At 50.7% G+C, this 56,210-nt stretch carries 61 protein-coding genes (1 of these 61 cut by a window edge); 33 read left to right on the top strand and 28 right to left on the bottom strand.

Going from position 1 to position 56,210, the window contains the following annotated elements:
- A protein-coding gene (gene ptsI / locus BZG74_RS01660) for a phosphoenolpyruvate-protein phosphotransferase PtsI (protein WP_077771050.1) crosses the window boundary here: on the top strand, positions 1-1,251 show its 3' portion. Its footprint begins 477 nt before the window's first position; only the last 1,251 of its 1,728 coding nucleotides appear in the window; the start codon falls outside the window, past its left edge; it ends in the stop codon at positions 1,249-1,251.
- Between the two features lie 39 nt (positions 1,252-1,290).
- Entirely contained in the window at positions 1,291-1,800 is a 510-nt protein-coding gene (gene crr, locus BZG74_RS01665; RefSeq protein WP_069361104.1) for a PTS glucose transporter subunit IIA, read from the top strand.
- 72 nt (positions 1,801-1,872) lie between these two features.
- Here crr and BZG74_RS01670 read toward each other — a convergent pair whose 3' ends face one another.
- Positions 1,873-2,322, bottom strand: coding sequence for a DUF2919 family protein (locus BZG74_RS01670; protein ID WP_158020621.1), 450 nt, complete (start codon positions 2,320-2,322; stop codon positions 1,873-1,875).
- 121 nt (positions 2,323-2,443) lie between these two features.
- Between BZG74_RS01670 and BZG74_RS01675 the strand changes: the two genes are divergently transcribed.
- Together BZG74_RS01675 and BZG74_RS01680 are read left to right on the top strand one after the other, a co-directional pair.
- A complete protein-coding gene (locus tag BZG74_RS01675) occupies positions 2,444-2,788 on the top strand; it encodes a DUF2956 domain-containing protein (protein WP_077771052.1) in 345 nt (114 codons plus the stop codon).
- 65 nt (positions 2,789-2,853) lie between these two features.
- Positions 2,854-3,234 carry a DUF1499 domain-containing protein gene (locus tag BZG74_RS01680; RefSeq protein ID WP_158020622.1) on the top strand — a complete coding sequence of 127 codons (381 nt, stop codon included), beginning with the start codon at positions 2,854-2,856 and terminating at the stop codon, positions 3,232-3,234.
- Here BZG74_RS01680 and BZG74_RS01685 read toward each other — a convergent pair.
- Positions 3,231-3,509, bottom strand: coding sequence for a winged helix-turn-helix domain-containing protein (locus tag BZG74_RS01685; protein WP_025740011.1), 279 nt, complete (start codon positions 3,507-3,509; stop codon positions 3,231-3,233). The two genes, BZG74_RS01680 and BZG74_RS01685, sit on opposite strands and share 4 nt — an antisense overlap.
- A gap of 224 nt (positions 3,510-3,733) precedes the next feature.
- On the opposite strand from BZG74_RS01685, the gene BZG74_RS01690 reads away from it, so the two are divergent.
- Genes BZG74_RS01690 through BZG74_RS01705 form a run of 4 tightly spaced genes read left to right on the top strand, consistent with a single transcriptional unit; the run spans position 3,734 to position 6,126 of the window.
- Complete coding sequence (locus BZG74_RS01690) at positions 3,734-4,078, top strand: ArsC family reductase (protein WP_077771054.1); 345 nt, start codon at positions 3,734-3,736, stop codon at positions 4,076-4,078.
- Between the two features lie 37 nt (positions 4,079-4,115).
- Positions 4,116-5,249 carry a succinyl-diaminopimelate desuccinylase gene (gene dapE, locus BZG74_RS01695; protein WP_077771055.1) on the top strand — a complete coding sequence of 378 codons (1,134 nt, stop codon included), beginning with the start codon at positions 4,116-4,118 and terminating at the stop codon, positions 5,247-5,249.
- Entirely contained in the window at positions 5,249-5,944 is a 696-nt protein-coding gene (locus BZG74_RS01700) for a M15 family metallopeptidase (protein WP_077771056.1), read from the top strand. The genes dapE and BZG74_RS01700 overlap by 1 nt, the downstream gene beginning before the upstream one ends.
- A complete protein-coding gene (locus BZG74_RS01705; RefSeq protein WP_077771057.1) occupies positions 5,932-6,126 on the top strand; it encodes a DUF2897 family protein in 195 nt (64 codons plus the stop codon). The genes BZG74_RS01700 and BZG74_RS01705 overlap by 13 nt, the downstream gene beginning before the upstream one ends.
- 69 nt (positions 6,127-6,195) lie before the next feature.
- Here BZG74_RS01705 and purC read toward each other — a convergent pair whose 3' ends face one another.
- From purC to dapA, 3 genes are read right to left on the bottom strand one after another with little or no spacing between them, the layout of a single operon-like run.
- Positions 6,196-6,909, bottom strand: a complete 714-nt coding sequence (purC, locus tag BZG74_RS01710) for a phosphoribosylaminoimidazolesuccinocarboxamide synthase (protein ID WP_077771058.1) — start codon at positions 6,907-6,909, stop codon at positions 6,196-6,198.
- Positions 6,910-6,967: 58 nt separating this feature from the next.
- Positions 6,968-7,996 carry an outer membrane protein assembly factor BamC gene (bamC, locus tag BZG74_RS01715; RefSeq protein WP_077771059.1) on the bottom strand — a complete coding sequence of 343 codons (1,029 nt, stop codon included), beginning with the start codon at positions 7,994-7,996 and terminating at the stop codon, positions 6,968-6,970.
- A 15-nt stretch (positions 7,997-8,011) separates the two neighbouring features.
- On the bottom strand, positions 8,012-8,890 hold the full coding sequence (gene dapA / locus BZG74_RS01720; protein ID WP_077771060.1) for a 4-hydroxy-tetrahydrodipicolinate synthase: 879 nt from the start codon (positions 8,888-8,890) through the stop codon (positions 8,012-8,014).
- A gap of 266 nt (positions 8,891-9,156) precedes the next feature.
- On the opposite strand from dapA, the gene bcp reads away from it, so the two are divergent.
- On the top strand, positions 9,157-9,627 hold the full coding sequence (bcp, locus tag BZG74_RS01725) for a thioredoxin-dependent thiol peroxidase (RefSeq protein WP_077771061.1): 471 nt from the start codon (positions 9,157-9,159) through the stop codon (positions 9,625-9,627).
- Positions 9,628-9,706: 79 nt separating this feature from the next.
- Here bcp and BZG74_RS01730 read toward each other — a convergent pair whose 3' ends face one another.
- The 3 genes from BZG74_RS01730 to BZG74_RS01740 all read right to left on the bottom strand — a co-directional run bounded on the left by BZG74_RS01730 (position 9,707) and on the right by BZG74_RS01740 (position 12,558).
- Positions 9,707-11,143: an FAD-dependent oxidoreductase gene (locus BZG74_RS01730; RefSeq protein WP_077771062.1), complete on the bottom strand. Its 1,437-nt coding sequence runs from the start codon at positions 11,141-11,143 to the stop codon at positions 9,707-9,709.
- A 106-nt stretch (positions 11,144-11,249) separates the two neighbouring features.
- Positions 11,250-12,329: an AI-2E family transporter gene (locus tag BZG74_RS01735; protein ID WP_077771063.1), complete on the bottom strand. Its 1,080-nt coding sequence runs from the start codon at positions 12,327-12,329 to the stop codon at positions 11,250-11,252.
- A gap of 10 nt (positions 12,330-12,339) precedes the next feature.
- Positions 12,340-12,558 (bottom strand): sulfurtransferase TusA family protein, encoded by a 219-nt coding sequence (locus BZG74_RS01740; protein WP_077771064.1) that lies wholly within the window; start codon positions 12,556-12,558, stop codon positions 12,340-12,342.
- 125 nt (positions 12,559-12,683) lie between these two features.
- Between BZG74_RS01740 and bepA the strand changes: the two genes are divergently transcribed.
- Genes bepA through BZG74_RS01760 form a run of 4 tightly spaced genes read left to right on the top strand, consistent with a single transcriptional unit; the run spans position 12,684 to position 15,600 of the window.
- Complete coding sequence (bepA, locus tag BZG74_RS01745; RefSeq protein WP_077771065.1) at positions 12,684-14,183, top strand: beta-barrel assembly-enhancing protease; 1,500 nt, start codon at positions 12,684-12,686, stop codon at positions 14,181-14,183.
- A gap of 23 nt (positions 14,184-14,206) precedes the next feature.
- Positions 14,207-14,563: an arsenate reductase (glutaredoxin) gene (arsC, locus tag BZG74_RS01750; RefSeq protein ID WP_077771066.1), complete on the top strand. Its 357-nt coding sequence runs from the start codon at positions 14,207-14,209 to the stop codon at positions 14,561-14,563.
- On the top strand, positions 14,560-15,150 hold the full coding sequence (wrbA, locus tag BZG74_RS01755; RefSeq protein ID WP_077771067.1) for an NAD(P)H:quinone oxidoreductase: 591 nt from the start codon (positions 14,560-14,562) through the stop codon (positions 15,148-15,150). The genes arsC and wrbA overlap by 4 nt, the downstream gene beginning before the upstream one ends.
- A gap of 36 nt (positions 15,151-15,186) precedes the next feature.
- The gene (locus BZG74_RS01760; RefSeq protein ID WP_077771068.1) at positions 15,187-15,600 is read left to right on the top strand and encodes a DUF2069 domain-containing protein; all 414 of its coding nucleotides are present in this window, start codon (positions 15,187-15,189) and stop codon (positions 15,598-15,600) included.
- Positions 15,601-15,666: 66 nt separating this feature from the next.
- On the opposite strand, the gene BZG74_RS01765 is transcribed toward BZG74_RS01760, so the two are convergent.
- Positions 15,667-16,152 (bottom strand): zinc ribbon-containing protein, encoded by a 486-nt coding sequence (locus BZG74_RS01765; protein WP_077668171.1) that lies wholly within the window; start codon positions 16,150-16,152, stop codon positions 15,667-15,669.
- A gap of 106 nt (positions 16,153-16,258) precedes the next feature.
- Here BZG74_RS01765 and leuS point away from each other — a divergent pair, with 106 nt between their 5' ends.
- The 12 genes from leuS (at position 16,259) to lipA (ending at position 28,544) form a co-directional block, all read left to right on the top strand.
- A complete protein-coding gene (gene leuS / locus BZG74_RS01770) occupies positions 16,259-18,835 on the top strand; it encodes a leucine--tRNA ligase (RefSeq protein ID WP_077771069.1) in 2,577 nt (858 codons plus the stop codon).
- A gap of 14 nt (positions 18,836-18,849) precedes the next feature.
- Entirely contained in the window at positions 18,850-19,473 is a 624-nt protein-coding gene (locus BZG74_RS01775) for an LPS-assembly lipoprotein LptE (RefSeq protein ID WP_235605692.1), read from the top strand.
- Positions 19,473-20,495 carry a DNA polymerase III subunit delta gene (holA, locus tag BZG74_RS01780; protein ID WP_077771129.1) on the top strand — a complete coding sequence of 341 codons (1,023 nt, stop codon included), beginning with the start codon at positions 19,473-19,475 and terminating at the stop codon, positions 20,493-20,495. Before BZG74_RS01775 ends, holA begins: the two co-directional genes overlap by 1 nt.
- A 68-nt stretch (positions 20,496-20,563) precedes the next feature.
- A complete protein-coding gene (gene rsfS / locus BZG74_RS01785; protein ID WP_077771071.1) occupies positions 20,564-20,881 on the top strand; it encodes a ribosome silencing factor in 318 nt (105 codons plus the stop codon).
- A 4-nt stretch (positions 20,882-20,885) separates the two neighbouring features.
- A complete protein-coding gene (rlmH, locus tag BZG74_RS01790) occupies positions 20,886-21,356 on the top strand; it encodes a 23S rRNA (pseudouridine(1915)-N(3))-methyltransferase RlmH (protein WP_077771072.1) in 471 nt (156 codons plus the stop codon).
- Positions 21,357-21,362: 6 nt separating this feature from the next.
- Positions 21,363-23,243: a penicillin-binding protein 2 gene (mrdA, locus tag BZG74_RS01795; RefSeq protein ID WP_077771073.1), complete on the top strand. Its 1,881-nt coding sequence runs from the start codon at positions 21,363-21,365 to the stop codon at positions 23,241-23,243.
- The gene (rodA, locus tag BZG74_RS01800; RefSeq protein WP_077771074.1) at positions 23,240-24,358 is read left to right on the top strand and encodes a rod shape-determining protein RodA; all 1,119 of its coding nucleotides are present in this window, start codon (positions 23,240-23,242) and stop codon (positions 24,356-24,358) included. The genes mrdA and rodA overlap by 4 nt, the downstream gene beginning before the upstream one ends.
- Positions 24,359-24,360: 2 nt before the next feature.
- Positions 24,361-25,182: a septal ring lytic transglycosylase RlpA family protein gene (locus BZG74_RS01805; RefSeq protein WP_077771075.1), complete on the top strand. Its 822-nt coding sequence runs from the start codon at positions 24,361-24,363 to the stop codon at positions 25,180-25,182.
- A 112-nt stretch (positions 25,183-25,294) separates the two neighbouring features.
- Positions 25,295-26,446, top strand: a complete 1,152-nt coding sequence (locus tag BZG74_RS01810; RefSeq protein WP_392397581.1) for a serine hydrolase — start codon at positions 25,295-25,297, stop codon at positions 26,444-26,446.
- A gap of 131 nt (positions 26,447-26,577) precedes the next feature.
- Positions 26,578-26,847 carry a DUF493 family protein YbeD gene (gene ybeD, locus BZG74_RS01815; RefSeq protein ID WP_069361128.1) on the top strand — a complete coding sequence of 90 codons (270 nt, stop codon included), beginning with the start codon at positions 26,578-26,580 and terminating at the stop codon, positions 26,845-26,847.
- Between the two features lie 84 nt (positions 26,848-26,931).
- Positions 26,932-27,582 carry a lipoyl(octanoyl) transferase LipB gene (gene lipB / locus BZG74_RS01820; protein ID WP_201247343.1) on the top strand — a complete coding sequence of 217 codons (651 nt, stop codon included), beginning with the start codon at positions 26,932-26,934 and terminating at the stop codon, positions 27,580-27,582.
- Positions 27,579-28,544 (top strand): lipoyl synthase, encoded by a 966-nt coding sequence (gene lipA, locus BZG74_RS01825; RefSeq protein WP_077771077.1) that lies wholly within the window; start codon positions 27,579-27,581, stop codon positions 28,542-28,544. Before lipB ends, lipA begins: the two co-directional genes overlap by 4 nt.
- 73 nt (positions 28,545-28,617) lie before the next feature.
- On the opposite strand, the gene BZG74_RS01830 is transcribed toward lipA, so the two are convergent.
- From BZG74_RS01830 to BZG74_RS01855, 6 genes are all read right to left on the bottom strand, one after another.
- A complete protein-coding gene (locus BZG74_RS01830) occupies positions 28,618-29,871 on the bottom strand; it encodes a glutamate-5-semialdehyde dehydrogenase (RefSeq protein ID WP_077771078.1) in 1,254 nt (417 codons plus the stop codon).
- A gap of 21 nt (positions 29,872-29,892) precedes the next feature.
- A complete protein-coding gene (gene proB, locus BZG74_RS01835; protein ID WP_077771079.1) occupies positions 29,893-31,047 on the bottom strand; it encodes a glutamate 5-kinase in 1,155 nt (384 codons plus the stop codon).
- A gap of 85 nt (positions 31,048-31,132) precedes the next feature.
- Positions 31,133-31,534, bottom strand: a complete 402-nt coding sequence (gene crl, locus BZG74_RS01840) for a sigma factor-binding protein Crl (protein WP_077771080.1) — start codon at positions 31,532-31,534, stop codon at positions 31,133-31,135.
- A gap of 156 nt (positions 31,535-31,690) precedes the next feature.
- On the bottom strand, positions 31,691-32,944 hold the full coding sequence (gene frsA, locus BZG74_RS01845; RefSeq protein ID WP_077771081.1) for an esterase FrsA: 1,254 nt from the start codon (positions 32,942-32,944) through the stop codon (positions 31,691-31,693).
- Between the two features lie 163 nt (positions 32,945-33,107).
- Entirely contained in the window at positions 33,108-33,563 is a 456-nt protein-coding gene (gene gpt, locus BZG74_RS01850; protein WP_077771082.1) for a xanthine phosphoribosyltransferase, read from the bottom strand.
- A 56-nt stretch (positions 33,564-33,619) separates the two neighbouring features.
- Positions 33,620-34,912 carry an NCS2 family permease gene (locus BZG74_RS01855; RefSeq protein WP_077771083.1) on the bottom strand — a complete coding sequence of 431 codons (1,293 nt, stop codon included), beginning with the start codon at positions 34,910-34,912 and terminating at the stop codon, positions 33,620-33,622.
- A gap of 722 nt (positions 34,913-35,634) precedes the next feature.
- On the opposite strand from BZG74_RS01855, the gene BZG74_RS01860 reads away from it, so the two are divergent.
- On the top strand, positions 35,635-37,098 hold the full coding sequence (locus BZG74_RS01860) for an aminoacyl-histidine dipeptidase (protein ID WP_077771131.1): 1,464 nt from the start codon (positions 35,635-35,637) through the stop codon (positions 37,096-37,098).
- Here BZG74_RS01860 and dinB read toward each other — a convergent pair.
- From dinB to bolA, 10 genes are all read right to left on the bottom strand, one after another.
- Positions 37,095-38,171 carry a DNA polymerase IV gene (dinB, locus tag BZG74_RS01865; RefSeq protein WP_077771132.1) on the bottom strand — a complete coding sequence of 359 codons (1,077 nt, stop codon included), beginning with the start codon at positions 38,169-38,171 and terminating at the stop codon, positions 37,095-37,097. The two genes, BZG74_RS01860 and dinB, sit on opposite strands and share 4 nt — an antisense overlap.
- A 54-nt stretch (positions 38,172-38,225) precedes the next feature.
- Entirely contained in the window at positions 38,226-38,447 is a 222-nt protein-coding gene (gene nqrM, locus BZG74_RS01870; protein WP_046073749.1) for a (Na+)-NQR maturation NqrM, read from the bottom strand.
- Positions 38,448-38,545: 98 nt separating this feature from the next.
- Entirely contained in the window at positions 38,546-39,562 is a 1,017-nt protein-coding gene (locus tag BZG74_RS01875; protein WP_077771084.1) for an FAD:protein FMN transferase, read from the bottom strand.
- Positions 39,563-39,646: 84 nt separating this feature from the next.
- A complete protein-coding gene (gene nqrF / locus BZG74_RS01880) occupies positions 39,647-40,870 on the bottom strand; it encodes an NADH:ubiquinone reductase (Na(+)-transporting) subunit F (RefSeq protein ID WP_077771085.1) in 1,224 nt (407 codons plus the stop codon).
- 31 nt (positions 40,871-40,901) lie between these two features.
- The gene (nqrE, locus tag BZG74_RS01885; protein WP_046073752.1) at positions 40,902-41,498 is read right to left on the bottom strand and encodes an NADH:ubiquinone reductase (Na(+)-transporting) subunit E; all 597 of its coding nucleotides are present in this window, start codon (positions 41,496-41,498) and stop codon (positions 40,902-40,904) included.
- Positions 41,499-41,504: 6 nt separating this feature from the next.
- A complete protein-coding gene (locus tag BZG74_RS01890; RefSeq protein WP_046073753.1) occupies positions 41,505-42,137 on the bottom strand; it encodes an NADH:ubiquinone reductase (Na(+)-transporting) subunit D in 633 nt (210 codons plus the stop codon).
- A complete protein-coding gene (locus tag BZG74_RS01895) occupies positions 42,130-42,933 on the bottom strand; it encodes a Na(+)-translocating NADH-quinone reductase subunit C (protein ID WP_077771086.1) in 804 nt (267 codons plus the stop codon). The genes BZG74_RS01890 and BZG74_RS01895 overlap by 8 nt, the downstream gene beginning before the upstream one ends.
- Positions 42,923-44,164 carry an NADH:ubiquinone reductase (Na(+)-transporting) subunit B gene (locus BZG74_RS15740; RefSeq protein WP_101494643.1) on the bottom strand — a complete coding sequence of 414 codons (1,242 nt, stop codon included), beginning with the start codon at positions 44,162-44,164 and terminating at the stop codon, positions 42,923-42,925. Before BZG74_RS15740 ends, BZG74_RS01895 begins: the two co-directional genes overlap by 11 nt.
- Before the next feature lie 3 nt (positions 44,165-44,167).
- Positions 44,168-45,508, bottom strand: a complete 1,341-nt coding sequence (locus BZG74_RS15745) for a Na(+)-translocating NADH-quinone reductase subunit A (protein WP_101494644.1) — start codon at positions 45,506-45,508, stop codon at positions 44,168-44,170.
- A gap of 418 nt (positions 45,509-45,926) precedes the next feature.
- Complete coding sequence (gene bolA, locus BZG74_RS01905) at positions 45,927-46,238, bottom strand: transcriptional regulator BolA (RefSeq protein ID WP_077771087.1); 312 nt, start codon at positions 46,236-46,238, stop codon at positions 45,927-45,929.
- 175 nt (positions 46,239-46,413) lie between these two features.
- Here bolA and BZG74_RS01910 point away from each other — a divergent pair, with 175 nt between their 5' ends.
- From BZG74_RS01910 to BZG74_RS01940, 7 genes are all read left to right on the top strand, one after another.
- Positions 46,414-47,556 (top strand): methyltransferase, encoded by a 1,143-nt coding sequence (locus BZG74_RS01910; RefSeq protein WP_077771088.1) that lies wholly within the window; start codon positions 46,414-46,416, stop codon positions 47,554-47,556.
- A 19-nt stretch (positions 47,557-47,575) separates the two neighbouring features.
- The gene (locus tag BZG74_RS01915) at positions 47,576-48,145 is read left to right on the top strand and encodes a YajG family lipoprotein (protein ID WP_046073758.1); all 570 of its coding nucleotides are present in this window, start codon (positions 47,576-47,578) and stop codon (positions 48,143-48,145) included.
- A 2-nt stretch (positions 48,146-48,147) separates the two neighbouring features.
- The gene (locus tag BZG74_RS01920) at positions 48,148-48,708 is read left to right on the top strand and encodes a peptidylprolyl isomerase (protein WP_077771089.1); all 561 of its coding nucleotides are present in this window, start codon (positions 48,148-48,150) and stop codon (positions 48,706-48,708) included.
- Positions 48,709-48,730: 22 nt separating this feature from the next.
- A complete protein-coding gene (locus BZG74_RS01925) occupies positions 48,731-50,125 on the top strand; it encodes an AmpG family muropeptide MFS transporter (protein ID WP_077771090.1) in 1,395 nt (464 codons plus the stop codon).
- 221 nt (positions 50,126-50,346) lie between these two features.
- Positions 50,347-51,189, top strand: coding sequence for a nucleoside-specific channel-forming Tsx family protein (locus BZG74_RS01930; RefSeq protein ID WP_077771133.1), 843 nt, complete (start codon positions 50,347-50,349; stop codon positions 51,187-51,189).
- Positions 51,190-51,278: 89 nt separating this feature from the next.
- Positions 51,279-52,169: a 2-dehydropantoate 2-reductase gene (locus tag BZG74_RS01935; RefSeq protein WP_077771091.1), complete on the top strand. Its 891-nt coding sequence runs from the start codon at positions 51,279-51,281 to the stop codon at positions 52,167-52,169.
- Positions 52,166-52,771, top strand: coding sequence for a DJ-1 family glyoxalase III (locus BZG74_RS01940; protein WP_077771092.1), 606 nt, complete (start codon positions 52,166-52,168; stop codon positions 52,769-52,771). Before BZG74_RS01935 ends, BZG74_RS01940 begins: the two co-directional genes overlap by 4 nt.
- 73 nt (positions 52,772-52,844) lie before the next feature.
- On the opposite strand, the gene thiI is transcribed toward BZG74_RS01940, so the two are convergent.
- From thiI to pomA, 3 genes are all read right to left on the bottom strand, one after another.
- Positions 52,845-54,293, bottom strand: a complete 1,449-nt coding sequence (gene thiI, locus BZG74_RS01945) for a tRNA uracil 4-sulfurtransferase ThiI (protein ID WP_077771093.1) — start codon at positions 54,291-54,293, stop codon at positions 52,845-52,847.
- Positions 54,294-54,441: 148 nt separating this feature from the next.
- Positions 54,442-55,380, bottom strand: coding sequence for a flagellar motor protein MotB (locus BZG74_RS01950; protein WP_077456988.1), 939 nt, complete (start codon positions 55,378-55,380; stop codon positions 54,442-54,444).
- 46 nt (positions 55,381-55,426) lie between these two features.
- Positions 55,427-56,188 (bottom strand): flagellar motor protein PomA, encoded by a 762-nt coding sequence (gene pomA, locus BZG74_RS01955; protein WP_077771094.1) that lies wholly within the window; start codon positions 56,186-56,188, stop codon positions 55,427-55,429.
- Positions 56,189-56,210: the final 22 nt, after the last annotated feature.

The raw sequence follows: 56,210 nt of genomic DNA on the forward strand, positions 1-56,210 counted from the left end.
GCAAACGACCTGACGCCTTCTGAAACAGCACAGGTTGACCTGAATTATGTGCTTGGTTTCATTACTGACATTGGTGGTCGCACATCGCATTCCTCGATCATGGCTCGCTCGCTTGAGCTGCCAGCTATCGTGGGCACCAACGATGCGACCGGCAAAATACAAAACGGCGACATGCTGGTGCTTGATGCGATTAACAACCAAATCGTTGTCAACCCATCAGATGATCAACTCAGCAAATTCAAAGCGATTCGCGACCAGCACATTGCCGAGAAAGCTGAACTGGCAAAACTTAAAGATCTTCCTGCCATTACACTCGACGGCCACCAAGTTGAAGTCTGCGGCAACGTGGGCACAGTCAAAGACTGTGACGGCGTAAACCGTAACGGTGGTGAAGGTGTGGGGCTTTACCGCACCGAGTTCCTGTTTATGGATCGCGACGCACTTCCTACCGAGGAAGAGCAATACCAAGCTTACAAAGCGGTAGCGAAAGCCATTGATGGCCACCCAGTGATTATCCGTACCATGGATATCGGTGGTGACAAAGATCTGCCGTATATGGACTTGCCGGAAGAAATGAACCCATTCTTGGGTTGGCGTGCGGTCCGTATCAGTCTTGATCGTCGCGAGATTCTCCGCGATCAGCTGCGTGCTATTCTTCGTGCATCGGCGCACGGTAAAATCCGTGTGATGTTCCCGATGATCATTTCTGTGGAAGAAATCCGTGAGCTGAAAGAAGCCATTGAGACCTACAAAGCAGAACTGCGCCAAGAAGGTCACGATTTCGATGCTGATCTTGAAATCGGTGTAATGGTTGAGACACCCGCCGCGGCTGCGATTGCCCACCATCTTGCGAAAGAAGTGGAATTTTTCAGCATTGGCACCAACGATTTGACCCAGTATACCTTGGCGGTCGATCGTGGCAACGAGCTGATTTCGCACCTGTACAATCCACTGTCTCCTGCTGTATTGACGGTTATCAAGCAAGTGATTGATGCCTCACATGCAGAAGGTAAATGGACGGGAATGTGCGGAGAGCTTGCAGGTGACGAGAAAGCAACGTTACTATTGATGGGTATGGGTTTGGATGAGTTTAGTATGAGTGCCATCTCTATCCCTCGCATCAAGAAGATTATCCGTAATGCCAACTTTGCTGATGTGAAAGCGATGGCCGACAAAGCGCTCACTTTGCCAACTGCGGCAGAAATCGAGGCCTATGTCGAAAAATTTATTGCGGAAAAAACCGCTTGCTAATATACAATCAGCAAAGAATTACTGCTTAGGAGCAACACTATGGGTCTGTTCGACAAACTGAAGAAGTTGGTGTCTGAAGACGGCAACGACGCAAGTGCCATTGAAATTATCGCCCCATTGTCGGGTGAGATCGTCAACATCGAAGACGTGCCTGACGTTGTGTTTGCTGAGAAAATCGTCGGGGATGGTGTTGCGATTAAACCATCAGGCGACAAGATGGTTGCGCCAGTTAACGGCACAATCGGTAAGATTTTCGAAACCAACCACGCTTTTTCAATTGAGTCAGATGACGGCGTTGAGCTATTCGTACACTTTGGTATCGACACCGTCGAACTAAAAGGCGAAGGGTTTAAGCGCATTGCGGAAGAAGGTCAAACGGTGAAAGCCGGTGATACCGTGATCGAATTTGATTTAGGCATGCTCGAAGAGAAAGCTAAATCAACGCTAACGCCGGTTGTTATCTCTAACATGGACGAAATCAAGGAGCTGACCAAGCTTTCTGGTGCCGTCACTGTGGGTGAAACATCTGTATTGCGCGTCACTAAGTAATTCGGTTTACTTAGTAAGAAAAAACGCAGCCTAGTGCTGCGTTTTTTTATGCCCGGCTAAAGGTTGCCCAGTCTAGGTGAATTGATAAAAAAAGCGCTTTACGCGCTGGCTTCTTAACCAATAAAGGCTCGCCCACGCTAACCAAAGCCCGTGTAAGGCAAGCAACCAATCAAACCGTCCCCCCGTCAACGTAAGCGTATGCACTACTTGATAGGCTTCCCAAAGCCACAATAGCCACACCCACCAATAACCTAAGTGCCAATGCTGTGTTAACCATTCAGGCGCCTTATCGCAGTTGCCCACTAACAGTAATAGCCCAAGCGGTACCAAGCCAATCCCTAAGCTGAGATAGAACGCAGAGGTATCCGGGTAAACCAGTGCAAGCAGCTCGCTGCCCTGCTCTCGGCTAACACCAGCCATCGCCAATAGCCACCACGCGCGACTTAACAGTAGCAGGCACAGTACGGCGATCTGGGGAGCCTTGATGTACCCTTTGTCGTCGAAATGATGAAACGTATCCATAAGATTTTTGATTGAGAAGTCACGCATTTACCATGGCGACATGCGATAAAAACTGCAAGCGCAAAAGCAAAATTTGTTATTCTTGGATGGAGTCATTTTTTCAGCGTTAGATGGAGCCTTCATGGCCAAAGCAAAAGCAACAATTTCGCCAGAGACCCAACAAGATGCCATGCGCGTTGCTAAAGCCACGCAAAAGCCCGGGCAAACCAAGGCTCAGACGAAACTGATCGCTCAGGGGATTGAGAAAGGAATTGCGCAGTACAAAAAAGAACAAAAAGCGAAGGCGCGGACACAGGATAAAGCACGCAAGAAACAGCAAAAACCGACACCGGTGGTCGAGCAATCGAGCGAGCCTGCGCCTTCATCTCAGCCTCCCACACAAGATAAAGGGTACAGCCGTTTACCTTGGCTTTTACTCGTCGTAAGCTGGATCGGGTTTATTGGTTACACGCTCGTGGGGGCATAATGGGAAAAAATCTGCTCAGCCTCATTGTAGTATTTACGCTATTCGGCTGCTCAAAAGGAGGCTCCATGGCAAAGCAACCACCTGTCACTGCCTGTGGTGACAGCCCTAATTGTGTTTCAACAGAAGATAGGCGCGCGAAGTATCAGTTAGCGCCCTTGTCATTAGCTAGCACCGATATTGCCTTTACCACCATCGTCGAAAAGATTGCCGCCATGCCACGCGCGGAAGTGGTTTCCGCTCAGGACAACTACGCACACTTACGCTTCACCACCCAAGTGCTGCGCTTTGTCGATGATGTTGAAGTCTCACTCAACGGAGACCAGGTTGCGCTTCGTTCAGCCTCTCGTGTCGGCTATTACGACTTCGGCGCAAACCGTCGGCGTGCCGATGCCATTCGCCGTACCCTAGTTGAGGCGGAACTGGTCACACCCGCTGATGTACGTTAGTTGATATACGAGCGAATATCTCTTTTTTTATCCTCGACCCAATCGCGACGAAACGGGCCCCAGTCTTTTAGCTGGTAATAACCATCGTTATGGCGCTTGCCATCTTGGATGAATGTCATATCTATACCAAGCCCAGACAGTGATTTGAGCACGTCTTGGATTGTGCGACGTGGCCAGCCTGTTGCTTCAATTAAACGCGGCACGTTTGGGCGTTCCATTTCTTCTACCAATGCGGCGAGGTACAAGCGCCGAGCAAATACCGGGTTGAGTTCCATACGAACCTCCAACAATTACGAATGATCCCATTATTCATGGCGCCTGCTAAGAGGCTTTGCGTTTGATCAAAACGCCATCAAATCGACGTGCTGCAGGCGCATTTACCCACGCATTTCACACGCTTTTGCGCCTTCAAATGACGCACATGCCTACCGCGCTGGGTGTTGCGTTCATTAACAAGCAGTGTCACTCTTAAACCTTTGCCAACAAGCACGATAAGACCATGACAACTGTATTTGGGATTAAAAACTGCGACACCCTAAAAAAAGCCCTAAAGTGGTTGGATAACCAAGGTATCGACTACCAATACCACGACTACCGAAAAGATGGCTTAGACGCACAAATGCTGCAAACTTTCGTTGCCGAACTGGGCTGGGAAGCGTTAATCAACAAACGTGGCACCACCTACCGCCAACTAAGCGATGAGCAAAAAGCCCATTTAGACCAAACCAGCGCGATCGCAATCATGCTCGATAACCCAGCGATCATTAAACGCCCATTGCTCGTACACAAAGGTAGCTATTACCTCGGCTTTAAAGAGAACCAATACGCTGATATTTTCGCGTAATGTGATAGTCGATTCATTTTTGCTGTAAGGAAACCCGATGACTGACTCTGCCACGTTGGCTTTAGCGAAAGATCTGATAAACCGAGAATCGGTGACACCGGAAGATGCCGGCTGCCAAGATCAAATGATCGCGCGATTAGAAGCCTTGGGCTTCACTATTGAGACCATGGTGTTTGAAGATACCACCAACCTGTGGGCCAGACGGGGCACTGACGGCCCTTTGTTCGCCTTTGCCGGCCACACCGACGTGGTTCCCTCTGGTCCGCGTGAGCAATGGCACACACCACCGTTTGAAGCGACGGTGATTGATGACCATCTCCATGGACGTGGTGCTGCTGACATGAAAGGCTCACTGGCTGCTATGGTCGTGGCTGTTGAGCGTTTTATTGCCGAGCACCCTGATCATTCAGGCTCGCTCGCGTTCTTAATTACCTCAGACGAAGAAGGCCCGTTTATCAATGGCACCACCCGTGTGGTTGATACTCTAATGGCGCGTGGTGAAAAGATTGACATGTGTATTGTGGGTGAGCCATCCAGCACCCATCATGTCGGTGATGTGGTTAAAAATGGCCGTCGCGGATCCATCACTGGGGATCTCTACGTCAAAGGCACACAAGGTCATGTTGCCTACCCCCACCTTGCCACCAACCCGGTGCATCAGGCGATGCCGGCGCTCACCGAGCTTGCGCAAACACTCTGGGACAAAGGCAATGCGTTTTTCCCACCCACAAGCTTCCAAATCCCCAATATCGGAGCTGGCACAGGCGCGGCCAATGTCATCCCAGGGGAGTGCCACGCACAGTTTAATTTCCGCTTTAGTACAGAGCTGGACAGCGAAACCATCAAAAAGCGGGTTTACTCGATTCTAGACGCCCACGGGCTCGACTATACCTTGGAGTGGACGCACAGTGGCGACCCTTTCCTAACCGATAAAGGCACGTTACTGGACGCGGTGGTGGCTGCGGTAGAAGAAGTGAACCATCAAACACCGGAACTACTGACTACTGGTGGAACCTCTGACGGTCGTTTCATTGCGCAAATGGGGGCGCAAGTGATTGAACTCGGCCCGGTGAATGCCACCATCCACAAGGTAAATGAGTGCGTGAGCATCCCGGATTTAGAAAAGCTGACTGACATGTACCAAAAGGTCTTAGAGAAGGCGCTCCCTTAATGCCGACACCCGCACAGCTCACAGGGCAAGACGCCTCAGCGCTCACACCGATTAACAGTCGGCCTAATGCGCCCTGCCTGCACCAAGCGATTTTAGCCGACTTTGCCGCCCTACAACAGGCGGCATCGCAAGCAGGGTTCACGCTCATGATCGCCAGCGGCTATCGCTCATTTGCGCGTCAGTTAGCCATTTGGAACGGCAAATTTAGTGGCGAAAAGCCAGTGTTGGACGCAGAGAGTCGCCCGTTAGATGTGTCATCACTGTCCGAAGAAGCGCGGGTCAAAGCGATACTGCGCTGGTCAGCCTTACCAGGGGCAAGCCGCCACCATTGGGGCACAGACTTAGACGTATATGACAAGCGGGCACTGGGGCCGGATCAAACGTTAGCGTTAACGCCACCAGAGTATGATGATGGCCCTCAAGCTGCGTTTTCACAATGGCTCAAAGTGCACGCCTCCAAGTGGGGGTTCTTCCTTCCTTACGCCGAAGATAAAGGTGGGGTTGCGAGAGAGCCTTGGCATATCAGCCATATCGCCACCAGCCACACCCTGTTATCTGCTTTTGACCAAGACATGCTTGCTATCGCCATCGATAGTGCCCCTATTTGTGGTAAAGATACCATTCTTGGCCAGTTAGATTGGATATATTCAACCTATGTCACCAACCTGTGCGAGGTGGAACAATGGAATGGCTAACCAACCCTTACGTCATTATTGCCATCGTAGTGGCTGTCGTGGTCAGCAATATCATGGCGCTCAAATACACCGCCAACGCAAAATTTGGCCTTAAGTATAAAGACAAGCCAGATAAAACCACGTCATCCAAGGAAAATAATGCGGATAGCGAGCCATCGCAGTCTGATGAGCACAAAGACTAAAATAGCGCCACATTAATGGCGCTATTTTCCTCACTTAAAAAGCAAACGTTTGCTTTTTAAGTCCAAAAATTACAGGGTAAGGCCGATACGCTTTGCTACCTCGATGTAAGCATCCACAACACCACCTAGGCCTTGACGGAAACGGTCTTTATCCAGTTTTTCTCGGGTATTGGCATCCCACAATCGGCAACCGTCAGGACTAAACTCGTCACCCAGAACAATATTACCTTGATGATCAACACCAAACTCAAGTTTGTAATCAACCAACAATAAGTCACCGTCCGCAAACAAGGCTTTGAGAACATCATTCACCTTATAGGTCAGTGTTTTCATCGTCGCCAGTTGTGCTTGTGTGGCGTAGCCCAAAGACTCACACAGGGATTCATTGACCATAGGGTCGTGCAGTGCGTCGTTTTTTAAAAACAATTCAAAGGTCGGTGGCGTCAGTGCTGTCCCCTCTTGGACGCCGAGACGACGACAAAGCGATCCAGCAGCGATGTTGCGGACTACGCACTCTACAGGGATCATATCTAGCTTTTTCACCACGCACTCGGTATCCGACAACAGGTGGTCCATTTGGGTGGGAATACCTGCTTGCTCAAGCTTTTGCATGATGAAGTGATTAAATTTGTTGTTCACCTCGCCTTTTCGCTCGAGCTGCTCAACACGCTCGCCATCAAAGGCTGACGTATCATTGCGAAAGTGCAGAACAAAGCGGTGCTCATCCTCTGTGGCATAGACAGATTTTGCCTTACCGCGATACAACTCAGCACGTTTTTCCATTACCTATACTCTCCATTAGGCGCTAAAAGTAAGGGACGCACACCGCGTCCCTATAAAATTACTCTGATGCTTGGTTCACTTGGGCAATAACCGCTTTGAGCGCTGGGCTCAGCGCTTCTAACGTCGCCTCATCAACCGGTTTTCCATCACTGTTAGTGACGTTGAGTGACGTGCGGTTGCCGAGATCGCCCAGCAGCAGGGTGTAGCTATTATCTGGGAACGTAATCGGATCAACGCCAAGGGATTGCCAACGCTCATCACTTGGCGCGACGTGACGGGTTTTCACCGTGCCTTGCGACTGGTTACGACTTTCTACCGTGAACCCTAAAGGCTTGATGATAGCAGGCAGCTTTTCCCACACCACATCATAAGGGGCGCGAGCAATGATCACCGGCAGGCCACTCCGGTCAGTGCCAAAGCTAATCGGAATATCCGCTTGGCGCTGCTCGGCTAAGCGGCGCGCCTCGGCACGCAAGGCCGCATCGTGACTCACCGTGATAAGGTTGGTCATCAGGGTGTTGTAGCGCTCACGCAACGCAGGTGTGAGTGGATCATCGCTGGCTTTCGCGCGCGAATCAATCATGTTCACCCCTAACGCAAAGCGGCGACCTTGCTCAAGGCGTGATAGACGGAAGCGTGCTTGGTGAGCGCTGTCTTCTTTTTCCCAAGCAATCCAACCGGTTTCGACTTGGTCTGCGGTTTGCGACGACACTGGAATCGTCTGCTCGCTGACCAAACGCTCTACCGTTTGCCATACTTTATCGAGTTGCTTTTCATTGGCAACCGCTAGAGTAACACCGCGGCTATCACGTTGTATCCGTGCGCCCGGGATCAGGTCCAGCACTTGGCGCGGCGGACGAATATCAACATCTTTGCCCACTTCCCCTTCAAACTCTTGCGAGGGAATTTGATAGTTGGTGGAGAAATATGGCGCTTGATCCGGCAAGGTCTGCCATGGCGACAACGGGGTTGTTTGCAAGTAGCCAAAGTCATCTTTGGCTTGACGACGCTGCTCGGCGCCACCACTACAGGCCACCACACTGGTGGCCATGATGGCACAAAGGCCGAGCTTAAATACTGGTTTCATTGACACTCCAACGGCTTACACCGCACCTGCTACACGCAGTGCTTCTCGCACATCTGGACGCAAGTGCTCGCTTAATTCAGTTAATGGCAGACGAAGGTGTCCATCCGCAATCAAGCCCATTTCACGGACTGCCCACTTCACTGGGATCGGATTGGCTTCGTCAAACAGGTGGCGATGCAGTGGGATCAAGGTTTCGTTAATGGCATGCGCCTGCTCTGCGTCACCCGCGCGCGCCAGTTTGATCATTTTAGCCATTTGCGCCGCTGCCACATTATTAGTGACAGAGATAACGCCATGTCCCCCAGCCAAGACAAAATCTAGGCCAGTTAAATCATCGCCACTGAATAAGAGGAAATCATCGCCACAAAGTTCCCGATGAATCGCGACTCGGCTTACATCAGCGGTGGCATCTTTAAGGCCAATAATATTGTCAAACTCAGCCAACCGCGCCACAGTCTCCGGTTGAAGGTCAACCGCCGTGCGCCCAGGGACATTATATAAAATTTGCGGTAAGTCAGTGGCTTCAGCAATGGCTTTGTAATGCTGGAACAAGCCTTCCTGCGTCGGTTTGTTGTAATAAGGGGTGACACTCAGGCAAGCCGCAACCCCTGAGCCGGCAAACATTTTGCTGAAAGTGATCGCTTCATGAGTAGCATTGGCACCGGTTCCCGCGATAACCGGAATACGTCCGTCAGCGAACTCCAGGGTCTTCAACACAATTTTAATGTGCTCATCCACGGTGACTGTCGACGACTCTCCCGTCGTCCCCACTGCGACAATCGCATCAGTGCCCGATTGGATATGAAACTCGACCAATTTTTCCAGGCTAACGTAATCAACTTCGCCATGTGCATCCATTGGTGTGACGAGTGCCACAATGCTTCCAGAAACCATGTTCGTCTCCCTTATTAGTGATGCTTGCAATGTTACTTTTGGCGCTGGGCAAACACAAGAATAACCCTGCGTCTAGGCATGTCTTAATCAACATTTTTCGTCGCTAGACAAGACCAGTGCTCGTTATAATCGAGTAAGCAGGGAGCCTGCGTCAATGGGCGGTAAAATCCTGTCAAGTCAGTGATCCTATTATCAAAAACTTGCGTAATCGCGAACACCCTCTATCATCGTGAATTCGGTTTACCGACAAAAAGGAAACGTAGCGCATGCAAACAATCACCGAAGGCGCACAAGCGCCCGATTTTTCACTGCAAGATCAAAATGGCGATACGGTCACGTTGAGCCAGTTTCAAGGCGACAAGCGCGTGCTGGTCTACTTCTACCCTAAAGCAATGACACCAGGCTGTACGACGCAGGCATGCTCGTTGCGCGACACCAAAGCCGAGCTGGATGCACTTGACACCGTAGTGCTTGGCATAAGCCCAGATCCGGTGAAAAAACTGGCTCGTTTTGTTGAACGCGACGCGCTTAACTTCACGCTATTGAGTGATGAAGATCATGCCGTCGCTGATGCGTTCGGCGTTTGGGGACCGAAAAAATTCATGGGCAAAGAATACGATGGGATTCATCGTCTAAGCTTTTTGGTCGGCAAAGACGGTAAGATAGAACACGTATTCAATAAGTTTAAAACCAAGGATCACCACCAAGTGGTGTTGGATTACTTAAGCCAAGCGTAACGTCAGTCGACGTTGGCTGCAAAGCAGCCTAAACGCCGTTTACCAAAAGCGCACGTACACCGTGCGCTTTATTGTATGATTAGCCGACAGGCTTTGCCAACGCTTCAGGGTATCCGCGGCGTGTTGCAAACTCGCAAGCGGTATCGATTATCTTCGCGGTGTTGGGGCGCGACAGCGGATGATAAGAGGTGGGCGAGATCCAACCAGCATCTTCAAACTGCGTCAGTACTTTATTGATCGCCGTCAGCGCAGACGACGCTTTGACAATTTCCAAGCGCGCATAACGCTCACCATCAAACGACACATCAGAGGCACGTAACGAAGGATCATCGCCCGGGATTTGCTGAGCGCCGCACAAAGGTTTACCGCCCACTTCAGCGTATTGAAACGCTGGCAACCACTGGGCAAAGTGGTCAATGGCGCGGTCAGTACGTTCGCATACCTCTTGCCATTCCCATCCTTTATCGATGTTTTTCACATAACGCGCATCCACACTTGGTTGGGCGGATTGTGTCGAGCTTTTTACCAAACCTCGCTCAAACAAGGTGACGTCTTGGGTCATGCCATGGAGTTGGAAGAAGCCATCTGGATAGGGCGTCAATTGTGCCATACCTTGTGGGGTGCCCCGCTGTCCATGGACAATAATCTCCGGCCATTGGTACTCGGTGCTTGTCCAGTGCGCGATATATGCGGCTTTGTATTCCACCAAACGCTTGCGACCAAACCCCGCCATATCATCGATTGTTCCCGTACGGAATCCGGCAGCATTGATCAGATAGTCAACCTCAGTGCTCTGTATCTGGCCAGTATGGTCTTTATAGGTCACCTGCCACCCAGACGCCAAAGGCTGGGTATCAATCACTTTGTGATTAAAGTTGAGCTGGCAATGAGGAACCTCAGCAAGGGTTAACTGCGCTTCCGCTGCTAAGCGAAACACGCTGAGTCCATACTCTTGTACCAGCACCAGTGGATACTTCATTGCACTTAAATCGAGTGACTGCGCCACTGGCCACATCCATTGGTCAGCGACATCCGTCACGCTGTGATAGTCTTGGTCGCGTAAAGCTTCTAACCGGTCTTGATGATACAAGCGGAAATAATTACTCGGCTCACCCATGACTTTATTATCGCTATCGATCTCAACCAATTGCGCATAACGCTCACGCAAGGTTTCTAAGCGCGCCATCACACTGTCTAACGAGCCTGGATCTTGCTGAGGAACGGCGAGGACAGTCGGTCGACGATTGACCGAATGCGGATACATGCGCACCGTGGCCACCGACTGTTCGAGTAAGGTCAGGCATTGATCGAGTGAAATTTCACGATACAAATTGCCGCCCGCGTGCAGATGGCAAATTGGCGGCCCACTCACCAAGCCGGTGCCCGCCTCAAACACCTGGGTGTCCACCCCGCGCTCAGCCAAGCGCATTGCCGCTGTGGTTCCCGCAACACCGCCACCTATCACAGCGACGCGAAACTTTTCTACTTGCGTTTGTTCTTGCCTGTGTTGTGCCATGCCAACCCTGTTTTCATTACTACTTCTGTGGGCCAAACTGATCACGGCATGTTCATGCTTACCTGCCGCTCAGCCCCTTTTATTAGGGGCGTGAAAACAAGATGGATCACTCAACATCTGTCTTGGGATCGTCATCCAGCTCAATCACTGGCAGCGCTTGCCACACCGCTTTCACTAAGGTCGCCAATGGAATAGCAAAAAATACCCCCCAAAAGCCCCAGAGTCCACCGAAAACCAGTACGGCTATTATGATGGCGACTGGGTGTAAATTCACCGCTTCTGAAAAAAGCACGGGGACCAGCACATTGCCGTCCAGCGCTTGGATAACGCCATAGGCGATCATTACATACCAAAAACCCGGCTCGAGCCCCCACTGGAACAAGGCAACAATCGCTATCGGGACGGTGACAATCGCTGCGCCAATATAAGGCACCAAGACAGAGAAGCCCGTCGCCACACTAAGTAGTACCGCATAGCGAAGGTCCAAAAGGCTAAAGGTCAAATAACTGCTCACCCCGACGATAATGATTTCAGTCACTTTGCCGCGGATGTAGTTGGAGATCTGCTGATTCATCTCATGTCCCACGCGGGAAGCAAGACGACGGTTGCGCGGTAACAAGCCTTTGAACATCGCCAACATTTGCGCTTTGTCTTTGAGCAAAAAGAACACCAGCAATGGTACCAAAATCAGGTATACCGCCACCGCGACTAAGTTCACCAAAGACGCCAATGAGCCTTTTACCAGTGTTTCGCCAAGGTTGAGCACTTTGTTTTGCAAGGTGTCGACGAAAGTGTTGACCATGTGCGGGTTAATCAGCTCTGGGTAGCGTTCTGGCAAACTCAGCATCAGTGCTTGCATGTTATTAAACATATTTGGCACATCGGCCACCAAGCTGACCCCCTGGTTCCATATGGTTGGCACCAGGCCAAACAGCGCCATCAAGGTTAAGCTGACAAACACCGCCAGTACCACCAGCACTGAAAAAACACGGGGCAAGCCCAACCGGCAGAGGCGATTAACCGGCCAGTCGAGCAAATACGCCATGACGATCGCGACCAATAATGGGGCGAGCAAATTGCCAAAAAAATAGATGGTAATAAAACCAAAAAGAAGGATCGCCACCAGGCTCACGGCATGTGGGTCAGAAAAACGTCGCCGATACCAACGATGTAACATATCAAACATAAAAAGCCTGCTATTTTTTTGTGATGAGTAGCCGCGAAGCGGGCGTATCTAACCACCTCATGCTAAAACCTTCGCGTTTAAAGTACTTGGGAATATCTTCTTTCGCCCCTTGATCACCGAGCAAAATCACCAACTGTTCATCTGGCTGTAGAAAGGCGGCGGCGCGCTTTGCTAGCAGTAGCGCCATTGGGCAAACATGTTCTCGCAAATCAAGTGTTTGAGATTCCATTCTGGCTCACCGGTCGGTATTATCGTCAGTATTGTAATGGACATTAGATAGAACGCCAACGAAACCCTTGCGGCTTTTGTCGGTCTGTACCTAAGTACATCCTGCATTTAAAGGTCATCACGCTTATGTCATCTCGCGCACCTTGCTCGAACAAAGGAACAAAGGCTCGTCGCCTACTCGCTTATGCACTGGCGGGCGTATTAGCGAGCGCACCTGTGTCTGCACGCGTTGAGTCATACCAAAGCGATTTGCCTGATATTGGTACTGCCGCCGTCAGTACCTTATCGGTTGCCAAAGAGAAAGAGTTTGGTGATGCCTACATGCGGATGCTCAGAGCCAGTAAGCCCGTCATCAGTGATCCGCTGCTCAGCGAATACATAAATGGCTTGGGACACCGGTTAGTCGCGAATGCCAATGATGTTCGCACCCCGTTTCAATTTATTCTCATTGATAACAAGGCCATCAATGCCTTTGCCTTTTTTGGCGGTTATGTGGCCATGCACTCCGGCCTGTTCCTACACGCCAAAACAGAAAGCGAGCTGGCATCGGTGATGGCCCATGAAATCGCCCACGTGACCCAACGTCATTTGGCAAGAAGCATGGAAGAGCAAGCACAGACGTCGCCGCTCACGGTGGCCGCCTTAGTGGGCTCGTTGATGCTTGCGATTGCTGCTCCCGAAGCTGGGATTGCAGCCGCACATGCTGCGACAGCTGGGAGTATGCAAAACCAAATCAATTTCACCCGTCGCAATGAAGAAGAAGCAGACCGAATTGGCATTGAAACACTTGCGCGCGCTGATTTTAATGTGCAAGCGATGCCACGATTTTTCTCGCGGCTAGCGGATGAGTACCGTTACGCCAGCCAAATGCCCGAGTACTTCAGCACCCACCCCTTGCCCGCTTCACGGATCACAGACTCGCGTGCTCGTGCCCGTCAATACCCACAAAAACGGGTGCCTGTCTCGCCGGAGTATCAGCTGGCGCGCGCCCGCATCGTCGCAAGATATAGCGGCATCGCCAGTCGATCAGCCATGGACTGGTTTGAACGGCGCAACAAAGAGGCCTCGCCGGCCGAAAAGCAAAGCCTCGATTACGGAATGGCGCTGCTTGATATTGACGCTCGCCGTTTTGACGATGCGCGAGAAAAATTAGCCCCACTTATCAAGGCGCAACCTAATAATCGATTTTTCATCGATGCAATGACCGATTTAAACATCGGTGAAAAACAGTACGACAAGGCACTATCACGCCTTGAGCAGGCGTTGAACCATCAACCTAACAACCGCGTATTATTGCTCAATCGCGCCTATACCTTGGTCAAAGCCAAACGTGGCGGTGAAGCCATTACCATGCTGGAGCGGTATACGCACCAACACCCTGATGACAGCAACGGCTGGTTTTTGTTACAACAAGCGTACGAAAATACGGGGACGCATCGAGACGGCGAGCTGGCCGCACAAGGTGAGCGCTATGCATTGCGCGGACAGTGGGACAAAGCCATTCGTAACTACACCCAAGCGGCTCAGCTCGCAGAGTTAGGCAGCTTAGCGCAAGCACGGTATGATGCACGCCTCGACCAACTGCGTCGTCAGCAAGCTCGCTTTAAAGCGCTTAGCGATCGGTAATTCAATCAAAAAGGACCATTGTTGTGACCACCATTACCCTCTACCACAACCCGCGTTGCTCCAAAAGCCGTGAAACACTTAAATTGCTCGAGTCTCACGGTGTCACGCCTACTATTATCAAGTACCTTGAGAACCCGCTTTCTGCCGAAGCGTTGTCGATGTTAAAACAGCAACTCGGACTTAGCTCGTTTCGGGATATGATGCGAACCAAAGAAGCAGACTATAAAGCGGCAAACTTGGGCGATGCGTCAGTGGACGAAGCAAAATTACGCGACGCCATGGTTAACAACCCCAAATTGATCGAACGTCCAATCGCCGTCAAGGGCGAAAAAGCAGTCATTGGTCGTCCGCCAGAGAACGTACTAGCGCTGATAAAATGACTAAAGTATTAGTGCTCTACTACAGCCGCTCGGGGAATACACGCAAACTCGCCCAACAAGTGGCTCGGGGCATCGAAGCACAAGGGGTGGAAGCGGTGCTGCGCACGGTTCCCGAGCTGCCCGCTTACCCTGATGGCCAAGTGCCAGACACAACCGCGAAAGACCCTTTTGTCACCCGGCAAGATTTGTTGGACTGCCATGGCCTAGCCCTCGGCAGTCCGGTGCGTTTTGGCAACATGGCCGCGCCCTTAAAGCAGTTTATCGACAGCACCAGTGGCGAGTGGCTATCAGGTGCACTGATTGATAAACCTGCGGCTGTGTTCGGCGCTGGCTCTATGCTGCATGGCGGGCAAGAAACGACCCTGCTCACCATGACGGTACCGCTGCTTCATCATGGCATGGTGCTGATCGGTGTGCCACACAGTGAGCGCGCGTTACACACCACAGAAGGCGGCGGCTCACCTTATGGTGCGTCAAGTGTGGCTGATGCAAACCAGCCTTTAATTGCAGACGAAAAACAAATCGCCAAAACCTTAGGCCAACGTCTCGCGCGTTTCGCGCAAACCGTTCACCATCACTTGGGATAAAAGGATAGAATTGTGACTGACTCTCGGCTTGCATTAATGCGTAAGCTCTCGTTGTTGAGTAACCTCGGCCTGATTGCCTGGGTGATAATCTGGCACGCAGCGTTATCGCCTCACCCTCACCTTAATGCGTTGGCGGTGACCATCGGCTGGACCATTCCTCTTCTACTCCCCCTGCCGGGGATCGTGAAAGGAAAAGCTTTTACCCATGCGTGGGCCAACTTTATTTTGATGTTTTACTTTTTGCACGCCTTAACCCTTATTTATGTTGATGAAGGGGAGCGCTGGCTGGCGGCGGCCGAGCTCGTCTTAGTGACCTTTGCCTTCGCTAGCAATATCGTCTTTGCGCGTTGGATGGGAAAATCACAAGGGCTGAAGCTGCCACGTCTTTCTCAAGTGGAACGTGAAGAGCGCCAACGCTTTGAGGGCAAGGATAGCGCCTCGTCTGACTGAGAACTGACCTTTATCCTCACCCTTGGTCTGTTAATCGCTGCGGCTAAGCCAAGCATCGCGCTTGGCTTACACCGGGTACGGGCGGCGAGAGAAATACCGGTGACCACACTTGCTACATGGTGCAATCACATCTACACGGCTATGCCGTGTTTGGTGTTGGCACTGTTCGCATTGCAAGACGCCCAACCCCACAATTTCGCCCGCTTCATACACACCATGATGCTGAAGGTCGTCGAATACTTCCCGCCACTCTAGCTGAGTGCGGTCGGTGATTTCTGCCAGTTGCTCCCAAATCGAGTTAGCAATCAGATCGTTAAACACCTGGCTATCAATGTCCTCGTCTTGGGACTTGTTATACTGCTCGCCAAAGGCTTTCACGTCGCGCTTAAAGTAAGCTTCAATTAACGCCCACTCATCTTTGGTCAGATCCGCGGCCGCTTTGAGGTATTGATCAGATAACTCGACCCAGCGAGACAAAGCCTCTGGACTGTTTTCCAGCGCCTCTTTTACCCGCTCAATGATACTTTGTTGGGGTTCTTTCTCTTTATTCATGGTTCCGTCCTGATTCAAGTGTTGTTGCGGTCTCTGCCTTTCGTTATTCTATGACGATATTTCTCTTTCAGGTTTTACCTTTCTCACAGAATCTCGGAAGCCATCGATGCAAGAACAATATAGCCCGCAAGATATTGAACAAGAAGTTCAAGCCCATTGGGATGACAATAAAACCTTTGTGGTTCATGAAGACCCTAACAAAGAAAAATTCTACTGTCTTTCTATGTTCCCTTACCCCAGTGGCCGACTACACATGGGGCATGTCCGTAATTATACCATCGGTGATGTGATCTCGCGTTATCAGCGCCTGCAAGGCAAAAATGTGATGCAACCTATTGGTTGGGATGCATTTGGTTTGCCAGCCGAAGGGGCCGCTATCAAGAACAAAACCGCCCCCGCACCTTGGACTTACGAAAACATTGATTACATGAAAGGCCAGCTGAAAATGCTGGGCTTCGGTTACGATTGGGATCGTGAAATCGCCACTTGTAGCCCAGATTACTACCGCTGGGAGCAAGAGTTCTTCACCACGCTGTACAACAAAGGCTTGGTCTACAAAAAGACTTCCTCGGTCAACTGGTGTCCGAATGACCGAACCGTGTTAGCGAACGAGCAGGTGCACGAAGGATGCTGCTGGCGTTGTGACACCCCTGTCGAGCAAAAAGAAATTCCACAGTGGTTTATCAAAATCACCGATTATGCAGAAGAGCTGCTGCAAGATATCGACAAACTGGATGGTTGGCCAGAAATGGTCAAAACCATGCAACGCAACTGGATTGGCCGCTCAGAAGGGGTGGAGCTGACTTTTGACGTGGAAGGTGAGCACCCTGCTCTGGATGTGTACACTACCCGTCCTGACACCTTGATGGGTGTGACCTATGTCGGGATTGCCGCCGGTCACCCACTGGCCGATGCCGCAGCCAAAAACAATCCAGCGTTGGCTGAATTTGTACAAGAGTGCCGTAATACCAAGGTTGCTGAAGCAGAGCTTGCCACCATGGAGAAAAAAGGCATGGCAACCGGTCTGTACGCGACTCACCCGCTTAACGGCCGCCGCGTACCTATCTTTGTCGCCAATTTTGTGCTGATGGACTACGGTACTGGTGCGGTTATGGCCGTGCCCGCCCACGACCAGCGCGACTTTGAGTTCGCCAGCAAGTACAGCTTGGATATTGAGCCGGTGATCCTCGATGAAGACGGCAACGCGCCTGATTTGTCTGAGCAGGCATATACCGAGAAAGGCAAGCTGTTTAACTCGGGTGAATTTGATGGCTTAGACTTTGATGCCGCGTTTGATGCGATTGCCGCCAAGCTTGAGTCTTTGGGCAAAGGCAAGAAGACCGTTAACTTCCGTCTTCGTGATTGGGGCGTATCGCGCCAACGCTACTGGGGTGCCCCTATCCCGATGCTGAACACCGAAGACGGTGACGTGGTGCCAGTCCCGACGGATGAGCTGCCCGTGATCCTGCCAGAAGATGTGGTGATGGATGGGGTACAAAGCCCGATTAAAGCGGACAAACAGTGGGCACAAACCCAATACCAAGGCAAGCCTGCACTGCGTGAAACCGACACCTTCGATACCTTTATGGAATCGTCTTGGTACTATGCGCGCTATTGCTCGCCGCAGGCCGATCAAATGCTCGATCCAAGTGCTGCCAACTATTGGCTGCCTGTAGATCAATATATCGGCGGCATTGAGCACGCTTGTATGCACCTTCTTTATTCACGCTTCTTCCACAAGTTGCTGCGTGATGAAAACATGGTTGATAGCGACGAGCCGTTTAAGCAACTGCTCTGTCAGGGCATGGTGCTGGCTGATGCCTTTTACTACACCGATGATAAAGGTGTGCGCGTATGGGTATCTCCAACCGAGGTGACCGTCGAACGTGATAGCAAAGGGCAAATTGTTAATGCGGTAGACAGCCAAGGCAATGCCGTTACTCATGCGGGCATGACCAAGATGTCGAAGTCGAAAAACAACGGCATTGACCCACAATTAATGGTTGAAAAATACGGCGCCGATACGGTACGCCTGTTCATGATGTTCGCCGCGCCCGCGGATATGACCCTCGAATGGCAAGAGTCAGGCGTTGAAGGTTCACACCGCTTCTTGCGTCGCGTCTGGAAATTGGTTTACGAGCACAGTCAACAAGGACCTGTCGCGGCATTGGATGCGAGCGCGCTCAACAATGAGCAAAAAGCGCTGCGCCGCGAGGTGCATAAAGCCATTGCCAAAGTCAGTGATGACATGGGTCGCCGTCAGACATTTAACACCGCTATCGCGGCGATTATGGAGCTGATGAACCGATTGGTGAAAGCACCACAACAAAGCGATCAAGACCGCGCGGTGCTCGACGAAGCCCTTAAAGCCGTGGTGTTGATGCTTTACCCAATCACCCCGCATATCTGCTTTAGCTTGTGGCAGGCACTCGGTGAGACCCACATCGACGATGCGGCGTGGCCACAAGCCGACGAAGCAGCCATGGTTGAGGATGAGAAACTGATCATCGTCCAAGTTAACGGTAAACTGCGCGCCAAGATCACCGTCGCCGCTGATGCGGAGAAAGAGACCGTAGAAGCCCAAGCGATGGCGGATGAAAACGTGGTGAAATTTACCGAAGACAAAACCGTGCGCAAGGTGATTTACGTGCCTGGCAAGCTGGTTAACATTGTTGCCAACTAACAAGGAGCGATGGAGTGAATCTGTTTAAGACAATGCTTCGCTCCCTGCTTGTCGCGATGGTCTGTTTGACCATCGCGTCTTGCGGGTTTGCCTTACGCGGCAGCTACAATCTGCCCGATGAGGTTGATAAGGTCTCATTAACCAGTTTTGACCCTTATGGCGAGCTCACCCGGCAAATGCGAAATGCCTTGCGTCAACACAAGGTCGATCTTGTCTCTCCTTCCAAGGAAGTGGCTAATATCCACTTACTCGGCGAAAGCAATAGTGAACAAACGCTATCGCTTTACCAAAATAGCCGTGTGGCGGAGAAAGAGTTTCGCTATGTTGCCCGCTATCGTGTCACGGTGCCCGGTAAAGGGAGTTATACCTATAACACCACCTTGAGCCGCAACTTTCTTGATAACCCGCTGACAGCGTTGGCAAAGTCCGTTGAGGAAGATAAGTTGGTTGCGGAGATGCGTACAGAAGCGACTCGGCAAATCATGCGTCAGCTTTCCCAGTTAAAAGGCGACATTGCTGAGTTTGAACGCCAGCAGGCTGAGCAAGCGGCGATGAAAGATCTCGAACAAGGTGAAACGCCAACAGAGCCCAACGTGATCATCGAAACGCGACAAACCGAGACGAACACCGCGCAATGATGAGAACCTACCCCGACCAATTGGCGCAGCAGCTTAACCAGCCACTGCGTCAATGTTACTTGGTGTTTGGCTCCGATCCACTGCTCAAGTTAGAAGCACGCGACGCTATCTCACAGGCGGCTCGGGTCCAAGGCTTTGAGGAGCATCATAAATTTGTCATTGATGGGCAGCTCGATTGGCAAGAGGTCATCGACTGCTGCCAAGCGCTTAGCTTATTTGCGTCTCGACAGGTCATTGAGCTCACTTGTCCGGAAAACGGTTTAACCAGCGCACAAGCGAAACAGCTTACCGAGCTGGCCGCTTATCTGCATCCTGATATCCTCCTCTTGGTTCAAGGAGAAAGGCTCAATAAAAAGCAAGAGAGCGCGAAATGGTTTTCAGCGCTCGCCCAACACGGCTTATACGTGGTGTGTAACACCCCCGACGCTCGTCACTTACCACGCTTTATTGAGCAACGCTGTCGTCACTTGGGGCTAAAGCCTGATCAACCTGCGCTACAGTTGTTAGCACAATGGCATGAAGGAAACCTCCTCGCCTTAGTGCAAAGCCTGCATATCTTACAGCTACTTTATCCCGATGGTGCACTCACCTTGCCTCGTATTGAGAGTTCGCTGTCACGCCATCATCACTTTACTCCCTTCCAGTTCACCGATGCGCTGCTGGCAGGAAAGGCACAACGCGCACAGCGGATACTCGAACAGCTTCGCGCTGAAGGTGAAGAGCCAACCCTTTTATTGCGACTGATTCAAAAAGAGCTTAAACAGCTGTACACCATTCAAGAGCAAGGGCAAAAAGGACGGCCACTCAACGCCATCTTTGACCAGCTACGTGTTTGGCAAACGCGTCGTCCGATGCTGACAGGGGCACTCAACCGACTCAACAAAGCACGACTTACCGCACTGCTACGCCGCTTAGCGCAGTTAGAAGTCAGGCTAAAAACCGACTTTGGCAGTGATCCTTGGCCAGATCTGCAGTATTTTTGTGCACTCATGTGTCAAGCCCCCGAACCACTGGCGCCCTAGTATGTCCAAAGGGTTGGCAAGTGGTATACTGCCCCGATAGAACCATGAGCAAAACATAGAGGTTTTCTTTGCAAGCGAACGAATTAAAACAGTTTGTGACCGACAAGGTCGATGAGTTAAAAGCCAGCGATATTGTTACCCTCGATGTCCGCGATAAATCATGCATCACCGATTATCTAGTGCTTTGCACAGGTAACTCTCGCCGTCATGTTGCCTCCATCGCCGAACATGTGTGTGAGCAAGCCCAAGCCGTTGAGATCGACTCGCTCGGCACAGAAGGGCAAGACGATAGCGAATGGGTGGTCGTTGATTTAGGTGACGTCATGGTACACGTGATGCAAGAAGAGCAGCGTCAGCTCTATCAATTGGAAAAGCTTTGGAACTAAGCACATGAAAATCCAATTGATTGCGGTCGGCAATAAAATGCCTAAATGGGTAGAGCAAGGCTTTGAAGAGTATCAGCGCCGCTTTCCGAAAGACATGCCACTCGAGCTGATTGAAGTGCCGGCTGGCAAGCGTGGTAAAAATGCCGACATTGCTCGCATCTTGCAAAAAGAAGGGGAAGCCATGCTAGCCGCCGTGAGTCGTGGCAGTCGCATCGTCACGCTCGATATTCCCGGCAAGCCTTGGGACACGCCGCAATTGGCCAGTCAATTGGAAAAGTGGAAATTAGATGGCCGTGATGTCGCTATTTTGATTGGCGGCCCTGAGGGGCTCGCCCCACAGTGTAAAGCCGCTGCGGAGCAAAGCTGGTCACTGTCACCACTGACCCTGCCACACCCGCTGGTTCGGGTCATCATGGCCGAGAGCCTTTATCGCGCGTGGAGTGTAACCACCAATCACCCTTATCACCGAGAATAAGCAAAGATGAAGCGCCAACGAGTTGAAATCCGAGACCACAGCGCTGAGGCGGCTTTATTTGTGCGTCGCGCTATCGTCTGCTTTGTCGGCATCATGGCGTTGGTTGGCGTGCTACTCACCAACCTTTATCACATTCAGGTGACCGAGCATCAAGATTATCAAACCCGCTCGAACGATAACCGGATCAAAGTCGTCCCCGTCGCCCCTAACCGCGGGCTTATTTACGATCGCAACGGAAAGTTATTGGCTGAAAACCGCCCCGTTTATCACTTAGAAGTGACCCCTGAGCAAGTCGATGATATGCCGGCAACCCTCGCCCAGCTAAAAGACTTACTCTCATTGACCAACAAAGACATTACGCGCTTCCAAAAAGAGCGTCGCCGCTCGCGACGTTTTAATGCTGTGGCACTAAAAACTCAGCTCACCGACAAAGAAGTCGCGATTTTTTCCGCGCACCAGCATCAGTTTTCTGGGGTGGAAATCAAAGCCTACTTAAAGCGCCATTACCCATACGGCGACGCGCTCACCCATGTGCTCGGATATGTCGCCAAAATCAATGATCGCGATATTGCCAAACTAAGACAAAAAGGGGTGCTCAATAACTACAAAGCAACCCGAGATATTGGCAAGCTGGGGATCGAGAAATACTACGAGTCCACACTGCATGGTAAAGCCGGCTACCAAGAAGTTGAGGTGAACAGCCGTGGCCGCGTGATACGTACGCTCAAATATGTGCCCCCACAACCAGGCAAAGATCTTATCCTCAACCTCGATATTGACCTGCAGCTCTATGTGCGCGGCATCCTAGGTGACCGGCGAGGCGCGGTGGTGGTGGTCGACCCTGACACCTCGGGTGTCTTGGCCATGGTCTCCACCCCAAGCTATGACCCTAACTTATTTGTGCATGGCATTTCTGGCAAGCAATACCGGCAGCTGCTGAATGATAAAGATCGCCCCTTGGTAAATCGCGCCACTCTTGGCATTTATCCACCCGCCTCGACGGTGAAACCCTTTATTGCCGTTGCCGCTTTAGAAGAAGGCGTGGTCACCACCAAGACCACGCGCAATGACCCGGGCTATTGGCGGATCCCTAACTCAGATACACGCCCCTTCCGCGATTGGCTTCCTTGGGGCCACGGGCGGGTGAATATTGTCCAATCTATTGAAGAGTCTGTGGATACCTTCTTTTATCAAATCGCTTATGACATGGGGATCGATAAGCTCTCTATGTGGATGGAAAAGTTTGGCTTTGGCCAATACACAGGGATTGATATACAAGAAGAAAGCAGCGCTAATATGCCTAACCGCGAGTGGAAAATGAGCCGCTACCGCCAGCCGTGGTATAAAGGCGATACCATCCCAGTTGGGATTGGACAAGGCTATTGGACAGCGACCCCGATGCAGATTGTTAAAGCGTTAACGGTGCTGATCAACCGTGGCGAAGTCAAAGCGCCTAAGCTGTTGATGAAAACACGTGATGAGCACGGCACCCACAAACCTAAAGCCGAACCCTTCCCACCGATCAAAGGGGTCGCGGATAAATATTGGGACGTCGGCCTCAAGGGGATGCAGCTGGTTAACCACGGGCGTAAAGGGACTGCGCGTCGTTCATTCCGTTCAGCCGAGTATTTATCTGGCGGAAAGTCAGGTACCGCTCAGGTGTTCGGGCTGGGTGAAGACGAAGAATATAATGCGGATGAAATTGCTGAACATCTACGCGATCACGCACTGTTTATTGGCTTTGCTCCCTTTGAAAACCCGGAAGTCGCGGTTTCTATGGTACTGGAAAACGCAGGGGGCGGCTCAAGCAACGGTGGCCCCATCGCCCGCCGCATCTTCGACCACATCTTGTTAGAAGACGAAGAGACCAACGAGGCCAAACAATGAGTTCACTTGCCCAAGTCAGCGCGAAACGCTCTTTGTTCGATCGCTTACACCTCGACTTGCCGATGCTGGTCGGTATTCTATTACTCATGGGCTTCGGGCTTGTGGTGATGTATAGCGCCAGTGGGCAAAGCATGGTGATGATGGAGCGCCAGGCGATCCGCATGCTGTTGGCGCTCGCAGTCATGTTCGCCCTTGCTCAAGTACCGCCTCGTCATTATGAGTTTTGGTCTCCTTACTTATATGCCATCGGCGTGGTGTTGCTGGCTGCCGTTTTGTTAGTGGGTGAAACTGCAAAAGGGGCACAACGCTGGCTCGATCTCGGTTTTGTCACTTTCCAACCCTCAGAGATCATTAAACTTGCGGTACCACTCATGCTGGCGCGCTTTATTGGCAAAGATCCGCTCCCTCCCAAGTTTACCCACTTGTTGATTGCGCTGGTGTTGCTGTTTGTCCCCACCATTATGATTGCCAAACAACCCGATCTGGGGACATCGATACTGATCGCCGCCTCTGGGGTGTTTGTCTTGTTTCTGGCCGGGATCAGCTGGAAAATTATCATTGCCGCCATCATCGCGCTCGCCAGTTTTGTTCCTGTACTCTGGTTTTTCCTGATGCATGATTATCAGCGTACCCGGGTACTCACCCTGTTTAATCCAGAATCCGATCCCTTGGGCGCGGGCTATCACATCATTCAGTCTAAGATTGCTATTGGTTCTGGTGGCTTAAGCGGCAAAGGCTGGCTGCAAGGGACACAGTCCCAATTGGAGTTTCTCCCGGAGCGGCACACCGACTTTATTTTTGCCGTCATCGCTGAAGAATGGGGATTAATTGGTGTCTGCGTGTTGCTGGCTCTGTATCTCTTTTTGATTGGCAGAGGGCTGATGCTCGCTAGCCGCGCCCAAACGGCATTTGGCCGGATGATGGCAGGCAGTATCGTTTTAAGCTTTTTTGTTTATGTTTTTGTCAATATTGGCATGGTCAGCGGCATTCTTCCTGTGGTTGGGGTACCCTTACCGCTTATCAGTTATGGTGGCACCTCGATGGTCACCCTGATGGCCGGTTTTGGCATTCTGATGTCTATTCACACTCATCGTAAAATGTTATCCAGGGCATAAACATGCGAGCTTTTTTATTTTCTAGCGCGATCGTCTTGTTAAGTGCATGCAGCAGCCAACAAGGACGCTATGACATGCACAGTGATAAGGCACCTGAGTCGGTGCCACAGGTTATTCATGCAGAAAACGCGCAACCCAGATACGAGCCATACAGCCTAGCGGGTAACAAAGATTACACCCTCAATGGCAAGACATACGAAATATTACGAAATCCGAAGGGCTATCAAGAAGCAGGCATTGCCTCATGGTACGGGGAAAAATTTCATGGTCACCAAACATCCAATGGTGAAGTATACGATATGTACTCTATGTCAGCCGCGCACAAAACACTGCCTCTGCCTAGCTACGTAGAAGTCACCAACCAAAATAACGGTAAAAAAGCGATTGTACGCGTCAATGATCGTGGGCCCTTTCACAATCAACGCTTGATAGATCTAAGCTACGCTGCTGCGAAAAAGCTGGATGTACTAAAAACGGGCACCGCCCCCGTGTCCCTGCGCCTCCTATCACCGAGAAAACCAGCGGATGACGAGTGGCACTCCGCGCGCCACCATGCCTATTATGTGCAACTCGCCGCCCTGTCTGATGGCTTAAAAGCCAATCAAACTGCGGAACAATTAGCGAAGACCCATGGTCTACCTACACATATCGCCCGCCGTGATACCGTATACCGTGTTCGCTTTGGTCCATTTTATGACCGAGAAAAAGCGCAACAAGCTATGCGCACGGCAAAGCAGCATCAGTTGCCGGGGGCGTTTATCGTCACCGAAGCACTTGTTAACACCGACACATCTGTCACAGGTGCTAAAACAAACAATCAATAAGTTAAAGAAATCGAGCCTGTCCCTCTACCTGCAATTTGGTATAGTGGTGGCACAGTATCGACATCGATAACCGACATAAGTACTAACAATGATGAATAAAACCGTTTTCCGCATGCGTACGCTGCTATCCGCCGCCTTGTTCGCCTCTGCTACTGCTCAAGCCGCGCCTGCTGTTGTGCCTGATGCGCCGCAAATTGCCGCAAAAGGCTATGTACTAATGGATTATCACTCCGGAGAGGTGCTGGCTGAAAACAATGCCTACCAACGCCTTAATCCCGCGAGTTTGACCAAAATGATGACCAGCTACGTCATTGGTCAAGAAGTTGAGCGTGGCAATATCTCGATGGATGATGATGTCGTCATTAGCGAGAATGCCTGGGCTAAAAACTTCCCCGGCTCGTCGAAAATGTTTATCGAAGTCGGCACCACGGTCAAAGCTGCGGATCTGAACCGTGGCATTATCATTCAGTCAGGCAACGATGCCTGTGTGGCGATGGCTGAGCATGTGGCTGGTTCAGAGGACGCCTTTGTCGACTTAATGAACCGCTGGGGCGAAACCTTGGGCATGGACAGCACCCACTTCTCTAATGTCCACGGGTTAGACTCCAAAGATCTTTACACCACACCGTATGACATGGCGCTACTTGGTCAAGCCCTTATTCGTGATGTACCCGCTGAGTACCGTATCTATAAAGAGAAAGCCTTCACCTATAACGGCATTACGCAGTACAACCGTAATGGCTTGTTGTGGGATAAGAGCCTTAACGTCGACGGTATCAAAACCGGTCATACTGACGGTGCCGGCTATAACCTTGTCACCTCTGCAACCGAAGGCGACATGCGCCTTATTTCGGTGGTGATGGGGACGAAAAGTGCCAATGCCCGTAAAGCAGAGAGCAAGAAGCTTCTCAACTATGGCTTCCGCTTCTTTGAAACCGTCGCGCCACACAAAGCCAACGAAACCTTTGTCACAGAGAAGGTGTGGATGGGCGACACTGACGAAGTCGCGCTGGGTGTGACAGAAGATACCTTTGTCACCCTGCCTCGTGGTAAGGCACAGGATCTTAAAGCTAGCTTTGTGCTCGACAACACCCTAGAAGCGCCTATCAGTAAAGGGGATGTTGTAGGCAAACTCTTCTATCAAGTGGATGACGAAGACGTGGCTGAATACCCACTCGTCGCATTAAACGATGTTGAAAAAGGCGGCCTTTTTAGTCGCTTAATAGATTACATCGTGATGATGTTCAAAAACCTCGTCGGGTAGCACTTCCCACTCCTCCGCCCACCAACTTGGTGGGCGGCTTGTTTTCTCGCGCTTGGCAGATTAGTATTTCGCGTTAATCGTGATCAATCGCACAAACACGTGCCCTTATCAGCCTGCAGTTGGGAGTTAACATGCAAGAGCAACCGAAATTAAAAGATCTGTTGGAGTTTCCTTGCCAATTTACCTACAAGGTGGTGGGCCAGGCGAAACCTGAGCTACCCGATCATGTGCTGACCGTGATCCAACGTCATGCGCCAGGCGACTACAGCCCAGCCGTTAAACCTAGCGCCAAGGGTAACTATCACTCAGTCTCTATCACTATTAAGGCGACCTCCATAGAGCAAGTGGAAACCTTATATAAAGAACTGGGTGAGATTGAAATCGTCCGCATGGTTCTCTAATTCGAATACCCACACGACTGGCGGCTTTAAATCACGCTGCCAGCCTCTATAATATCGCCACTGACAACAACATGGGAAATGGGTTTGCAGCACCAACTCGTTGTAAGGCATCTTGGCCATCAACCATACCTACGCGTCTGGGAACAGATGCGAGACTTTACTGATCGTCGCAACGAAAGCACGCGTGATGAAGTCTGGCTGGTTGAGCATGATCCGGTTTTTACCCAAGGACAAGCGGGAAAAACGGAACATGTATTGGTCCCTGGCGACATCCCAGTCGTACAATCAGACCGGGGTGGACAGGTGACCTATCATGGGCCAGGCCAGCTCGTCGCCTATTTCCTGATAAACCTCAAACGTAAAAAAGTCGGTGTGCGGGAGCTCGTTAGCCATATTGAAGACCTTGTGGTGAGCACATTAGCACACTTCCACGTTGACGCTTACGCCCGCCCAGATGCGCCCGGTGTTTACGTTAACGATGCAAAAATTTGTTCTCTTGGGCTCCGTATCCGTCGCGGGTGCTCATTCCATGGACTGGCACTCAACATCAATATGGACTTATCACCGTTTCAGCGTATTAATCCATGTGGTTACGCTGGTATGGCCATGACGCAACTGAGCGATCAGGTTGGCAAAGTCACGCTCGAGGACGTTCAACCTGTGCTGGTAGACACTTTAACTCAACAGCTGATGTATTCTGAGGTTGAGTTTACAACGGAAAGCAGCGATTTATGAGCAAACCGATTCAGATGGAACGCGGTGTTAAATACCGCGACGCCGACAAAATGGCGCTTATCCCGGTCAAAAATATGCCGGCCGAGCAAAAAGAAGTGCTGCGTAAGCCTGATTGGATGAAGATCAAGCTCCCGGCTGAAACCGCACGTATTAAAGAAATCAAAGACGCGATGCGCAAAAACAACCTTCACTCTGTCTGTGAAGAAGCATCGTGTCCGAACCTTGCAGAGTGCTTCAGCCACGGGACGGCAACGTTTATGATTCTCGGGGCCATTTGTACCCGTCGTTGCCCTTTCTGTGATGTTGCCCATGGTCGCCCTGTCGCCCCTGATAGTGAAGAGCCCAAACACCTAGCGCAAACTATCAAAGACATGAAACTGCGCTATGTGGTGATCACCTCAGTTGACCGTGATGATTTGCGTGACGGTGGTGCTCAGCATTTTGTCGATTGTACCCGTGAGATACGCGCGCTCAATCCAGAGATCCAAATTGAGACACTGGTTCCTGACTTCCGCGGCCGTATGGATCGCGCATTGGATATCTTGCAAAACAATCCACCCGATGTGTTCAACCATAATCTAGAAACAGCACCACGCTTGTACCGCAAAGCGCGCCCTGGTGCCAATTACCAGTGGTCACTGGATCTGTTGAAAAAGTTTAAAGAGATGCACCCAGAGGTGCCCACCAAGTCAGGCTTGATGATGGGCTTGGGGGAAACCAAAGAAGAGATCATCGAGGTCCTTAAAGACTTGCGTGCGCACGGCGTGACTATGCTCACTCTTGGCCAGTATTTGGCTCCAAGCCGCCACCATTTACCGGTAGAGCGTTACGTCCCACCTGAAGAGTTTGACGAGCTGAAAGACATTGCCCTTGAGTTGGGCTTCACTCATGCCGCGTGCGGCCCGTTTGTTCGCTCTTCCTACCATGCCGATCTGCAGGCAAAAGGCGTAGAAATCAAATAAACGCCTAGGCTGTCAAGACAAAAAAAACCGCTAGCCAAACTAGCGGTTTTTTATTATCGGTTATTCCGGATGCTCAGTGACGTGATAAATAGTCCGCACGCCCCACCCATTTATAGGTAGTCAGCTCCTCAAGCCCCATCGGGCCACGTGCATGCAGCTTTTGCGTTGACACCGCCACTTCTGCACCAAGCCCAAACTGTGCGCCATCGGTGAAGCGCGTTGAGGCGTTGACATACACTGCCGCGGAGCCTGCACCATTGATAAAGGTTTCAGCTGCCTGTAGGTCATTGGTCAGTATGGCATCGGAGTGACTCGCATTGTGCGCGCGCATATGCGCGAGCGCTTCATCCACATTGTCGACCACCACCACACCAAGCGTTGGTCCCAGCCACTCGGTATCAAAGTCCCCTGCCTGCGCCTCACGCAGCTGCTCGACACCATCAAGATAAGGCAATGCGCTTGAACCAGCGACAATGTGCAAACCGTGCTGGTTAAAAGGGGGGACTAAGCGTGCAAATAATTGCGCTGCCACATCTTTGTGTACCAGCAAGGTGTCTAACGCATTGCAAGCGGATGGTCGGTCGGTCTTAGCATTAAGGATCACTTCGGGGGCTTTATCGAGATCGGCGCTGTGATCCACATACAAGTGGCTAATACCAAACCCACCGATAATCACAGGGATAGTGCTGTTTTGTTTGCACATTTTATGTAGCCCAGCGCCCCCGCGTGGAATGATCATATCAACGTAATCATCCAGGGTCAGTAGCTCAGAGACCAGTGCACGATCCGGTTTTTCAATATACTGCACCGAAGCATGTGGCAGCCCGGCTTTCTCTAACCCTGCTTGAATCACATTTACCAATACTTGGTTGGTCGCAAAGGTCTCTTTACCACCTCGCAAAATCGCGGCGTTGCCCGTTTTTAAACACAGTGCCGCGATATCAATGGTAACGTTGGGGCGCGCTTCATAAATCACCCCAATCACCCCCAGCGGCTCTCGACGCTTTGACAACGACATGCCATTCTCAAGCAGCTTATGATCGAGCACCTGTCCGACAGGATCGGCCAGCGCAATCACTTGTCTCACATCGCTGGCCATATTGGTTAAACGCTCTGGGGTTAAGGTGAGACGATCCAGCATCGCTGCGTCCATTTTTGCCTCTCGTGCGGCAGCAAGATCGCTTTGATTGGCCGCTAAGATCGCCGTTTGCTGCGCATCAAGCTCATCGGCAATAATCGCAAGCGCTTGGTTTTTGGTGGCCGTGGATGTCACTGCCAATTGATGTGCAGCCTCTTTGGCCGCTTTCCCCATGTTTTGTAAACTCATTGTGTCCCCGTCTTTGCTTTTTTAATTGTCTACCACCACAAGATCATCACGGTGCATCGCGACTGGTCCGTATTCATAACCTAGAATATCTGCGATTTGTTGGCTATGCGCACCGGCAATGCGGCGCAAGTCGCTAGCGGTGTAGCGACAAATCCCTCGTGCGACGCACTTCCCCTCTACCGACAGAATACGCACCACCTCACCGCGTGCAAACGCTCCTTTCACCGTAACGATGCCTTTGCTCAACAAACTGCTGCCTTTTTGCGTCACCGCAGTAATCGCACCGGCATCGACAACGATATCACCCGCAGGCGGAGGCCCGGCAAGAATCCAACGTTTACGGCTCTCTAACGGACTTTCTAGAGGCAAGAAGCGCGTGCCAGCGTTGTCGCCAGCAGTCACTTTTTGGATCACTTCAGGTTTACTCCCCGCAGCAATAGTCACTTCGACACCGGCTCGACGGCCAATATCAGCTGCTTGAAGCTTGGTTGCCATTCCGCCGGTGCCAAGTCCCCCGACACTGCCACCTGCTAATTTGCGTAAGGTTTCATCAATGGTATGGACTTCACGAATCAGCTCGGCATCGGGGTTGGAGCGCGGATCAGCCGTGAACAGGCCGGGTTGGTCAGTTAACAGTAGGAGTTTGTCGGCATCAGCGAGAATCGCTACCAAGGCAGATAAGTTATCATTATCGCCCACCTTAATTTCAGATGTGGCGACCGCATCGTTCTCATTCACAATCGGAATGATGCCATTATCCAGCAAAGCTTGAAGCATATCACGGGCGTTGAGAAAGCGTTCGCGGTGTTCTAGGTCGGCCCGAGTAAGCAGCATTTGACCGACTTGAAAGCCATATAGGCCAAACAGGTGTTCCCAGGTCTGTATAAGGCGGCATTGCCCCACCGCCGCTAGCATTTGCTTGTTGGCTACGGTGTCAGCAAGCACCGGGTAGCCGAGGTGCTCTCTGCCTGCGGCAATCGCCGCGGATGACACAATGATCACCTGGTGGCCTTGCTGGCGTAAACGCGCACATTGGCGCACCAGTTCGACCATGTGTGCTTGATCTAAACGTGCAGAGCCGCCCGTTAGCACACTGGTACCAAGTTTTACCACGAGAGTTTGGGAAGAGACGTTGGCCGCAAGGTCACCGTCTTGAAATGCATCTTGAATTGTCATGGTTGCCTGATCCACAAAAGCGTATGCCTCTCTTTTATCAATCCCTTGTACATTTAACAAGGGGCGGGATCAGGCAAATCGATAGTTATTCAGAGCAAGCCAGCTCTGGCTCGGTTAACGCGTGGCTTGGTGAAAGGACAAGGTTTAATTCATCTTCTACCAAGGAGCACAATTTGGCATAAAAGTGAGTCAGGGTTTTATCAACGGCCTCTTGCGCATCTCTCGGAATAGGCTTAGCGACCCAGTCTCCTTTTTTATCATACAAACCAAAGCCGTAACGATACTCAAAGCCGTCAGAGTGCGGGGTTAACTCAAACCACCAGCCCCAAAACTCACGTGCTTCGGGATCTTTATTAGCATCCACACACACAGAGAGGCTATCGAAAAAATAGCGCTCGGTATGCGACCCACCTTCGCGAAAGTACGGGCCCAATGCAGTAAAACGTGTTTTTAATCGTCCATGTGAAAGCGGTAATTGATCGCTCATCGTGTCCTCCAATGGCACTTTGACGTCCTTGTTCATGGTATATCATGGGCTTAGCCATCAGGTGAACGACAATATTCCGCTTTCAGCGGTGGATCACATCTTCAATTTATCCCTCACACGGCTAGCGCCTGTGCTATCCGTGCCGCCGTCGCCCGATTAGAGTACATCCTCGAACCACTTGACGGTTTCGGTCAAGGCGCGGTGATAGCCATCATGAAGCGGGGTATTCGGTAAGGTCATCGCTTTGCCACCGCGACTGTACCTGGCGATCATTTGATTGTCTGACTCAGGACAAACGGGATCATCTTTTAGGCTAAGCGCTAAGATCGGCACCTCAGTGCGTCGGCCAGTAAGCAACCCTTGGTTTTTTAGCGACCAGGCCTGTAACCGTGTTTTTAATGTGTCGATTGGAATGCGGCGCCCTAAGCGTGACCCGAGGGTATCCAAGTACATAGGTGGCATTTTTTTCATTAACGAGGCGTCTGTCAGTAACGCATGAACAATGCCACCGAGTGACGCACTGGCTTTCACTCGATGCGGCTCGAGAAACGCCATTCTCACTGCCGGATTGGCACCAAAGCGAATGCCCATGGTGCCCACGCGATGGTGGTCGACCCAAGGTACTTCGACCAGCTTGTCTAACATTGCGGTGTGCAAACGGCTGGTGTCTTCGTTTAAGTGCCAATGACAGCTATGCCCCACGGAAGGCATGTCTAGGGTTAACACCGCAATATCAGCGGGCGCGAAATAATCAACAAACAGGCGCCAAAGATCCGTCTGCAAACTGTCCAAGCTGCCGCTTAAGATAACCACCGGCAAGGTAGCATCGGTACGGGGCAAATAGAGGTACCCTTTCAACGATTTACCGTCTAACTGGGTCTCCACTGTTTTTACCGTGAACGGCAATTGTGCAATGGCATTCTCGAACGCCTTGAAGGCTAAGGTTTCCGACTGCAGCGCAAGGCTATCACCTTTTAAGTGTGGATACGCGGCAATGCCAAAATAAGTGCAAGCTTGCAGCCACTGCTCCCCGGCTTGTTTGCTCTTTCCTTCATCCATCAAGGCTTGGGCAGCTTTTTGGTGCTGCATGCCGACCGCTGTCCATTCGTAGTTCCAATTACCTGAGCGATAACCTTCAACGGTATCAAGCAGTGAGTCCACTGTACGCGAATTATCCGAGTGTGCGATGCGGGCAAAAATCGCCTCCATTTCCAATGGGTCGACCCCTTGCCACGTCCACTGACCACGACGGCGCATTCGATACCAACTCGACTCACTGTCACCATCAAATGCCGAGTAATCTGACTGTTGGGTTTGCTGAACGGCACCGAACAGGGTCGATGTCTCGGTGGCATGCTTGTGTTTAGCAAACAGCTTGACCGATAGGTTTTGTGATTCGTTCTCGGACACACCCACTCCTAGGCTTTTTATGTAACGTGCTGTTAGTTTAAACCATACACATATCAAGGCCATGATTTTCCGCACTTATCAGCCGCACTAGTCAAAAACGCCGCTATAGAAACCAAAAACGCCGCGTGACAACGCGGCGTTTTTTGAGTGCATGGCAGCAACGTTATTTGGCTATCGGCTCAACATAACTAACGGCCATATCCCAAGGCTGTTCAATCCAGGTGTCTTGGGCAATATCGACCACATAGTCATCCACCAAAGGTTTCCCTGCCGGCTTGGCACTAACGGTGACAAACCGCGCTTTCGGGTATAGCTGGCGAACCATTTCTGCCGTACCGCCTGTGTCCACCAGATCATCGACAACGATAAAGCCTTCACCATCTCCGGGCGCTTGCTTAACAACACGCATATCGCGTTGATGATCGTGGTCATAACTTGAGATACACACAGTATCGACGTGACGGATACCCAGCTCACGCGCCAATATAGCAGCAGGAACTAGGCCACCGCGGCTCACAGCAATAATTCCCTTCCATTGCTCTGCAGGCAGCAACTTCTCCGCCAGTTGGCGGGTGTACATCTGCATATTGTCCCAAGTGATAATAAACTTATTGCTCATGGTGAAAACCTCATGGCGACTCTCGCCTTGTTATAACGTCAATGTGGGCAGCTGTTTTACACCAAGAAAACAAACTTGAGTAAGAACAACCCCGCCAAAATCCAAATACTGACAGGGACTTCTCGCCCTTTGCCCGCAAAGGTTTTTACGGCACAAAATGCAATAAAGCCAAGCCCGATCCCGCTTGCAATCGAGTAAGTTAGCGGCATCAGTAAACAAACAACCACCACGGGGGCCGCTTCAGTGAGATCTCGCCAGTTGATTCCAACCAAACCAGACATCATCAAAATCGCCACATAAAACAATGCGCCGGCGGTCGCATAAGCCGGAACCATACCTGCAAGCGGCGCAAAGAAGAGTGCGAGTAAAAACAGAACACCCACGACAACGGCGGTTAGACCTGTACGCCCACCTGCAGCAACACCGGAGACACTCTCAATATAAGAGGTCGTGTTTGACGTGCCTAAAAGCGCCCCGACGGAAGTCGCGGTACTGTCTGCCAGTAAAGCACGATTTAAACGCGGTAGTTTACCATCTTTGTCGAGAAGTTCCGCGCGCTGTGCCACACCCACTAAGGTTCCTGCGGTATCAAAAAGGTCAACGAACAAAAATGCGAACACAATCGACACCAAACCCACTTCCAATGCACCGGAAAAGTCTAACTGCATAAAGGTTGGTGCTAAGCTGGGTGGCGCTGACATCACACCGCTATAAGACACATCGCCGGCCACCACACCAATCACGGTCACCGCTAAAATGGCAATCATCACCGCCCCTTTTAAGCCACGGTGCACAAGACCAATGGTCAGGAAAAATCCCAATGCAGCCATCGCAGGTGCAAACGCAGTGACGTCACCGAGCGCCACGAGGGTGGCAGGATGGTCCACCACAATGCCTGCATTTTGTAAGGCGATCAGTGCTAAGAAAAGGCCAATACCGGCAGAGATTCCGGTTCTTAGTGACATGGGAATGGAGTTAATAATCCACTCTCGCACGCGCAATACACTCAGTGCGATAAAGCAAAGCCCCGAAATAAACACGGCCGCTAGTGCAACTTGCCACGAGTGCCCCATCTGCAGAACCACCGTATAGGTGAAAAAAGCATTCAAGCCCATGCCTGGCGCCTGCGCCACCGGATAGTTAGCAACAATCCCCATCACCAAACAACCGATCGCTGCAGCAAGACAGGTGGCGACAAAGACCGCGCCTTTGTCCATCCCCGTTTCCGCCAAAATCGACGGGTTAACGAATATGATGTACGCCATGGTTAAAAAGGTGGTAAACCCAGCAATCACTTCCGTGCGAAGATCTGTGCCATGGGCCTTGAGTTTAAATAAACGCTCTAACATCGGTTATGTCCCAAACTAAAAGTGGTGTATCGCGAGATACAAAAAGGAAAACGTTTGCGTCGTAAAATTTGGCGCAAATCTTACCGATCGATGGCGGAAATTTCCAGGATAAAAAGTCTGAAATCACCGTAAATATCGCTGATTAGAACGGATAATTGTCAAAATGGTCAGTATAGTTGGGCTGTGCGCGAACAAGATAAAAAAAACGCCACACATTGTGTGGCGCCAGAATTAAAGCGTTTGCTTCTGGATCAGAAATATCTCTGTAAGAGCGGGGGAATCGTAAAACTTACTTGCTATACCCGAACGGTGCCGGATACGTAAAACCTTGTGTATAGACTGACTGCTGGTTCCAGTAATAGCTTGATACCATGCCTTCCATTTTTTACCTCTCTCAAGTTTAAACCAATGTTGTTCACATTTATCTCGGTTCCTTGGAGGCGAATACTCGGGTTCACTCCATGAACAACTGGCAAGCTTGGTTGCCGATGTCTAGATATTAACCCAGTGGTAATTTATTTACAAGTATTATGGTGAGATGAGTCACAAAAAGTTCATATGTGTAATTTAATTACGCTAAAAAAGCCTAATAAAGCTGGCAGGGGCGGTTTCTCTGAGTGACTGTTGTCAGCATAGAGACAGTGATATCCTTGGGATTGTTTTTCCATTCCAGATAGGCCTGCTACGAAGTCGGCCAAATAGAAAATAAAATGGAGTCTACCGTGTCTGAGATCAGCCAATTATCACCTCGCCCAGTTTGGGCATTTTTCGACCAAATCTGTGCTATTCCCCACCCCTCTTATCACGAATCACAGCTTGCTCAATTTATTATCGACTGGGCTAAAGGGCGGGGGCTAGACGTCCGTCAGGATCAAGCGGGCAATCTGTTTATTCGTAAAGCGGCAACCCCCGGAATGGAAAACCGTAAAGGGGTAGTGCTCCAAGCACACCTAGATATGGTGCCGCAGAAAAATGAAAATACGGATCATGATTTTACTCGCGATCCTATTCGTCCCTACATTGACGGTGATTGGGTAACGGCCGAAGGCACCACATTAGGTGCGGATAACGGTATTGGCATGGCTTCATGCCTTGCCGTACTGGACGCCGATGATATCGAGCATGGCCCGCTCGAAGTGCTACTCACCACCAATGAAGAAGCCGGTATGGACGGCGCATTTGGCTTGGAAGCGGGGTGGTTAGACGGGGAGATCTTGCTTAACACGGATTCAGAGCAAGAGGGTGAAGTCTATATGGGGTGTGCCGGTGGCGTCGACGCCAGCATGCACTTTCCGATAGAGCGTCAGGCAGACGATAAAGCACTCGCGCGTTTTACCGTAGGAATTAAAGGCCTAAAAGGCGGCCATTCGGGCGTTGATATTCACACGGGTCGCGCCAATGCCAACAAGTTACTGGCCCGTTTGCTCAGCCATCACCTTGGCGAAACAGACACTCGCCTACTTGCATTACGCGGCGGGACATTACGCAATGCCATCCCACGAGAAGCCTTTGCCGATATTGCCGTTCCGGCCGATCAACAGCAGGCACTGGCTGCAGCCATCGATGACTTTGCCATGCTGATGAAAGATGAGCTCGGCCAGCTGGAAGAACAAGTCACTGTCATTCTTGAGCCTTGTGATAACCCCATTGCGCCATTGACACGCGCCGTGCAGTCTCGCTTATTAGCGGCGTTAAATGCGGCACCCAACGGTGTTGTAAGAATGAGTGATGATATTCCAGGCGTAGTCGAAACATCACTGAATTTGGGGGTTATCAACACCGAAGACGATCGCATTACTGTGCTATTTCTGATCCGCTCCTTAATCGATTCGGGCAGAGAAATGATGCAAGGGACGCTGCAATCTTTGGCAAGCCTTGCCAATGTCACGGTGGAGTTTTCAGGGGCCTATCCAGGCTGGAAGCCCGATCCTGAGTCGCAAATCATGCATATTTTCCGTGACACCTATGAAGGTATTTACCAGCGTAAGCCTGACATTATGGTGATTCATGCCGGCCTTGAATGTGGCTTGTTTAAGAAGCCGTATCCAACCATGGATATGATCTCATTCGGTCCGACCATCAAGTTCCCACATTCACCCGATGAAAAAGTGCATATCGATAGTGTGGGCCACTACTGGCAGCAAATGCAGGCGATTTTAAAAGCAATCCCTGCTAAATCAGCCTAACCCAGTAAACTCAGTTGGGGGGCATTATCGTCCCCCAGTCCAACCGATAGTCCTATTAGCCGGATCCGTCGTCCCTCCCCCCGATAAAACGCCTCATTCAGCAAGGTATCAAACAGCGCACGGTCAAGTGACTCACAGCGGTGGGCAACCGTGGTGGTTTGAAAGTCGTTGAATTTAATTTTAATCCCTTGTCGACAAATGCGGCCATTGGCATCGGCTTTTTCCAAGCGTACTAACAATGCTTGGTACAGGTGCTCTATCCAGGGTAAGCAGGCCTCAAGCTGATCAATGTCTTCGGATAGAGTTCGCTCTACACCCACAGATTTGCGAATTCGTTCTACTTCAACCTCTCGCCGATCAATGCCGTGAGCACGCTGCCACAACACGGCACCAAATTTGCCCAATCGCTGAATCAGCGCTGCCTGGTCACAAGCTTGAATGTCAGCACAGGTAAAGAGATTCCATTCGTGCAATTTCGTCAATGTCACCCGACCAACGCCGGGAATCGACTGCAAAGGGAGGTCACGGACAAAGTCATCGACTTGCTCAGGCGCCACGACACAAATGCCATCGGGTTTGTTTTTGTCGGAAGCGACTTTGGCGACAAACTTAACCGGTGCCACACCGGCTGATGCGGTGAGACCAAGTTCTTGATAAATATCGCGCCGAATTGCTTGAGCTATCCGCGTTGCCGAGTTTTGTAAGCACTCTGTATCAGTGACGTCGAGGTAAGCCTCGTCCAAAGATAAGGGCTCAATGATATCGGTGTAGCGATGAAAAATAGCGTGCAGTTGCTGAGAGACGCGGCGATATTTACTCATATTGCCGCGCATCACGGTCAGTCCTGGACATAATTTAAGGGCTTGGGCGGTCGCCATTGCCGAGCGGATCCCAAATCGGCGAGCTGGATAATTACACGTTGCGATGACACCTCGCCCATCAGCAGAGCCACCAATGGCTAAGGGAATAGTTTGTAATGCCGGGTTATCCCGCATTTCTACCGCCGCGTAAAAGCAATCCATATCAATATGGATAATTTTTTTATTTACTCGGTGCGTGGTAAGCCCAACCATTGTGTTGCGTCTGCGATCTCCCATGATGTTAGTAACCACCATGGGAGAAACACGTTAGATAATTTGGTTCTTTTTCCATTCACGCGTTTTTTCCGCGCGATCTTCTCGCTTTTTCCGTGCATCGCAAGGCTCAGGGCAGTCGCACTCTTTTTCGATGCCCACTGCTCCTAAGCCACCACAGCTACCACTGATCGTTTTCTGCTGCACGATGTAACCAATTGCCATGCCGGCAATGACGAGCACGAAAACGGCAAAGGTGATAAGAAAAACTGACATAATTGCTCACCTACTTCTAGTCGTCACGCCCAGTTATGCTAAAACTGGGCGCTAGTTCCACGCCTAATGCGTGTAATAGGCGCCAGTGCAGTCCTGCACTAACGGTTTAAATACGGTTTAAAGGCTTCTGAGGCCATTTCTTTAAACCCGTCACTCGTTTTGACCACCATAAACGCCGGAATATCCGCTTGATTAGCCAGCGCCATCGCCTTTTCCGGCCCCAACACCATAAAGCCCGTCGCTAAACCATCGGCGGTCATGCAAGACGGATCAAGCACAGTGACGGACACGAGGTGATGATTAATGGGTCGTCCTGTTTTGGGGTCGATAATGTGCGAATAACGTACACCATCTTGCTCAAAATAGTTACGGTAGTCGCCAGACGTGGCGACGGCCATATCACCGGGCTGAATGATCTCTTGCACAGATTGCGCCCCGGCACTGGGTTTTTCGATGGCAATGCGCCAAGGGTTTTGATCTTGGTTGACACCTTTTAATTGTAACTCACCACCAATCTCAACCAAATAGTTGTCAAGGCTAAGCGATCCTAGGTAATTCGCGACCACGTCAACCCCATAGCCTTTGGCTATCGTCGACAAATCGACATACAGATCAGGGTGGCTTTTCGTGAGGGTATTCCCTTCAACCTGTAAATGCTCCAACCCAATCCTTTCCATGCGTGAGGCGATGTCTTTGTCGCTCGGAATATTCTCTGGACGTTTCTCTGGGCCAAAGCTCCATAAGTTCACCAACGGGCCGACAGTGACATCGAGCGCCCCTTGAGTGAATTCATTGAGTCGAATCGCTTCTTTCACCACGGTCGCCGTTGCTGGCGATACGTCCATTGGTGTGTCAGCCTTGTGCTGATTGAACTGGCTAAGTTCAGAATCGGTACGATACGTCGACATCTGATCGTTAACCGTTTCCAAACGCGCATCGATCTCAGCTTGAACCTTATCTTGTGACGGGGTGTTCTCTGTGGCGATATACTTCACGGAGTAGTATGTCCCCATGGTTTCACCCGTCAAATGCACTAGCTCTGGCGCGCGATCGCAGCCAGCCAAGCCCATAACGACGGCCAATAGCCATGCGCAGCGTAACCATAACGTCTTCATAGTGGTGTCCTTCGACATCAGTTTCATACGTAAAATGGCTGACCCATAGGCCAGCCATTAAGCGGTAAGACAGACTGTCGGTGTTTACCCGCCGAAGTCATCCAGAAGGATGTTTTCGTCTTCGACACCCAAGTCTTTGAGCAAACCAATCACGGCGGCGTTCATCATCGGTGGCCCACACATGTAGTACTCACAGTCTTCTGGCGCTTCATGATCTTTCAAGTAGTTTTCATAAAGAACATTGTGAATAAAGCCCGTGTCCCCTTCCCAGTTATCTTCTGGAAGCGGATCCGATAGCGCGCAGTGCCACTCAAAGTTATCGTTTTGCTCTTGGAGCATATCGAAGTCTTCGACGTAGAACATTTCTCGCTTAGAGCGCGCACCATACCAGAAGGTAATCTTACGGTCGGTGTTCAAACGCTTAAGCTGGTCAAAGATGTGTGAACGCATTGGCGCCATACCGGCACCACCACCCACAAACACCATCTCTGCATCGGTGTCTTTGGCAAAGAACTCACCGAATGGGCCTGAGATTGTACACTTGTCGCCTGGCTTAAGTGACCAAATATAAGATGACATCTGACCCGGCGGCACATCAGGATTACGTGGCGGTGGTGTTGCCACACGCACGTTCAACATGATAATGCCTTCTTCTTCTGGGTAGTTAGCCATCGAGTACGCACGGATGATCTCTTCATCCACCTTCGACTCATAGCGGAAAAGATTAAACTTCTCCCAGTCTTCACGATATTCCTCAGGAATATCAAAGTCTGAGTATTTGATGTGATGCGGTGGCGCTTCAATCTGAATATAGCCGCCAGCTCGGAAGGGTACCGACTCGCCATCAGGGATACGCAGTTTGAGCTCTTTGATAAAGGTCGCTTTGTTATCGTTGGAGATAACTTCACATTCCCATTTTTTCACCCCAAAGATTTCTTCGGGAAGCTCGATTTTCATGTCTTGCTTGACGGCAACCTGACATGAAAGACGTTCACCTTCACGTGCTTCGCCTTTAGTGATGTGGTCAAGCTCGGTTGGCAGAATATCACCACCACCTTCTTTAATTTTCACGCGGCACTGGCCACATGAACCACCGCCACCACAGGCAGACGATACAAACACACCAGCACCAGCCAGTGCACCAAGCAGCTTACCGCCTGGCTGAGTCACGATCGCTTTTTCAGGATCGTCATTGATATCAATTGTGACGTCTCCGGTTGGTACCAGCTTGGATTTGGCGAACAAGATCACCAATACCAATGCCAGCACAATCAGAGTAAACATCACTACACCAAGAATAATGTCCATTGACTATTCCTTTTCTCGCAGTTTACCCGGCTTACAGTTGCACACCAGAGAAAGACATAAAGCCCAATGCCATCAGGCCAACAGAGATAAAGGTGATCCCCAATCCCCGCAGTGCTGGCGGCACGTCTGAATACTTCATTTTCTCACGGATACCCGCAAGGGCGACGATGGCTAACATCCAGCCTACCCCAGAGCCGAAGCCATATACGACTGACTCTGCGAAGTTATAATCACGCTGTACCATGAATGATACGCCACCAAAGATGGCACAGTTCACCGTAATAAGCGGCAGGAAGATACCTAACGCGTTATAAAGTGGCGGGAAGAAGCGATCTAATACCATTTCCAAGATCTGAACCAATGCGGCGATAACACCGATAAAGGTCACAAAGTTGAGAAAACTAAGATCGATCCCTTTCACCAGTGCATCTTCGCGTAGGATCAGGTTATAGACCAAATTGTTAACCGGTACTGCGATAGTCAATACCACAACAACGGCGACACCGAGGCCGAACGCTGTTTTTACTTTCTTAGACACCGCCAAGAACGTACACATGCCGAGGAAGAATGCCAGCGCCATGTTCTCAATAAAGATTGAGCGCACCAGCAGGCTCAAATAATGTTCCATGTGCTGTTACTCCTTCGCTTCAACTTGTTCTGGTTTGAAGGTACGCACAATCCAAATCAAAAAGCCGATTAGGAAGAATGCAGATGGGGCCAGTAGCATCATACCGTTTGGTTGATACCAGCCCCCTTCACTGACCACAGGCAGGATTGACACGCCAAAGACAGAGCCTGAGCCCAGCAGCTCACGGAAGAAGGCGACCGTCATTAGAACGAAACCATAACCCAATGCGTTACCCAAACCATCGATAAATGACGGCAGCGGCGACGATTTCATCGCATACGCTTCCGCGCGCCCCATCACGATACAGTTGGTGATGATAAGACCAACGAATACCGACAGCTGTTTAGATATATCGTATACAAAGGCCTTCAGTGTCTGGTCAACCACGATAACCAATGACGCGATGATAGCCATTTGCACGATGATACGTACACTGTTAGGGATATGATTACGAATCAGCGATACGAACAAGTTAGACATCGCGGTAACGAACATAACCGCCAAGGTCATAACAAAGGCTGTTTGCATCTGCGTGGTCACCGCAAGCGCCGAACATACACCGAGAACCTGAAGGGCAATCGGGTTATTGTCTAGCACCGGCGACAGCAGATTTTTCTTCAGTTCTTTCGCTTCAGCCATTGGTCAGGCCTCCCTCTCGAACTTTTGCCAGGAATGGACCAAAGCCCAAATCACCTAGCCAGAAATCAAATTGTTTCTCCACACCGTTACTGGTCAGCGTTGCACCCGATAGCGCATCAATACCGTGCTCATTATCGCTTGATGCACCGCCTTTAACCACCTCGATAGCAGGCTCGCCTTGGTCGTTAAATAGCTTTTTRCCATCCCACTTCGCGCGCCATTTCGGGTTTTCAACTTCGCCGCCCAAGCCGGGGGTTTCCCCTTGCTCGTAATAGACGATGTCGGCCACCGTATTACCATCGGGTTCGACCGCAACAAACGCATACATCATGCTCCATAGGCCAGAGCCTTTAACGGGCAGGATGAGGCGTTGTAAATCACCTGAGTCGTTTTTCACCAAGTAGATTTTTGCGATATCGGCACGGCGGCCAAAACCAGCAATATTTTCCTCACTACTGAGTTTTTTCGACATCCCAGGATCTTTGGCCGCTTCACGTTGGTCGTAGTCAGCAACTTCTTCGACGTTGGCCGCATCAGGGCTAACAAAGTCGCCTTTCTCTAGGCTAACCAGGCGCGGTTCAATGTACTTGTTATAAGCATCATTGATCGCACTCTTACCGCCCGACACCTCAATGCCGGCGACCGAAAGGATATTCTTTTGTACGTCTAGCTTTGCGTTCATCTGCTGCAAAGGACGTAACGCTACCGCTGCACCGGACACCACGATTGAGCATACCAAGCTCAACGCGATAACAACGATCAGCGTCTTCTTAATACTATCGTTACTACTTGCCATTACGAGCCAGTCTCCGTTTGATGTTGCCCTGAATCACCAAGTTATCGAACAAAGGTGCAAACAGGTTAGCGAACAGGATCGCCAGCATCATGCCTTCAGGATATGCTGGGTTAACCACGCGAATGATCACTGCCATGGCACCGATCAATGCGCCGTACCACCATTTCGCTTTATTGGTAAACGCGGCCGAAACGGGATCCGTTGCCATAAACATCATGCCGAATGCAAAACCACCCAGCACCAAGTGCCAGTAGAACGGCATGCTGAACATCGGGTTGGTGTCTGAACCAATCAAGTTAAACAAGGTTGATGCCACGACCATGCCGGCGAACGTGCCCAAAATGATACGCCATGAGGCAATGCGCATGTACACCAAGGCCGCACCACCAATCAAGATGGCAAGGGTTGATACTTCACCGATAGAACCTGGAATATTACCGAGAAAGGCATCCATCCAAGACATCGTTTGTCCAGTGACATTGTGTTGCAGTGCTTGTTCACCGCCTGAGTACCATTGGCTCAGTGCCGTTGCGCCTGAGTAGCCGTCTGCAGCTGTCCACACCAGATCGCCTGAAATCTGCGCGGGATAGGCAAAGAACAAGAACGCACGTCCGGCAAGCGCAGGGTTCAAGAAGTTACGCCCGGTGCCCCCGAAGATTTCTTTCGCAACCACCACACCAAAGGTGATACCCAGTGCAGCCTGCCACAATGGCAAGGTTGGCGGCACGATAAGTGCAAAAAGAATCGAGGTGACGAAGAAACCTTCATTGACTTCGTGCTTACGTACGATGCAGAACAATACTTCCCAGAAACCACCCACAATGAACACAGTGGCGTAAATCGGTAGGAAGTAGGTGGCGCCTAGAATGGTTTTGGTTCCCCACCCTGCGGCGGTTAGCGGCCCCGCAATTGACTCGGTGAGCCAATAATGCCAGTTGCCACTGATCACCTGTGCAAGCTGGTCACCAGAATACAAGTCCATGAGGCCCATGATGGCTTGGTTACCGGTGTTATACATGCCCCAGAACATCGCGGGGAACACGGCAAACCACACCATGATCATGATGCGTTTCAAATCGATGCTGTCACGCACGTGCGCGCCGGCTTTGGTCACCATACCCGGGGTGTACAAAATGGTCGCGACCGCTTCGTACAGGGCAAACCATTTTTCATGTTTGCCGCCTGGCTCAAAGTGTGGCTCGATTTGCTCTAGAAAATTTTTAAGGCTCATCTGTTACCCTTCCTTCTCAATCTTTTCTAGGCTCTCGCGGAGCATTGGTCCGTACTCGTACTTGCCTGGGCAGACAAAAGTACAAAGGGCCAAATCCTCAGGATCTAACTCCAGCGCGCCCAGCTGTTGCATGCTATCTGTATCGCCAGCACAGATATCACGCAGCAGCATTGTTGGCTCGATATCTAGTGGCATTACTCGCTCATAATTACCGATTGGTACCATGGAACGATCACTGCCGTTGGTCGAGGTGGTCAAATTGAAAAGTTGGCCTTTGAATAGGTGGCCAAGGTAGGCACGCGTCACTGAGAAGCGGTTTTTACCTGGCGACAACCAACCAAACAGCTCTTTTTCGTTGCCTTCACGCAATACAGACACTTGCAGGTGGAAGCGACCCAAATAAGCATGCGGGCCAGAGGCTTTGGTCCCCGAGAGCACAGAGCCAGAGATAACACGGCTTTCACCCGCCATTAACTCGCCATCAGTCAACTCATCAAGGTTCGCGCCTAACTGCGTGCGCACCAAGCGTGGCTTATTAACCATCGGGCCTGCCAATGACACCACACGGTCAGTGTTGATTTCACCGGTAAGGAACAAGTGGCCAAACGCAATCACATCTTGGTAATTGAGGTGCCATACCTTTTTCTCCATGCTTGCTGAGCGCAAGTGGTGGATATGGGTGCCAACCAAGCCTGCTGGGTGAGGGCCAGCGAAGACATGTTGTTCAACGTTAGGTTGCTGACTGGTGGGTAACTCAACATCCGCCTTACAGACAAACACTTTCTTGTCAGTTAAGCGGGAGAGTACATCAAGACCTGCAACGAATGCCTCTTTTTGCTCATCAATGATCACTTTCGGGTCCGCGGCGAGCGGATTAGTGTCCATTGCATTGACAAAAATAGCTTCCGGCAACGCATCAATAGCGGGCGAACGGCTAAACGGGCGCGTGCGGAGCGCAGTCCACATCCCTGACTCAACCAATTGATCAACCACCGCTTGACGCTCAATGGAGGCCAATTGCGAGGCTTCATACTTGTTGAATGTAACTTGCTCGTTGCCATCGACTTCAATGACGACAGACTGAAGAACACGTTTGGCGCCGCGGTTGACTTCAACCACTTTACCAGCTGCTGGAGCAGTAAATACCACACCTGGGTTTTTCTTATCTTCGAAAAGACCCTGGCCTTTTTTCACCACATCACCCACTCGCACATGCATCGTGGGGCGCATTCCAACGTACTCTTCGCCAAGCAAGGCGACTTTCTTGACAGCTGGGCCATCATTTATCACCTGAGCAGGAGTCCCAGCAATGGGGATATCCAAACCCTTTTTTATTGTAATCATACGCACTTGCACTACATTAACGGGAAAAAGAATTCTGTTATTGCGCAGTTAAAGACACGACTTTCGACTGTATGGTGGCCTGAGGGCGCACCGTCGCAACATCCTGCTAACCATAACGTTACACAAAGGTAACCTAGGTTAGTCTTTAAGCACGGCATTCTATCACTAACCCCAGTATTGATTCTATGGGTATTGTCACTAGGGCGTGGCAATTATGCATACCTGTTCAAACAATGCTCGTTGTAAGCTCACAGTTTTACTGTTGTTTTTTTGCTCGCCTTAAGGTTAGGGCCCCGACCTCAAGCCCTTGGCATTGTGTGCCAAGCGACGCGTTGATACGAACGCCAACGACGACTTTATGTAAGAATTTGTTGCCATAACGTGAAGAATCAACACGCCTGAACATATTGGCTAACCATTATTTCAAACCACCACCGCGGCAAGCTGGCGAGTCCGGTGCTTGCGCCTGCTCTTGCCACTCTTCTGGGGTGTAAGTATGGATAGCCAATGCATGAATATCATTGGCAAGCTCGTCCGCCAAGGTGGTATTGATAGCACGATGACGCTGTATTAAACGCTTACCTTCAAATTCACCTGACACCACCACAACCTTGAAGTGGCTTTCTGCGCCTTCAGGCACATTGTGCATATAGCTTTCATTGCGGACATCAAGATGAACAGGCGCAAAAGCGTGTGCCAGTTTCTCTGTAATTTGCGTTTGAATTTTCATGGCTTCCCCAACCTATTGAGGGCAAGTTGCCCAGATCTTAGTCGTTATCGATAAAATTGCGAATTCAATAGCCTGATCACGTCATCATTAATGGCATACGCACCGAGTTTGAATTGCAGTTGTGGTGTGAGTGCGACAATATACGCAGTCTGTGACCTCCGACGCAAACGCTCCCATGAAAACAGAACTTGCAACCCCAAGCGGCGAATCTCCACTGACACTACACCGCTACCCGCACCGAAAAAATGAAACGCTTCAAGCCTTTGATGCGGCAGATGAATATATCATTGAGCACGCCAGCACCTGGCAACTTGAGGCAGGCGCTCGGGTTTTAATTCTCAATGATCAATTTGGCGCATTGAGTTGTTGGGCAAGTGCAATGGGTTATGACGTGGTCTCGGTCAGCGACTCCGTGGTGTCACAACAAGCCACCCTCGAGAATCTTCGTCAAAACCAGCTTCCATACATTGAGCTGATAAAGAGTACGGAACCACTGCCTAAACGGTTTGATGCGGTGCTCATGCGGGTGCCTAAAAGCAGTAAAATGTTAGCATGGCAACTCCAGCAACTGGCTTCTGTGACGACACCGGCCACACGCATTGTCGCCGGTGCCAAGGCAAAAGAGATCCATACCTCTACACTGAACCAGTTTGAACACTGGCTTGGCACCACCATCACCTCATTGGCGAAGAAAAAAGCACGCCTGATTTTTGTTACCGCTAACGCCCTGACTCAAAAGCCAACCGAGCCACTTAGCTATGTCGATGTGCCTGAGTTTTCGATGCATCTGGCTAATTGGCCCAACGTTTTTTCAGCCAAAAAACTGGATATCGCGGCTTACTTAATGCTTCCGCAAATCCCAAGCTCAAACGAAGAAAGAAAAATTCTGGATTTAGGCTGTGGTAATGGTGTGCTTGCCCTGCAGGCGGCCCGCACCAACCCTCAGGCATACATTTATGCAGTCGATGAAAGCCACATGGCCGTCGCCAGTGCGCAACACAACCTTGAAAGCCATGGTATTGACCCAGGTCGCTTTGAATGTTCAGCACGGGATTGCTTGACCGATTTTGACCACACAGATATCGATCTTGTGTTGTGCAACCCACCGTTTCATCAACAACAGACCATCACTGATCATATTGCGTGGCAAATGTTTTGTGACGCAAAACGTGTTCTGACCACGAATGGAGCGCTTTTAGTCATTGGCAACCGCCATCTCGGCTATCATACTAAGCTAAAACGTCTTTTTGGTAACGTGACTGTCGTTGCGTCAAATAAAAAATTCGTTATTCTCAAGGCAGTCAACGCCCAAATTTAACAAAAGGATGCTGAACCCCATGAAGAAACTGATTATTGCCGCCGCCGTGTTGGTCCTTGCAGGCTGCTCTACACCTCGCGAGCCACAACTAACCATTGCACCGTCCCCAGCGTCATCCAATCAGCAACAGGTCAACAACCTTCCTGTGGTGGTAAAAAGTAAGGATTTACGGACGGCTCAGTTCGTCGCGGTGATTGATAGCGGTCGCTCTAATGTCAAACCTTTACATGCCAGCCAAAACTTGCGCGTGGTTCTTGAAGACACGCTTTCACGCCAGCTTTCAGCACAAGGGTTCCGCGTTGTCGCAAATGGCCCTGGCATGCTCCGCCTCGATATTCTTGACGCCTTAGTCCGTGTTAAGCACACGGTATTTAAGCACGATATGGAAGCGTCCGTGCAACTGCAGCTGGTCGCTGAATCGCCTGATGGCCGCTTTGTTAAACGTTATACCGGCAAATCAACCCAAAGCGGTGTTAGCAGCGCCTCGCCTGATGATATCGAAATGGCGTTAAACAACCTGCTGGAAGCTGTTTTACAAGACATCGCCAATGATGAGCAGCTGCTTGATCACATGAAAGCGCACTTTTAATCATGAAGATACGCGCACTTTTATGGGTACTTGCGCTGGTCGTGGCGCCAGTGCAAGCCAATGTGATGGTAGCCGTTGAAACAACCCAAGGAGACTTTGTCTTGCAACTTAATGAGGACAAAGCCCCCAAGACGGTCAGCAACTTTTTACGCTATGTCGAGGATGGCAGTTACGTCGGCACCCAATTTCATCGGGTGATCCCACGTTTTGTGGTGCAAGGAGGCGGATTTGATAAAGACCTCAATCGCCGCCCATCCTACGAGCCAGTCGATAATGAGTCGCGCAATGGCCTGCATAACCGTCGCGCTACTATCGCGATGGCCAGAACCCAAGATCCCGACTCTGCCACCCGCCAATTTTATATCAATGTCAGTGATAATGGTTTTTTAGATGCGACCCCAACCAAACTGGGGTACACGGTGTTTGGCCGCGTGGTAAAAGGGTTTAACACTATCCAGGCCATGGCTGAGCAGACAACCGTCACTATCCCCAGCAAACGGATGCAGGATGTGCCGCAGCAACCGATTATTATTACTGCTATCAATCGTGTCTCAATCCCCTAGTCTTTAAGTAGGCCACTTTATTATGCAGTCATCCAAGCTAAAAACGACCCTGGCGGCCTACGCCGACCGTCGCCTGCTCTTTGTGTTTTTAATGGGATGCTGTAGTGGTTTCCCTTGGGTATTAATTGGCTCCAACTTAAATGGTTGGCTCGCCGATGAGGGGTTATCGCGCACTGCTATTGGCCTTTTTGGCTCCGTGTTCGTGCTTTACGCGGTCAATTTTTTATGGGCGCCCCTGCTTGATAGGCTTAAAATCCCGGTACTGAATGAGAAGCTCGGCCATCGCCGCAGCTGGATTGTGGTGACACAATCACTGATGCTTTTCGCCACCTTGGCCTTGTCTCGGGTTAACATGCAAGGCCTGCAAGCGATTGACCCATGGGTCACCACCCTTGTGCTTTCATCGCTGATTTTTTCTATCGCCCTCGCGTCGGCCACACAAGACATTGCCATTGATGCCTTCCGTATCGATAACTTTGCCGAGCACGAAACCGACAAGTTTCCGCTCGCCTCAGCAATGTCGGTCATTGGTTGGTGGACAGGTTATTCCGTGCCTGGCTATATCGGCTTTATTAATGCCGATGCCATAGGGTGGAACCAAGTTTATGTGATAATGGCAGGCTTTGTCGGCTTAATGATTCTCGCGACCCTGTATGTCAAAGAGCCTGTCAGTGATCGCGAACAGCGCCAAGACAATGCCACCAAACATTACCTTAACCAGGGCTATAGTAGCTTCCAAGCCTGGTTTGCTGTGACGGTGGTGGAACCTTTTGCCGAGTTCTTCCGTCGCAACGGCACAAAGGTAGCCCTCACGCTGCTGTTGTTTGTGTTTTTGTTCAAACTCGGCGAAGCCTTTCTCGGTCGCATGTCGATCGTGTTTTACAAAGATGTCGGCTTTACCAATGAGCAAATTGGTTATTACTCCAAGCTGGTCGGCTGGGGACTCACCGTGGTTTACACTTTAATCGGCAGCTACATTAATCTGCGCTTTGGCGTGATTAAAGGGCTGTTTATTGGCGGTGTTGCCATGGCATCCAGCAACCTCATGTTCGCCTGGATTGCAATGGTCGGCCCCAACGAGCATCTGCTCCTGGGTGCCATCTTGGTGGATAACTTTACCTCAGCGTTTGCCACCATTGCGTTTGTCTCCTTTTTAACCTTCTTAACCGGTCGCGCGTTCTCAGCCACTCAATATGCGCTACTCGCGTCTTTGGGGAACTTAGGTCGCACCACGATTGCATCGTTTAGTGGCATGATGGTCGACTGGCTCGATAGCTGGTCAACATTTTTCGTAATAACCGCATTAATGGTGATCCCAGGACTGGTCATGCTGATCTACATTGGCAGACAGTTTCGCCAACCGCCGTCACAAAATGATAAGCATGCTAGGCACTGCCTAGATTCTCGTCGCGACTAACCCTGACATATCACAGTGGAGTGCAAAATTTTGCGCGCCGCTGTGACTTATTAAGTAACAAAGATCACATAAAACTGTCATGCAACCCTTTACAAACCGCCTCTGATCACAGCCTATTTTTGTGTCTATGTTTATTACATTCTTTATCGTGAACTTAATCAATATAATGCCTCTGTCCCATGCGCACTGCGCAACAACAAGACCCAGCAGAGGCAGTCACTATGAAAAAATCCCTACTCGCACTTGCCGTTATCGCCGCTAGCAGCGCATCCGTTGCTAACGCCGCCGATTACTCAGATGACATTTACAAAAATGATCACAAATGGCTTCAGTTTAACGCCATGTATGCAATCGATGAAAAAGCACAGTTCGACTTTGGCGAAGGCACAGAGAAAGATCATAACTATCTAGAAATGGAGTTTGGCGGCCGTAAAGGCGTGGTCGATCTCTATGGTTATGTGGATATTTTTGACTTGGGTGAAGACGATAGCAGCAACAACAACAAAAAAGGTGCTTCTAAGCTGTTCATGAAGCTGGCACCGCGATTCTCGATTGATGGCATCACCGGGCAAGATTTGTCGTTTGGCCCAGTACAAGAAGTCTACTTTTCGACCCTGTTTAACTGGGATGGTGGCAATGATATTGTTAATAACTCATTCTGGGGGGTCGGTGCTGATGTTGAGCTGCCATGGTTTGGCAAAGTGGGCATGAACCTCTATGGCTTGTATGACATCAATAACAAAGATTGGAACGGCTATCAATTCTCGACCAACTGGTTTAAACCTTTCCACTTTTTCGACAATGGTAGCTTCCTGTCATACCAAGGTTATATTGATTACCAATTCGGTGCCGACGATACCTTTAAAGGCAACAACCAAGCGACCCATGGCGGCGCGATGTTTAACGGCCTGTATTGGCACTCAGATAACTACGCCCTCGGTTATGGTCTGAAAGCCTATAATGATGTTTATCTCTTTGAAGATGGCAATGCCAACAACTCTGTAGGTGCTGTCGCCGACAGCTCAGGTATTTCTCACTACCTTAGCGCGACCTACAAATTCTAATCTTATCCAGCGCCGGTCCCTGCCGGCGCTGTGCTCCCCGCCTTATATTGTCTATGATACACTGGCCTTTTCATCGATAGGCAAGTATCATGCGGATCACCTTGATAGGCGCAGGTGCGATCGGCACCTTATGGGCGGTCAAATTAAGCCAAGCGGGTCATCACGTTCATCTTATCACGCGCGATGGCGCTGATAAGCGGGCGCTGAACCTTGACGATACCTCCCTTACTTTGCCCGCCAACCAACCAGACTTACTGCGTTATAGTGATCTTTGGCTGGTTTGCACCAAATCCTATGACGTGCAAGCAGCCTTAACTCCGTGCTTTGCTCATCTTGAGCCGGAAACCATGGTGATGTTGATGCATAACGGCATGGGACCTCATCAATGGCTCATTGATACCCTAACTGCCAGCCAGCCGCTGCTGCTTGCGACCACCTCACAAGGCGTGTTTCGCGCGGAAACAGGCGAGTATAGGCACACGGGCAATGGGCCCACAGCGCTCGGGGCAGGTAACCAAGCCGGTGAGGCCTGTCAGTTTCTCGCCGATGTCTTGGATCATGCCCTACCGGCAGCAACCTGGCAGACCAATATCATTGAATCGCTATGGTATAAACTGGCAGTCAATAGCGTCATCAACCCGCTCACCGCTTTACACGGGATCAAAAACGGTGAGCTGCTCAAGCTTGATTATGACCCTATTATTGATGCGCTGTGTCAAGAATTAGCCACTGTGATGCGGGCGGAGCGGATCCTCGCCTCTGTCACCGAGGTGCGCCAACGTGTGGAAACGGTCGCCAAGGCAACTGCTGACAACTACTCTTCAATGAATCGCGATGTGTTTTACCGTCGCCCGACAGAGCTGGCGTACATTACAGGCTATGTGCTGCAACGCGCACAGGTACATCAAATTTCAACCCCACACCACCAGCAGCTCTATCAAGCGGTTCAACAAGTGGAGAGCGATAAGGAATCATCATGAGTGATAAACAAGTCTTGATTTGTATGGCCAATGGCACAGAAGAAATGGAAGCCGTGACCGCCATCGATGTGATGAAGCGTGCCGGGTTTAACGTCACCGTGGCCAGCGCCGATCCGGAAGGCGCGCTCACGCTAACTTGCTCACGTGGCGTCAAGCTAGTTTGTGACGCCGCATTGGCAACGGTCGCCGACCAGCCTTTTGACTGTGTGATCTTACCCGGTGGTATCGAGGGCGCCCAATGCTTGGGAGAAAGTAACCTGATCACCGAGATCATTAAGCAGCAGCAGAGCGACAATGCGTGGGTGGCAGCCATTTGTGCCGCGCCGGCGTTAGTGCTACAACGCCACCAGCTATTCCCGCAGTCACACATGAGCTGTCACCCCAGCGTCAGCGATCAGATCCCAGCGCAGTGGTTAAGCCGTCGCCGCGTAATGACCGACTATGATCATCGTTTGATTACCAGTCAGGGCCCAGGCTCGGCGATGGAGTTCGCGATTGAAATCGTTCACGTCCTCGGCGGCAAAGCTTTGGCCTGGCAAGTGGCGGAGCCGATGATGCCCATGCCTCAACTGCACTATGAGAAAAAGTTTACAGAAAGCTAGATGTACGCGAGGCTTAAACGCAAACAGGCAGCCACATGGCTGCCTGTCTTTTTACTACGGTAAGAACCTACGCCTATACCCGATACACTTTGACATTCTCAAAGCCCATATCTTTAAGATACAGCGCTTGCAAGCGACTCATTACCCCTCGCTCGCAATAGAGCAAATAGGTTTTCGTTTGGTCAAGGTCGCCAAACTGGGTGGCTAATTTGAAGAAAGGAATGTGCACGACATCGACGCCTTCAATCTCAAGAGGCTTATCTTCTTGCTCTTCACGGCTGCGGATATCCAGCACCACCGCGCCTTTCTCAACCTCATTAACCAGCTCCGCTTCCGGCGCTTTCTCTTGACTCAAGGCCTCGATGTCTCGGATATCCATCACGGTGGCGTTGTCGACCACTTGCTCAAGTAGGCTAAAATCAAACTTGGCTTCTTCGTGTTCCAGCTTGGCTTTTTCCGCTTTAACCGTTGGCTTTTTCGAAATCACGCCACAATACTCAGGCATGGTTTTGGCGAAGTCTTCTGTGCCGATTTTACGCGCCGTTTGAATAATATCTTCTTTGTCCCAGTTAATCAGAGGGCGCAAGATCAAGCTATCGGTGACGTTATCAATCATACGCAGGTTGGTGAGTGTTTGACTCGACACCTGCCCTAACGCCTCGCCAGTAACCAGCGCCTGAATACCAAACCGTTTTGCCACCATGGCCGCCGCACGCATAAACATACGCTTAAGCACCACGCCCATTTGCGCGTTATCAATGTTTTCCAGGATGCTGTTGACGACTGGCTCAAAATCAATCGAAATAAACTTCACTTTGGCTGACGAGCCAAATTTATTCCAAAGGTAATGAGACACCTGCTGCACACCCGTTTCATGCGATTTGCCGCCCAGATTAAAGAAGCAGTAGTGCACTTTACTGCCGCGTTTAATATGCAAATAACTGGAAACGCCTGAATCGAACCCGCCAGAGATCAAGCTCAATACATCTTCTTGTGTACCGAGTGGAAAGCCCCCCAAGCCTGCATGACGATGCTTCACCACGTTGAGCTTGTCGTGGTCCACTTCCATCATCACGGTGACATCCGGTTTTTTCAGTTGCACGCTGGCCGAGGGGACGGCTTGATTTAAACCACCACCGACATAGCGTTCCAGATCGATAGAAGTAAAGTCATGCTGCCCACGACGTTTAGCGCGCACACAAAAGGTCTTCCCTTCGATTTGGTGACGCACACCGGCCAACGTGAGCTCATAGATATGGTGTAAATCGTTAAACAGGGTTTGCTCAACCTCAAGCACGGTTTGCACCCCTGGTGTGTTGGTCAGCACATCCAGAACCAATTGGCGCTCGTTAGGTTGTTTTAACGTCACCTCAATGTGATCCCGACGGTTATATACCGCCGTATTATCAGTCCGACGCTTTAAAATATTACGAATATTGCACTCGAGGATTTTAGTAAAACGCTTTCTGACTGACTCACTTTTGACGATCACCTCAGGGTGAATTTTAACGATAAACTTCATAACCGGTTCGATACAGCTGGGAACAAAGCCGCGGATTATACAATAACCAGGCTGCCGCTGAAACCGGCTATTTTGACGTCTGAAGAAAGAGGACGTGCTCGGCGATAACTTGTCTTTATCAACAATCAGTTATCGCCGAGAGGCATGACTAAGGTGCATTTTGTGGTGCATTCTCGGTAGAGATTTCATCCGAGAAGGTGGGTTTTCCTTGTATCACAGCGATCTCCACACGCCGGTTCGACGCACGGTTTTCCGGAGAATTATTCGGCGCACGGGGCTTGGTATCTGCCAACCCCTCCACTTTCATACGTAAATGGTTAAAGCCAGGCACTTTTTCCATCTCCTGCGCCACTGACACCGCACGCTGTGCGGAAAGGTCCCAGTTAGAACGGTAAAGCTCTGACTCTAAAGGTGTGCTGTCGGTATGCCCCGAGACTTTAATTTCCCCTGGCACATCTTTTACCAATTGCGCAATCTGGCGCACCATAGGGCGGAACTTAGGTTGAAGAAACGCAGAGTTTTGTGGGAAGGCCCCTTTTTCTCGGATCCTTATCACCAACTGTTGCCCTAAGTTTTCTACTTCAACCGCTCCCTCATCGATTTCGCGTTGCAACGCCTGCATCAACGCTTTTTGCAGCTGCTCAAGTTGCTGCTGCATTCGTTGCTGCTCCAATTGTGATGCCACTTGGGCGCTGGTGCCGCCTTCCTTATCTGACGTATTGCGTTGGGAGCCGCCAGACCGATCATCTTCGCCCTCTTGAAAGTCCAAGGTGCGCTGGGTCATATCAATGGTTTGCTGCATGATGACTTCAATCGGGGTCGGCTCTGGACGACCCGGGCGGAACTCTTGGGCGATCACACTGGTTCCTTTAGGAATGTCTTTCACTTCGAGCACATTTTGTACCCCGAAAGCGAACTTCATCGACCCAGCAATTTGCTTAAACTTAAGCACATCCATCTCTGAAAATGACAACAGAAGGACGAAAAAGCACATAAGAAGCGACATCAAGTCCGCAAACGTCCCCATCCACGGCGGTAAGCCGGGAGGCGGGCATTTGCATTCCTCTTCTTCTTGCTGTTGTGCCATGAAGACTCCTTACTTCGCGCTCGCTGAGGCCTGCACCTCAGACCGATTAATTATCGACATCAACCTCACGCTTGCCCTCATTGAGGTAGTTTTTCAAAAAGCCATCAATGACACGCGGGTTTTGTCCATCTTGAATCGCGAGTAAGCCGTCCATGATCAAACGCCGATTCAATTTTTCTTGCTCCTTACGCAGCGCCAGTTTATTGGCAATGGGCGTCGCCACCATATTTGCTAGCATTGCACCGTACATGGTGGTCAACAAGGCGACCGCCATCGCCGGTCCAATCGCCTTCGGGTCATCCATATTCGACAACATGGCTACCAGCCCAATCAAGGTCCCGATCATTCCCATCGCGGGTGCCACGTCCGCCAGTGCACTGTAAAAGCCAATGCCATGGTCGTGCCGCTCTTCGGTAAGGTTAATATCTTTGTGTAATGTGGCACGGACCACATCGGCATCATGACCATCAACGAGCAAGTCCACGCCCTTTTGCATAAACGAGTTGCTCACTTCCATCTCTTCTAAGGCGAGGAAGCCACCTTTACGCGCCGCGTCGGCCATCTCAATAATTTTGGCAATCAAATCCTCTGGATCATCGGATTTGAACATGAATGCCTTACCTGCAATTTTGAAACAGGCAAAAAACTGCCCCATGGTGTACTTGGTAAGAACCACAAATAAGCTCCCCCCGATGACGATAAGCACCGATGGCACGTCAAAGTACATGTTCATGGTGCCGCCCAACAGCATCGCCATTATTACGAATGCAAACGAGCCGATAATGCCGATGAGCGTCGCTATATCCACGTCAGTCTCCCTTCAATTACAT

The sequence above is a fragment of the Salinivibrio sharmensis genome (genome assembly GCF_001995985.1).
GTDB classification, from domain to species: Bacteria; Pseudomonadota; Gammaproteobacteria; order Enterobacterales; family Vibrionaceae; genus Salinivibrio; species Salinivibrio sharmensis.

Coding starts and splice junctions, on each gene's coding strand:
- BZG74_RS01855 (WP_077771083.1), bottom strand. CDS start 34,912: ATGTTAGAGCGTTTATTTAAACTCAAGGCCCATGGCACAGATCTTCGC.
- BZG74_RS01920 (WP_077771089.1), top strand. CDS start 48,148: ATGAAGATACGCGCACTTTTATGGGTACTTGCGCTGGTCGTGGCGCCA.
- wrbA (WP_077771067.1), top strand. CDS start 14,560: ATGACTAAAGTATTAGTGCTCTACTACAGCCGCTCGGGGAATACACGC.
- mrdA (WP_077771073.1), top strand. CDS start 21,363: ATGAAGCGCCAACGAGTTGAAATCCGAGACCACAGCGCTGAGGCGGCT.
- crl (WP_077771080.1), bottom strand. CDS start 31,534: ATGAGCGATCAATTACCGCTTTCACATGGACGATTAAAAACACGTTTT.
- holA (WP_077771129.1), top strand. CDS start 19,473: ATGAGAACCTACCCCGACCAATTGGCGCAGCAGCTTAACCAGCCACTG.
- BZG74_RS01805 (WP_077771075.1), top strand. CDS start 24,361: ATGCGAGCTTTTTTATTTTCTAGCGCGATCGTCTTGTTAAGTGCATGC.
- nqrF (WP_077771085.1), bottom strand. CDS start 40,870: ATGGACATTATTCTTGGTGTAGTGATGTTTACTCTGATTGTGCTGGCA.
- BZG74_RS01935 (WP_077771091.1), top strand. CDS start 51,279: ATGCGGATCACCTTGATAGGCGCAGGTGCGATCGGCACCTTATGGGCG.
- dinB (WP_077771132.1), bottom strand. CDS start 38,171: ATGGTTGGGCTTACCACGCACCGAGTAAATAAAAAAATTATCCATATT.
- BZG74_RS01950 (WP_077456988.1), bottom strand. CDS start 55,380: ATGGCACAACAGCAAGAAGAAGAGGAATGCAAATGCCCGCCTCCCGGC.
- BZG74_RS01940 (WP_077771092.1), top strand. CDS start 52,166: ATGAGTGATAAACAAGTCTTGATTTGTATGGCCAATGGCACAGAAGAA.
- bepA (WP_077771065.1), top strand. CDS start 12,684: ATGTCATCTCGCGCACCTTGCTCGAACAAAGGAACAAAGGCTCGTCGC.
- crr (WP_069361104.1), top strand. CDS start 1,291: ATGGGTCTGTTCGACAAACTGAAGAAGTTGGTGTCTGAAGACGGCAAC.
- BZG74_RS01830 (WP_077771078.1), bottom strand. CDS start 29,871: ATGAGTTTACAAAACATGGGGAAAGCGGCCAAAGAGGCTGCACATCAA.
- BZG74_RS15745 (WP_101494644.1), bottom strand. CDS start 45,508: ATGATTACAATAAAAAAGGGTTTGGATATCCCCATTGCTGGGACTCCT.
- BZG74_RS01915 (WP_046073758.1), top strand. CDS start 47,576: ATGAAGAAACTGATTATTGCCGCCGCCGTGTTGGTCCTTGCAGGCTGC.
- BZG74_RS01735 (WP_077771063.1), bottom strand. CDS start 12,329: ATGTTTGATATGTTACATCGTTGGTATCGGCGACGTTTTTCTGACCCA.
- nqrM (WP_046073749.1), bottom strand. CDS start 38,447: ATGTCAGTTTTTCTTATCACCTTTGCCGTTTTCGTGCTCGTCATTGCC.
- BZG74_RS01765 (WP_077668171.1), bottom strand. CDS start 16,152: ATGAATAAAGAGAAAGAACCCCAACAAAGTATCATTGAGCGGGTAAAA.
- bolA (WP_077771087.1), bottom strand. CDS start 46,238: ATGAAAATTCAAACGCAAATTACAGAGAAACTGGCACACGCTTTTGCG.
- proB (WP_077771079.1), bottom strand. CDS start 31,047: ATGACAATTCAAGATGCATTTCAAGACGGTGACCTTGCGGCCAACGTC.
- dapA (WP_077771060.1), bottom strand. CDS start 8,890: ATGGTTTCTGGAAGCATTGTGGCACTCGTCACACCAATGGATGCACAT.
- BZG74_RS01675 (WP_077771052.1), top strand. CDS start 2,444: ATGGCCAAAGCAAAAGCAACAATTTCGCCAGAGACCCAACAAGATGCC.
- bamC (WP_077771059.1), bottom strand. CDS start 7,996: ATGAAACCAGTATTTAAGCTCGGCCTTTGTGCCATCATGGCCACCAGT.
- BZG74_RS01730 (WP_077771062.1), bottom strand. CDS start 11,143: ATGGCACAACACAGGCAAGAACAAACGCAAGTAGAAAAGTTTCGCGTC.
- nqrE (WP_046073752.1), bottom strand. CDS start 41,498: ATGGAACATTATTTGAGCCTGCTGGTGCGCTCAATCTTTATTGAGAAC.
- ybeD (WP_069361128.1), top strand. CDS start 26,578: ATGCAAGAGCAACCGAAATTAAAAGATCTGTTGGAGTTTCCTTGCCAA.
- leuS (WP_077771069.1), top strand. CDS start 16,259: ATGCAAGAACAATATAGCCCGCAAGATATTGAACAAGAAGTTCAAGCC.
- gpt (WP_077771082.1), bottom strand. CDS start 33,563: ATGAGCAATAAGTTTATTATCACTTGGGACAATATGCAGATGTACACC.
- rodA (WP_077771074.1), top strand. CDS start 23,240: ATGAGTTCACTTGCCCAAGTCAGCGCGAAACGCTCTTTGTTCGATCGC.
- BZG74_RS01685 (WP_025740011.1), bottom strand. CDS start 3,509: ATGGAACTCAACCCGGTATTTGCTCGGCGCTTGTACCTCGCCGCATTG.
- BZG74_RS01680 (WP_158020622.1), top strand. CDS start 2,854: ATGGCAAAGCAACCACCTGTCACTGCCTGTGGTGACAGCCCTAATTGT.
- bcp (WP_077771061.1), top strand. CDS start 9,157: ATGCAAACAATCACCGAAGGCGCACAAGCGCCCGATTTTTCACTGCAA.
- rlmH (WP_077771072.1), top strand. CDS start 20,886: ATGAAAATCCAATTGATTGCGGTCGGCAATAAAATGCCTAAATGGGTA.
- BZG74_RS01890 (WP_046073753.1), bottom strand. CDS start 42,137: ATGGCTGAAGCGAAAGAACTGAAGAAAAATCTGCTGTCGCCGGTGCTA.
- BZG74_RS01705 (WP_077771057.1), top strand. CDS start 5,932: ATGGAATGGCTAACCAACCCTTACGTCATTATTGCCATCGTAGTGGCT.
- lipA (WP_077771077.1), top strand. CDS start 27,579: ATGAGCAAACCGATTCAGATGGAACGCGGTGTTAAATACCGCGACGCC.
- BZG74_RS01875 (WP_077771084.1), bottom strand. CDS start 39,562: ATGAAGACGTTATGGTTACGCTGCGCATGGCTATTGGCCGTCGTTATG.
- BZG74_RS01810 (WP_392397581.1), top strand. CDS start 25,295: ATGCGTACGCTGCTATCCGCCGCCTTGTTCGCCTCTGCTACTGCTCAA.
- BZG74_RS01740 (WP_077771064.1), bottom strand. CDS start 12,558: ATGGAATCTCAAACACTTGATTTGCGAGAACATGTTTGCCCAATGGCG.
- BZG74_RS01930 (WP_077771133.1), top strand. CDS start 50,347: ATGAAAAAATCCCTACTCGCACTTGCCGTTATCGCCGCTAGCAGCGCA.
- BZG74_RS01910 (WP_077771088.1), top strand. CDS start 46,414: ATGAAAACAGAACTTGCAACCCCAAGCGGCGAATCTCCACTGACACTA.
- BZG74_RS01690 (WP_077771054.1), top strand. CDS start 3,734: ATGACAACTGTATTTGGGATTAAAAACTGCGACACCCTAAAAAAAGCC.
- BZG74_RS01700 (WP_077771056.1), top strand. CDS start 5,249: ATGCCGACACCCGCACAGCTCACAGGGCAAGACGCCTCAGCGCTCACA.
- BZG74_RS01925 (WP_077771090.1), top strand. CDS start 48,731: ATGCAGTCATCCAAGCTAAAAACGACCCTGGCGGCCTACGCCGACCGT.
- thiI (WP_077771093.1), bottom strand. CDS start 54,293: ATGAAGTTTATCGTTAAAATTCACCCTGAGGTGATCGTCAAAAGTGAG.
- BZG74_RS01670 (WP_158020621.1), bottom strand. CDS start 2,322: ATGGATACGTTTCATCATTTCGACGACAAAGGGTACATCAAGGCTCCC.
- BZG74_RS01760 (WP_077771068.1), top strand. CDS start 15,187: ATGCGTAAGCTCTCGTTGTTGAGTAACCTCGGCCTGATTGCCTGGGTG.
- purC (WP_077771058.1), bottom strand. CDS start 6,909: ATGGAAAAACGTGCTGAGTTGTATCGCGGTAAGGCAAAATCTGTCTAT.
- BZG74_RS15740 (WP_101494643.1), bottom strand. CDS start 44,164: ATGAGCCTTAAAAATTTTCTAGAGCAAATCGAGCCACACTTTGAGCCA.
- dapE (WP_077771055.1), top strand. CDS start 4,116: ATGACTGACTCTGCCACGTTGGCTTTAGCGAAAGATCTGATAAACCGA.